The organism is Streptomyces luteolus (assembly GCF_029968015.1).
In the GTDB taxonomy this organism is placed as follows: Bacteria; Actinomycetota; Actinomycetes; order Streptomycetales; family Streptomycetaceae; genus Streptomyces; species Streptomyces luteolus.
The window spans coordinates 1-56,094 of record NZ_JASCIS010000048.1; the positions used below are offsets into that span (position 1 = coordinate 1).

General features: G+C 70.7%; 56 protein-coding genes, 5 tRNA genes and 1 pseudogene (1 of these 62 only partly in view). 43 read left to right on the plus strand and 19 right to left on the minus strand.

The window, feature by feature from the left end; genetic code table 11:
• The coding region (locus tag QIT00_RS31890) for an alpha-isopropylmalate synthase regulatory domain-containing protein (RefSeq protein ID WP_282538946.1) at window positions 1–538 on the plus strand (538 nt) is incomplete at its 5' end.
• A 50-nt stretch (window positions 539–588) separates the two neighbouring features.
• Window positions 589–1,914, plus strand: coding sequence for a hypothetical protein (locus tag QIT00_RS31895; protein WP_282538947.1), 1,326 nt, complete (start codon window positions 589–591; stop codon window positions 1,912–1,914).
• A 16-nt stretch (window positions 1,915–1,930) separates the two neighbouring features.
• On the opposite strand, the gene QIT00_RS31900 is transcribed toward QIT00_RS31895, so the two are convergent.
• Window positions 1,931–2,314: a winged helix-turn-helix transcriptional regulator gene (locus QIT00_RS31900; RefSeq protein WP_282538948.1), complete on the minus strand. Its 384-nt coding sequence runs from the start codon at window positions 2,312–2,314 to the stop codon at window positions 1,931–1,933.
• A gap of 89 nt (window positions 2,315–2,403) precedes the next feature.
• On the opposite strand from QIT00_RS31900, the gene QIT00_RS31905 reads away from it, so the two are divergent.
• The 3 genes from QIT00_RS31905 (at window position 2,404) to QIT00_RS31915 (ending at window position 4,886) form a co-directional block, all read left to right on the plus strand.
• Window positions 2,404–3,333, plus strand: coding sequence for an NAD(P)-dependent oxidoreductase (locus tag QIT00_RS31905; RefSeq protein ID WP_282538949.1), 930 nt, complete (start codon window positions 2,404–2,406; stop codon window positions 3,331–3,333).
• A complete protein-coding gene (locus QIT00_RS31910; RefSeq protein WP_282538950.1) occupies window positions 3,330–4,220 on the plus strand; it encodes an NAD(P)-dependent oxidoreductase in 891 nt (296 codons plus the stop codon). The genes QIT00_RS31905 and QIT00_RS31910 overlap by 4 nt, the downstream gene beginning before the upstream one ends.
• 90 nt (window positions 4,221–4,310) lie before the next feature.
• The gene (locus tag QIT00_RS31915; RefSeq protein WP_282538951.1) at window positions 4,311–4,886 is read left to right on the plus strand and encodes a TetR/AcrR family transcriptional regulator; all 576 of its coding nucleotides are present in this window, start codon (window positions 4,311–4,313) and stop codon (window positions 4,884–4,886) included.
• On the opposite strand, the gene QIT00_RS31920 is transcribed toward QIT00_RS31915, so the two are convergent.
• The 3 genes from QIT00_RS31920 to QIT00_RS31930 are packed head-to-tail and all read right to left on the minus strand — an operon-like array spanning window position 4,867 to window position 6,106.
• Entirely contained in the window at window positions 4,867–5,055 is a 189-nt protein-coding gene (locus tag QIT00_RS31920; protein ID WP_282538952.1) for a DUF397 domain-containing protein, read from the minus strand. The genes QIT00_RS31915 and QIT00_RS31920 overlap by 20 nt on opposite strands.
• A gap of 2 nt (window positions 5,056–5,057) precedes the next feature.
• The gene (locus QIT00_RS31925) at window positions 5,058–5,285 is read right to left on the minus strand and encodes a DUF397 domain-containing protein (RefSeq protein ID WP_282538953.1); all 228 of its coding nucleotides are present in this window, start codon (window positions 5,283–5,285) and stop codon (window positions 5,058–5,060) included.
• Window positions 5,282–6,106 (minus strand): helix-turn-helix domain-containing protein, encoded by an 825-nt coding sequence (locus QIT00_RS31930; RefSeq protein WP_282538954.1) that lies wholly within the window; start codon window positions 6,104–6,106, stop codon window positions 5,282–5,284. Before QIT00_RS31930 ends, QIT00_RS31925 begins: the two co-directional genes overlap by 4 nt.
• A 111-nt stretch (window positions 6,107–6,217) precedes the next feature.
• Between QIT00_RS31930 and QIT00_RS31935 the strand changes: the two genes are divergently transcribed.
• The 3 genes and pseudogenes from QIT00_RS31935 (at window position 6,218) to QIT00_RS31945 (ending at window position 7,748) form a co-directional block, all read left to right on the plus strand.
• The gene (locus QIT00_RS31935) at window positions 6,218–6,652 is read left to right on the plus strand and encodes an ATP-binding protein (protein ID WP_282538955.1); all 435 of its coding nucleotides are present in this window, start codon (window positions 6,218–6,220) and stop codon (window positions 6,650–6,652) included.
• Window positions 6,649–7,215 (plus strand): annotated as a pseudogene (locus tag QIT00_RS31940) (YdeI/OmpD-associated family protein). The gene QIT00_RS31935 and the pseudogene QIT00_RS31940 overlap by 4 nt, the downstream one beginning before the upstream one ends.
• Before the next feature lie 86 nt (window positions 7,216–7,301).
• Window positions 7,302–7,748, plus strand: coding sequence for a hypothetical protein (locus tag QIT00_RS31945; protein WP_282538956.1), 447 nt, complete (start codon window positions 7,302–7,304; stop codon window positions 7,746–7,748).
• Between the two features lie 20 nt (window positions 7,749–7,768).
• Here the strand turns inward: QIT00_RS31945 and QIT00_RS31950 are convergent, their stop codons facing one another.
• The gene (locus QIT00_RS31950) at window positions 7,769–8,371 is read right to left on the minus strand and encodes a YceI family protein (protein ID WP_282538957.1); all 603 of its coding nucleotides are present in this window, start codon (window positions 8,369–8,371) and stop codon (window positions 7,769–7,771) included.
• A 248-nt stretch (window positions 8,372–8,619) separates the two neighbouring features.
• Here QIT00_RS31950 and QIT00_RS31955 point away from each other — a divergent pair, with 248 nt between their 5' ends.
• From QIT00_RS31955 to QIT00_RS31965, 3 genes are all read left to right on the plus strand, one after another.
• Complete coding sequence (locus QIT00_RS31955) at window positions 8,620–10,950, plus strand: polysaccharide lyase 8 family protein (protein WP_282538958.1); 2,331 nt, start codon at window positions 8,620–8,622, stop codon at window positions 10,948–10,950.
• A gap of 174 nt (window positions 10,951–11,124) precedes the next feature.
• Window positions 11,125–12,708, plus strand: coding sequence for an acyl-CoA carboxylase subunit beta (locus tag QIT00_RS31960; RefSeq protein ID WP_282538959.1), 1,584 nt, complete (start codon window positions 11,125–11,127; stop codon window positions 12,706–12,708).
• A gap of 40 nt (window positions 12,709–12,748) precedes the next feature.
• Window positions 12,749–12,952, plus strand: a complete 204-nt coding sequence (locus QIT00_RS31965) for an acyl-CoA carboxylase subunit epsilon (RefSeq protein ID WP_282538960.1) — start codon at window positions 12,749–12,751, stop codon at window positions 12,950–12,952.
• A 398-nt stretch (window positions 12,953–13,350) separates the two neighbouring features.
• Here the strand turns inward: QIT00_RS31965 and QIT00_RS31970 are convergent, their stop codons facing one another.
• The 8 genes from QIT00_RS31970 to QIT00_RS32005 form a co-directional block, all read right to left on the minus strand.
• Window positions 13,351–13,932, minus strand: coding sequence for a GTP-binding protein (locus tag QIT00_RS31970; RefSeq protein ID WP_282538961.1), 582 nt, complete (start codon window positions 13,930–13,932; stop codon window positions 13,351–13,353).
• The gene (locus QIT00_RS31975) at window positions 13,913–14,548 is read right to left on the minus strand and encodes a DUF742 domain-containing protein (protein ID WP_408909895.1); all 636 of its coding nucleotides are present in this window, start codon (window positions 14,546–14,548) and stop codon (window positions 13,913–13,915) included. The genes QIT00_RS31970 and QIT00_RS31975 overlap by 20 nt, the downstream gene beginning before the upstream one ends.
• A gap of 105 nt (window positions 14,549–14,653) precedes the next feature.
• Complete coding sequence (locus QIT00_RS31980) at window positions 14,654–15,067, minus strand: roadblock/LC7 domain-containing protein (RefSeq protein WP_055421938.1); 414 nt, start codon at window positions 15,065–15,067, stop codon at window positions 14,654–14,656.
• A 10-nt stretch (window positions 15,068–15,077) separates the two neighbouring features.
• Window positions 15,078–18,374: a nitrate- and nitrite sensing domain-containing protein gene (locus tag QIT00_RS31985; protein WP_282538963.1), complete on the minus strand. Its 3,297-nt coding sequence runs from the start codon at window positions 18,372–18,374 to the stop codon at window positions 15,078–15,080.
• Window positions 18,375–18,732: 358 nt separating this feature from the next.
• The gene (locus tag QIT00_RS31990) at window positions 18,733–19,320 is read right to left on the minus strand and encodes a GTP-binding protein (protein WP_282538964.1); all 588 of its coding nucleotides are present in this window, start codon (window positions 19,318–19,320) and stop codon (window positions 18,733–18,735) included.
• Window positions 19,301–19,705, minus strand: a complete 405-nt coding sequence (locus QIT00_RS31995) for a DUF742 domain-containing protein (RefSeq protein WP_282538965.1) — start codon at window positions 19,703–19,705, stop codon at window positions 19,301–19,303. The genes QIT00_RS31990 and QIT00_RS31995 overlap by 20 nt, the downstream gene beginning before the upstream one ends.
• Window positions 19,706–19,853: 148 nt before the next feature.
• Window positions 19,854–20,273, minus strand: a complete 420-nt coding sequence (locus tag QIT00_RS32000; RefSeq protein WP_282538966.1) for a roadblock/LC7 domain-containing protein — start codon at window positions 20,271–20,273, stop codon at window positions 19,854–19,856.
• Window positions 20,274–24,110, minus strand: coding sequence for a sensor histidine kinase (locus QIT00_RS32005; RefSeq protein WP_282538967.1), 3,837 nt, complete (start codon window positions 24,108–24,110; stop codon window positions 20,274–20,276).
• Between the two features lie 565 nt (window positions 24,111–24,675).
• Here QIT00_RS32005 and QIT00_RS32010 point away from each other — a divergent pair.
• From QIT00_RS32010 to QIT00_RS32050, 9 genes are all read left to right on the plus strand, one after another.
• Window positions 24,676–24,873 (plus strand): hypothetical protein, encoded by a 198-nt coding sequence (locus QIT00_RS32010; protein ID WP_282538968.1) that lies wholly within the window; start codon window positions 24,676–24,678, stop codon window positions 24,871–24,873.
• Window positions 24,874–24,953: 80 nt separating this feature from the next.
• On the plus strand, window positions 24,954–25,751 hold the full coding sequence (locus QIT00_RS32015; RefSeq protein WP_282538969.1) for a fumarylacetoacetate hydrolase family protein: 798 nt from the start codon (window positions 24,954–24,956) through the stop codon (window positions 25,749–25,751).
• The gene (gltX, locus tag QIT00_RS32020) at window positions 25,744–27,237 is read left to right on the plus strand and encodes a glutamate--tRNA ligase (protein WP_282538970.1); all 1,494 of its coding nucleotides are present in this window, start codon (window positions 25,744–25,746) and stop codon (window positions 27,235–27,237) included. The genes QIT00_RS32015 and gltX overlap by 8 nt, the downstream gene beginning before the upstream one ends.
• 113 nt (window positions 27,238–27,350) lie before the next feature.
• The gene (locus QIT00_RS32025) at window positions 27,351–28,088 is read left to right on the plus strand and encodes an HAD family hydrolase (protein WP_282538971.1); all 738 of its coding nucleotides are present in this window, start codon (window positions 27,351–27,353) and stop codon (window positions 28,086–28,088) included.
• Between the two features lie 85 nt (window positions 28,089–28,173).
• A tRNA-Gln gene (locus QIT00_RS32030) sits at window positions 28,174–28,245 on the plus strand.
• 21 nt (window positions 28,246–28,266) lie between these two features.
• Window positions 28,267–28,339: transfer RNA gene (locus QIT00_RS32035), tRNA-Glu, on the plus strand.
• 62 nt (window positions 28,340–28,401) lie between these two features.
• Window positions 28,402–28,477 (plus strand) — tRNA-Glu (locus QIT00_RS32040).
• An 18-nt stretch (window positions 28,478–28,495) separates the two neighbouring features.
• Window positions 28,496–28,567, plus strand: a tRNA-Gln gene (locus tag QIT00_RS32045).
• Window positions 28,568–28,593: 26 nt separating this feature from the next.
• Window positions 28,594–28,666, plus strand: a tRNA-Glu gene (locus QIT00_RS32050).
• A gap of 249 nt (window positions 28,667–28,915) precedes the next feature.
• Here the strand turns inward: QIT00_RS32050 and ndgR are convergent.
• A complete protein-coding gene (gene ndgR, locus QIT00_RS32055; RefSeq protein ID WP_055552755.1) occupies window positions 28,916–29,632 on the minus strand; it encodes an IclR family transcriptional regulator NdgR in 717 nt (238 codons plus the stop codon).
• Between the two features lie 186 nt (window positions 29,633–29,818).
• Here ndgR and leuC point away from each other — a divergent pair, with 186 nt between their 5' ends.
• The 5 genes from leuC to QIT00_RS32080 all read left to right on the plus strand — a co-directional run bounded on the left by leuC (window position 29,819) and on the right by QIT00_RS32080 (window position 33,559).
• Complete coding sequence (gene leuC, locus QIT00_RS32060) at window positions 29,819–31,243, plus strand: 3-isopropylmalate dehydratase large subunit (RefSeq protein ID WP_282538972.1); 1,425 nt, start codon at window positions 29,819–29,821, stop codon at window positions 31,241–31,243.
• Window positions 31,244–31,249: 6 nt separating this feature from the next.
• Window positions 31,250–31,843 carry a 3-isopropylmalate dehydratase small subunit gene (leuD, locus tag QIT00_RS32065; RefSeq protein WP_282538973.1) on the plus strand — a complete coding sequence of 198 codons (594 nt, stop codon included), beginning with the start codon at window positions 31,250–31,252 and terminating at the stop codon, window positions 31,841–31,843.
• A gap of 252 nt (window positions 31,844–32,095) precedes the next feature.
• A complete protein-coding gene (locus QIT00_RS32070; RefSeq protein WP_282538974.1) occupies window positions 32,096–32,350 on the plus strand; it encodes an SCO5555 family protein in 255 nt (84 codons plus the stop codon).
• Window positions 32,351–32,475: 125 nt separating this feature from the next.
• A complete protein-coding gene (locus QIT00_RS32075; protein WP_282538975.1) occupies window positions 32,476–33,138 on the plus strand; it encodes an HU family DNA-binding protein in 663 nt (220 codons plus the stop codon).
• 211 nt (window positions 33,139–33,349) lie between these two features.
• Window positions 33,350–33,559: a hypothetical protein gene (locus QIT00_RS32080; RefSeq protein ID WP_282538976.1), complete on the plus strand. Its 210-nt coding sequence runs from the start codon at window positions 33,350–33,352 to the stop codon at window positions 33,557–33,559.
• On the opposite strand, the gene cofC is transcribed toward QIT00_RS32080, so the two are convergent.
• Window positions 33,531–34,214, minus strand: a complete 684-nt coding sequence (gene cofC, locus QIT00_RS32085; protein WP_282538977.1) for a 2-phospho-L-lactate guanylyltransferase — start codon at window positions 34,212–34,214, stop codon at window positions 33,531–33,533. The two genes, QIT00_RS32080 and cofC, sit on opposite strands and share 29 nt — an antisense overlap.
• A gap of 168 nt (window positions 34,215–34,382) precedes the next feature.
• Between cofC and QIT00_RS32090 the strand changes: the two genes are divergently transcribed.
• The 3 genes from QIT00_RS32090 to QIT00_RS32100 all read left to right on the plus strand — a co-directional run bounded on the left by QIT00_RS32090 (window position 34,383) and on the right by QIT00_RS32100 (window position 37,534).
• The gene (locus QIT00_RS32090) at window positions 34,383–35,261 is read left to right on the plus strand and encodes a lysophospholipid acyltransferase family protein (protein ID WP_282538978.1); all 879 of its coding nucleotides are present in this window, start codon (window positions 34,383–34,385) and stop codon (window positions 35,259–35,261) included.
• Complete coding sequence (locus tag QIT00_RS32095) at window positions 35,258–36,268, plus strand: NAD(P)H-dependent glycerol-3-phosphate dehydrogenase (protein ID WP_282538979.1); 1,011 nt, start codon at window positions 35,258–35,260, stop codon at window positions 36,266–36,268. The genes QIT00_RS32090 and QIT00_RS32095 overlap by 4 nt, the downstream gene beginning before the upstream one ends.
• A 93-nt stretch (window positions 36,269–36,361) precedes the next feature.
• The gene (locus QIT00_RS32100) at window positions 36,362–37,534 is read left to right on the plus strand and encodes a D-alanine--D-alanine ligase family protein (RefSeq protein ID WP_282538980.1); all 1,173 of its coding nucleotides are present in this window, start codon (window positions 36,362–36,364) and stop codon (window positions 37,532–37,534) included.
• A gap of 78 nt (window positions 37,535–37,612) precedes the next feature.
• Here the strand turns inward: QIT00_RS32100 and QIT00_RS32105 are convergent, their stop codons facing one another.
• Window positions 37,613–38,095, minus strand: coding sequence for a DUF3515 domain-containing protein (locus QIT00_RS32105; RefSeq protein ID WP_282538981.1), 483 nt, complete (start codon window positions 38,093–38,095; stop codon window positions 37,613–37,615).
• Window positions 38,096–38,115: 20 nt separating this feature from the next.
• Window positions 38,116–38,349, minus strand: a complete 234-nt coding sequence (locus tag QIT00_RS32110; RefSeq protein ID WP_161694282.1) for an Lrp/AsnC family transcriptional regulator — start codon at window positions 38,347–38,349, stop codon at window positions 38,116–38,118.
• A gap of 302 nt (window positions 38,350–38,651) precedes the next feature.
• On the opposite strand from QIT00_RS32110, the gene QIT00_RS32115 reads away from it, so the two are divergent.
• Both QIT00_RS32115 and thiD read left to right on the plus strand, forming a co-directional pair.
• Window positions 38,652–39,617: a thiamine-phosphate kinase gene (locus tag QIT00_RS32115; protein WP_282538982.1), complete on the plus strand. Its 966-nt coding sequence runs from the start codon at window positions 38,652–38,654 to the stop codon at window positions 39,615–39,617.
• Window positions 39,614–40,459: a bifunctional hydroxymethylpyrimidine kinase/phosphomethylpyrimidine kinase gene (thiD, locus tag QIT00_RS32120; protein ID WP_282538983.1), complete on the plus strand. Its 846-nt coding sequence runs from the start codon at window positions 39,614–39,616 to the stop codon at window positions 40,457–40,459. The genes QIT00_RS32115 and thiD overlap by 4 nt, the downstream gene beginning before the upstream one ends.
• A gap of 119 nt (window positions 40,460–40,578) precedes the next feature.
• Here the strand turns inward: thiD and rpmB are convergent, their stop codons facing one another.
• Window positions 40,579–40,764 carry a 50S ribosomal protein L28 gene (gene rpmB / locus QIT00_RS32125; protein WP_282514873.1) on the minus strand — a complete coding sequence of 62 codons (186 nt, stop codon included), beginning with the start codon at window positions 40,762–40,764 and terminating at the stop codon, window positions 40,579–40,581.
• Window positions 40,765–40,999: 235 nt separating this feature from the next.
• On the opposite strand from rpmB, the gene QIT00_RS32130 reads away from it, so the two are divergent.
• From QIT00_RS32130 to mutM, 10 genes are all read left to right on the plus strand, one after another.
• Window positions 41,000–42,784, plus strand: coding sequence for a DAK2 domain-containing protein (locus QIT00_RS32130; protein WP_282538984.1), 1,785 nt, complete (start codon window positions 41,000–41,002; stop codon window positions 42,782–42,784).
• A 256-nt stretch (window positions 42,785–43,040) separates the two neighbouring features.
• Entirely contained in the window at window positions 43,041–45,245 is a 2,205-nt protein-coding gene (gene recG, locus QIT00_RS32135; RefSeq protein ID WP_282538985.1) for an ATP-dependent DNA helicase RecG, read from the plus strand.
• A gap of 213 nt (window positions 45,246–45,458) precedes the next feature.
• The gene (locus tag QIT00_RS32140) at window positions 45,459–45,593 is read left to right on the plus strand and encodes a hypothetical protein (RefSeq protein WP_282538986.1); all 135 of its coding nucleotides are present in this window, start codon (window positions 45,459–45,461) and stop codon (window positions 45,591–45,593) included.
• Window positions 45,594–45,881: 288 nt separating this feature from the next.
• A complete protein-coding gene (gene rsmD / locus QIT00_RS32145; protein ID WP_282538987.1) occupies window positions 45,882–46,472 on the plus strand; it encodes a 16S rRNA (guanine(966)-N(2))-methyltransferase RsmD in 591 nt (196 codons plus the stop codon).
• A 35-nt stretch (window positions 46,473–46,507) separates the two neighbouring features.
• Complete coding sequence (gene coaD, locus QIT00_RS32150; RefSeq protein WP_282538998.1) at window positions 46,508–46,990, plus strand: pantetheine-phosphate adenylyltransferase; 483 nt, start codon at window positions 46,508–46,510, stop codon at window positions 46,988–46,990.
• Window positions 46,991–47,131: 141 nt separating this feature from the next.
• Window positions 47,132–48,391: an ATP synthase subunit B family protein gene (locus tag QIT00_RS32155; protein WP_282538988.1), complete on the plus strand. Its 1,260-nt coding sequence runs from the start codon at window positions 47,132–47,134 to the stop codon at window positions 48,389–48,391.
• A gap of 171 nt (window positions 48,392–48,562) precedes the next feature.
• The gene (locus QIT00_RS32160; RefSeq protein ID WP_282538999.1) at window positions 48,563–49,216 is read left to right on the plus strand and encodes a YceD family protein; all 654 of its coding nucleotides are present in this window, start codon (window positions 48,563–48,565) and stop codon (window positions 49,214–49,216) included.
• Window positions 49,217–49,218: 2 nt separating this feature from the next.
• Entirely contained in the window at window positions 49,219–49,392 is a 174-nt protein-coding gene (gene rpmF / locus QIT00_RS32165) for a 50S ribosomal protein L32 (RefSeq protein ID WP_026165248.1), read from the plus strand.
• A gap of 7 nt (window positions 49,393–49,399) precedes the next feature.
• On the plus strand, window positions 49,400–50,254 hold the full coding sequence (gene rnc / locus QIT00_RS32170; protein WP_282538989.1) for a ribonuclease III: 855 nt from the start codon (window positions 49,400–49,402) through the stop codon (window positions 50,252–50,254).
• 108 nt (window positions 50,255–50,362) lie between these two features.
• Entirely contained in the window at window positions 50,363–51,226 is an 864-nt protein-coding gene (gene mutM, locus QIT00_RS32175) for a bifunctional DNA-formamidopyrimidine glycosylase/DNA-(apurinic or apyrimidinic site) lyase (protein WP_282538990.1), read from the plus strand.
• 38 nt (window positions 51,227–51,264) lie between these two features.
• On the opposite strand, the gene QIT00_RS32180 is transcribed toward mutM, so the two are convergent.
• Window positions 51,265–52,170 (minus strand): CAP domain-containing protein, encoded by a 906-nt coding sequence (locus QIT00_RS32180; RefSeq protein ID WP_282538991.1) that lies wholly within the window; start codon window positions 52,168–52,170, stop codon window positions 51,265–51,267.
• Window positions 52,171–52,302: 132 nt separating this feature from the next.
• Here QIT00_RS32180 and QIT00_RS32185 point away from each other — a divergent pair, with 132 nt between their 5' ends.
• The 3 genes from QIT00_RS32185 to smc all read left to right on the plus strand — a co-directional run.
• Window positions 52,303–52,584, plus strand: a complete 282-nt coding sequence (locus tag QIT00_RS32185; protein ID WP_282538992.1) for an acylphosphatase — start codon at window positions 52,303–52,305, stop codon at window positions 52,582–52,584.
• A gap of 377 nt (window positions 52,585–52,961) precedes the next feature.
• Entirely contained in the window at window positions 52,962–53,174 is a 213-nt protein-coding gene (locus QIT00_RS32190) for a hypothetical protein (RefSeq protein WP_161700093.1), read from the plus strand.
• Between the two features lie 298 nt (window positions 53,175–53,472).
• Window positions 53,473–56,094, plus strand: partial view of a chromosome segregation protein SMC gene (gene smc, locus QIT00_RS32195; protein WP_282538993.1) — the 5' portion only. It continues 957 nt past the right edge of the window; the window shows 2,622 of its 3,579 coding nt (coding positions 1–2,622); its start codon is at window positions 53,473–53,475; its stop codon lies off the right edge, out of view.

A 56,094-nucleotide genomic window follows, 5' to 3' on the forward strand; every position in this document is an offset into this window, starting at 1 on the left:
CCTGGGCGGCGACCGCGCCCTCGTCGGCCGGGTCGTCGAGCGCGTCAAGGAGCGCGAACTGAAGGGGTACTCGTACGAGGCCGCCGACGCCTCCTTCGAGCTGCTGCTCCGCGAGGAGGTCGAGGGCCGCCCGCGCCGCTACTTCCGTACCGAGTCCTGGCGCGCCATCACCGAGGACCGCCCCGACGGCACGCACGCCAACGAGGCCACGGTGAAGCTCTGGGCCAAGGGCGAGCGGATCGTCTCCACGGCCGAGGGCAACGGCCCCGTCAACGCCCTCGACATGGCGATGCGGGTCGGCCTGGAGCGGTTCTACCCGGAGCTGTCCAAGCTGGAGTTGGTCGACTACAAGGTCCGCATCCTGGAGGGCACGCACGGCACCTCCTCCACGACCCGCGTCCTGATCTCGACCTCCGACGGCACCGGCGAGTGGTCCACCGTCGGCGTCGCGGAGAACGTCATCGCCGCCTCCTGGCAGGCCCTGGAGGACGCGTACACCTACGGTCTGCTGCGCGCCGGGGTCGAGCCGACGGAATAAGCCGCTGCCGGGCCCGGTCGAAAGACGGCCGACCGAGTTACCGTCGAGGTATGAGGCCTCTCATATCGGTACGGATCACCGTCCGAGTGATCCTGGCACTGCTTCTGGCCCTGGGCGTCGCGTTCGTCGCGGCCCCCGGGGCACAGGCCGAGACGCCCGTGTCCGAAGTGGCACAGGCCCTGAAGAAGAGCCCTGTCTACGTCGACCCCGCGGCCGCCGACCTGCTGCCCGCCGCGAATGCGGACGCCCTCGCCACGAAGATCGAGAACGCGGACAAGCCGGTGTTCGTGGCCGTGCTGCCCGCGGACTACCCGAAGCAGGACGTCTTCCAGAAGCTGCGCGCGCAGACCGGCATCACCGGCCTCTACGGCATCCAGATCGGTGACGACTTCGACGCGAAGGCGGACCGGGCCGTCCTGTCCACCCAGGGCGTCGACAACCTCAAGGTCGCCATGGAGGGCAGCACCCCCGCGGCCCAGCTGGACAGCTTCGCCGACCTGGCCCTGACGAGCGCCGCCGGCTCCGCCCCCGCCTCCTGGGACACCGCGGCCGACGACTTCGACCCCGCCAGCCTGATCGGTCTGGGCGCGGTCGCCCTCGCGGGCGGCGCCGGTGCGTACGCGCTGGTCAGGCGGAACCGCAAGCGCAAGGCCGAGGCCGAGTGGGCGGCCCTGGCCAAACTGCGGGTCGTCGTCGACGAGGACATCACCGCGTTCGGCGAGGAGCTGGACCGCCTGGACTTCCACCCGGGCGAACCCGGCGCCACGGACGAGATGCGCACCGACTACGAGCACGCCCTCGACGCCTACGACAAGGCCAAGTCCCTGATGGGCCAGGCGGAACGGCCCGACGACGTGCGCGGCGTGACCGAGGCGATCGAGGACGGCCGGTTCGCGCTCGCCGCCCTGGCCGCGCGCCGCGAGGGCCGCGAGCTGCCGGTCCGCAGGCCTCCGTGCTTCTTCGATCCGCGCCACGGCCCGGCGGTAGCGGACATGTCCTGGGCCCCCGAGGGCGGTACGCCGCGAGACGTACCGGTCTGCGCGGCGGACCGTACGCGGATCGAAGAGGGTGAGGACCCCGACGTCCGCACCGTCGACACCCCCGCGGGCCGCCGCCCGTACTACGAGGCGGGACCGGTGTACGGCCCCTGGGCGGGCGGCTACTTCGGCGGCGGCCTGCTGCCCGGGCTGCTCATGGGCACGATGCTCGGCCACATGATGGCGAGCCCGGCCTACGCGGCCACGGACTACGGCTCCGGCGAGGGCGGCTTCGAGGGCGGCGACACCTCGGGCTCCGACTTCGGCTCCGGCGACTTCGGCGGCGGCTTCGGGGACGGGGGAGGGTTCGGAGGCGGGGACTTCGGCGGCGGGTTCTAGGGCCGAGTCCTTTGGTCTACAGGGAGCTCGCCGACAGTGGAGCGTCGGGCTCCGGGACGACCGTGAGGCGGCCTCGGCGGATGCGTTCGAGGCCCCACTCGCCGAGCGGCTGCAACGCCTCGTTGAGCGCCTCGCCCGCTTCGGTCAGTCCGTACTCCACCCGGGGCGGTACCTCCGCGTAGACCGTGCGGTGGACGAGGCCGTCCTCCTCCATCTGGCGCAGGTGCTGGGTCAGCATCTTCTCGCTCACCCCTGGCAGCGCGCGGCGCAGTTCGGCGAAGCGCCGGATGCCGTGCGCGTGCAGGTCCCAGAGGACGAGGCCCTTCCACTTGCCGCTGACGACGTCGAGTGCGGCGTCGATCCCGCAGATGTAGGGGCCGTTGCGCGGTGCTTTCGCCATGGCTGCCGCTCCTCACTTACCAAGAGGTAAGTACCGCAGTAAATAGTGGGTACTTCCACGACGCTACCGCCTTGCGCAGCATGGTGGACATGAACGAACCCGCTGAAAAAACAGGCCAGTTGAACCAGGTCAGCCTACTCGGCCTCGGCGCGATGGGCAGCGTCCTGGCGTCCACCCTGCTCGGCGCGGGCCTCTCCGTGACCGTCTGGAACCGCACCCCTGGCCGTGCCACCGCACTGGTGGCCCAGGGCGCCCGTGCCGTGGACCCGGTGCGCGAGGCGGTGGCGGCGAGCCCGGTGGTCGTCGCCTGCCTCTTCGACCACGCTTCGGTCCAGGAGACCCTCGGTCCGGTCGCCGAGGAGCTGCGCGGCCGCACCCTCGTCAACGTCACCACCACGACCCCGAACGAGTCCCGCGCCCTCGCGTCCTGGGCGGCCGAGCACGGGATCGACTACCTCGACGGCGCCATCATGGCCGTGCCCGCCATGATCGGATCCCGCGACGGCCAGATCTTCTACAGCGGTTCGAGGGCCGCTTACGACGCCCTGCTGCCGACCTTCGACCTCTGGGCCCCGAGCGAGTTCCACGGCGCGGACGCCGGGCGGGCCGCCCTGGTGGACCTGGCGATGCTGTCGGGGATGTACCAGATGTTCGCGGGCTTCTTCCACGGCGCCGCGATGGCCGCCTCCGCGGGGATGAGCGCGTCCGAGTTCGCCGCCCGGCAGGCCCCGTTCCTGTCCGCCATGACCCACGAACTGGCCGCCCTCGCCAAGGTCGTGGACGACGGCGACTACACCGTCCCGGGCCAGCAGAGCCTGGAGTTCTCCGACCTGTCGCACCTCGTGCGCGCCAGCGAGGAGGAGGGCGTCGACCCCGCCCCGGTCGCCGCCGTCCAAACGCTCATCAGCCGCGAGATCGCCGCGGGCCACGGCTCGGAGGGGTTCGCGCGGATCTACGCGGGCCTGCGCGCGGGAGCCGCCACCGCCGCCGCCACCACGAACGAAGGAGACCCCGCATGAACGCCGCGCCCGTCACGCTCATCGGCCTCGGCCCCATGGGTCAGGCCATGGTCCGGACCCTGCTCGCCGCCGGTCACCCGGTCACGGTCTGGAACCGCACCGCGGCCCGTGCCGAAGGCGTCGTCGCCGACGGCGCCGTCCTGGCCGCCTCGCCCGCCGAGGCGGTCGCCGCGAGCGAGCTGGTGATCCTCAGCCTCACCGACTACCAGGCGATGTACGACGTCCTGCGCGACGCGACCCCGGCCCTTACCGGTCGCACCCTCGTCAACCTCAGCTCGGACACCCCCGACCGGGCCCGCGAGGCGGCGGCCTGGGCGGCCGAGCACGGGGCGCGGTTCGTCACCGGAGGCGTGATGTCCCCGGCGCCGACGGTGGGCACCGAGGAGGCGTACGTCTACTACAGCGGACCGTCCGAGGCCTTCGAACCGCACCGCGCGGCACTGGCCCGGATCGGAGCCCCGCGCTACCTCGGCGAGGACGCGGGCCTCGCGCAGTTGATGTACCAGGCCCAGCTCGACGTGTTCCTCACCGGCCTCTCGGCCCTGATGCACGCCACGGCACTGCTCGGCTCGGCCGGGATCACGGCTGCGGAGGCCGTCCCGGAACTGATGCGGACGCTGGCCGACATCCCGGCGATGCTCCAGGCAGGCGAGGAGAACGTCGGCGCGCAGATCGACGCGGGCGAGCACCCGGGCCACTTGAGCACGGTCACGATGATGGGCGCGACGGCGGACCACATCGTCGCCACGAGCGCGGCGGTCGGCATCGACCTCACGCTCCCGCGCGCCGTCCAGTCCCACTATCAGCGAGCGATCGCCGACGGCCACGGGAAGGAGAACTGGACCCGGATCATCGACGGGATCCGCGATCCGGACCAGCGCCGCTGAGGGTGCGTGCCGTGGCCCGGGGCGTCGGGGGCCTGGGGTCCCCCGGTTTTGTGATGTCTCAGTGTGTCATCACTTGTTAGGGTGGGGGGTATGGCGAGGTGGGATTCCGGCACGCAGGCGCGTCTGGCGAAGGCGGCACTTGAGCTCTTCATGGAGCGCGGGTACGACGACGTGACGGTGACGCACATTGCGGAGCGCGCCGGGATCACCCGCCGCTCGTACTTCCGCTACTTCCCCGACAAGCGCGCGGTGTTGTTCGCGGGCTCGGAGAAACTGCCGCCCGCGGTCTACAAGGCCGTACGCGCGGTCCACCGCGATACGCCGCCCATGGCGGCGGCCCTTGAGGCCCTTGCCCGAGTCGGCGCGCAGCTCGTCGTCCAGCTCCGGAACGCGGCGGAGCGCCGCGCCGTGATCGACGCCAGCCCGGAACTCCAGGAACGCGACCGCACCAAGCGCGCGGAGGTCGCCGCGTCGATCGCCACGGCACTGACAGACCGCGGCACGCCCCCGGACACCGCCCGCCTCGTGGCCCAGACCGCCACCCTCACCTTCGAGCACGCCTGCACGCGCTGGGTAGAGGCCGCCGGCGAAGAGGACTTCCCTTCCTGCCTCCAGGCAGTGACGTCCACCCTCCGAGACGCAGTGCTCAGCGCACCCGCCCCTTGACGAAGGCGTCCCATGCAGCCGGTTCGACGGTGAGGACCGGCCCGCCGGGGTTCTTGGAGTCGCGGATGTGTACGGCGGCATCGCTCTTGCTCGACTTCCGCCAGTCGTAGGCGACTTCGAGGCACGCGCCGCCCTCGCTACCGCTGTAGCTGGACTTGAACCACTTCACGACTAGCTCCGCTGAGCGCTGATGAAGGCGTCCCAGGTAGCCGGTTCGATAGTGAGGACCGGCCCACCGGGGTTCTTGGAGTCGCGGATATGCACGGCGGCGGGGTGAGCGGCGATCTCGACGCAGTCTCCGCCCTGGTCGCTGCTGTAGCTCGACTTCCGCCAGTCGTAGGCGACTTCGAGGCAGTTGCCGCCTTCACTTCCGCTGTAGCTGGACTTGAACCAGTTCATGTCTCTCCCGCCAGATCGTCCAGCAGACCCGTGCTCTCCTCGGGGGTGAGCGCCTGTGATCGCAGCATCCCATATTTCTGTTGGAGGACACTGACCTCGTCCGGATCATCGACGAGGAAGCTCACGCGTTGCCCTTCGAGATAGGCCAGTTGGTCATGGTCGGGAGTCTCAAGCAGCACCATGGGGCCGTCGAGTCCGGCGTGATTTTCCCGGCGGGTAGGGATGATCTGCAGTCCCAGGAACGGGAGTTCGGCGCACCGACGAAGATGTCGGATCTGCTCCTGGAGAACTGGTTGCCCTCCGATGGGCCGGTGAAGGATGACCTCCTCCATCAGGAAGTTCATCATCGGCGGCCACGGCTTCTGCTCGAAGATACGCTTCCGGTCGAGCCTTGCGGACAACCTCTCCGCGGCCTCCTCCGGCGTGATGGGAGGAAACAGGCAACCGAAGACGGCCGCCGCGTAGTCCTCCGTCTGCAGGAGGCCCGGGACCAACTGGTTCTCGTACGACAGCAGCGTCAACGCCTCCTGCTCGTACTCAATAAAGTCCTGCACGAACGCCGGTAACCGTTCCCGAGTCGGCATATGGCTCGCGCCGATCGCCAACACCCCGCCCGTCGCGAGGAATTCGTCCAGCTGCGTCGCCAGATCGATGTGCAGCGCGCGGCGCCCCTGCTCGATCGAGGCGATCGTGTCGACGTGGACGCCGATCTCGTCCGCCAACTGGAACTGCGTGAGTCTGGCCAGCTTGCGGAAATGGGCGAGCTGCGCGCCGACCACGCACCACGAGGTGCTCTTCCTGGGCTTCTTCGCCGGGTGCATGGCCGCGTCCTTCCCCTGTGGAGCCGTACGACTCCGTACACGGCCCGTACAAAAGCCTTGTACGAGCTGACTCATTGGATGAGCGTAGTCACCCCCTGTGACATTCGCCGTATGAACGAGCAACCCCAACTCCCGTCCCCCCGCGAAGCGTTCTACCGGCGCGAACGCCGATCCGTCCCCGCCGCACGGGAGTTCACGCGCCGCACACTGAAGGACTGGGACCTGACCGCCCGCGCCGACGACATCGCGCTCTGCGTGAGCGAACTCGCCACCAACGCCCTGCTGCACGGCGTACCTCCCGGCCGCGGCTACCTGCTGCGGATCGACCGCCGCCCGGACGGCACCGTACGCGTCGAAGTGCACGACAGCGGCGGCGGCGAGGTGCGGACGCCCGGCGCGGAGCTGGATGCCGAGGGCGGGCGCGGGCTGCGGCTCGTGGCGGCGCTCGCGGACCGGTGGGGCGTGGGGGAGCGCGTGCCGGGCAAGGTCGTGTGGTGCGAGTTCGAGGGCGACTGTCAGTGGCCGGTGGCAGGATCGAACGTATGACGGAGACCTTGGGGTTCGCGGACCTGGCCGCCCTGGACGGCTGGCTGGAGCGGCATCACGACGTGCAGGCCGGGCTCTGGGTGCGGGTCGCCAAGAAGGGCTCGGGCATCACCTCGGTGACGGCGGCGGAGGTGAACGACGCGGCGCTGTGCTGGGGCTGGATCACCGGCCAAAGAAAGGGAGTTGACGCGTCGTACTACGTGTAGAAGATCACGCCGAGACGGCGGCGCAGCCAGTGGTCGCAGGTCAATGTGCGCAGGGTCGCCGAGCTGACGGCCGAGGGGCGGATGCGGGGGCCGGGGCTCGCGGAGGTCGAGGCCGCGAAGGCGGACGGGCGGTGGGACGCGGCGTACGCCTCGCAGAAGGACGCCACCGTCCCGGAGGACCTCGTGACGGCGCTCGACGCGAACCCGCAGGCGAGGCGGGCGTACGCAAAGCTGGGCCGGACGGACGCGTATCTGGTGCTGCTGCCGCTCCTGAGGGCACGTACGGCCGAGGGGCGGGAGGCCGCGCTGCGGGCAGCGGTGGCCCGGCTCGGGGCCGACGAGGGCGATGCTGGGTAGGGCGATGCCGGGGAGGGCGATGCCGACGAGGGAGATGCCGGCGAGGGCGATGCTTCTGCCAGTCCCGGTGCCTAGGCTGCGCATGCATGACGTACATCTTCGAGGTGTTCACCAGTCCGCGCGAAGGCCGGACCCTCACGGGTGTGGTGCAGTACCGCGACCCGTACGACTCCGGGTTCTCCCAAGGGCCCGTGTTCGGGCTGCAGTTGTTGATGGAGGCCTGGCGGGAGGGGGTCGGCAGCGTGTCGTCCGAGACGGCGGCCGAGTTCGACGAACTCTTCGAGCTCTACTTCGAGGGGCAGGCGCGGGAGCGAGGGAAGTCGCCCGCCGACGCGTTCGCGCGTCGTACGGCGGAGATAGTGACGCACTTCGCGCTCGATCCGTACGACGGTGAGCCGGAGGCGGGGGAGGGCTCGTCGGCCTTCTTCACCCTCGAAGTGAGCGACCCGCGCTATCTGGCCCACTTCGCCCTCGGCCGGCTGTTCCGGACGGCGTTCACGGGGCACCTGCCCGGCCTGCCCGGCCACGGATGAGTGCCCCGTACGCCGACCGGTTACTGCTTGATCGCCGAGATGTCGAAGCTCAGCTTGATCTTGTCCGAGACCAGCACGCCGCCCGTTTCGAGCGCTGCGTTCCAGGTCAGGCCCCACGCCGAGCGCAGGATCTCCGCCTTGCCCTCGAAGCCGACGCGCTCGTTGCCGAACGGGTCCTTGGCCGTGCCGTTGAACTCCAGGTCGATCGTGACCGGCTTGGTGACGCCCTTGATGGTGAGGTCGCCGGTGATCCGGTAGTCATCGCCGCCGAGGGCCTCCGCCGAGGTGGAGCGGAAGGTCATCGCCGGGAACTGCTCGACGTCGAAGAAGTCGGCGCTCTTGAGGTGGCCGTCGCGGTCGGGCGCACCCGTGTCGACGCTGTCCATCCGGATGTCGAGGCTCGCGGTGGACGCGGCCGGGTTCGAGCCGTCGAGGCTCAGGCCGCCCTCGAAGTCGAGGAAAGCGCCCTTGACGTTCGTGACCATCGCGTGGCGGGCGGTGAAGCCGAGCGAGGAGTGCGACGGGTCGATCGCGTAGTCGCCGGTGAGCGCGGCCAGCGCGGGGTTGACCCGGGCCGGGAGGGTGGCGGCGGTGGTGTCGTTCTTGCGGCCGAAGATGCCCATGACTGCTCCTGAGGGACGGGCTCCGGAGAGGCTCCGAAGCAGGAGGTTTAACGTTCAACGAGATTCACTGTAGCGCGATGAAGTTCAACTTTCAACAGTTTGCGGACGGCCGGGTCTCGCGCGACCGCATTCGGTCGTGATCCGGGTGATTCGGGCGTGTCGAACTCCTTGTCGGGAGCCGCAGCGGCGGTAACGGTATAGACCACGCCGACCGGGGCAACGCCTGTACCCACTGCGGAGGTTGAGACGTGCCGACGACACGCCGTACGTTCCTGACAGCCACGAGCGCCACGGCCGCCGGGGCCGCGCTCACGGTGCTCGGAACCGCGAGACCGGCTGCGGCAGCCGAGGACGAGTACGACACCCTCAGAGCCCGCTGGCTCACCATCCAGCTCGGCACCGGCTACGACCCGGCCGCCGAACCCTTCGCCGACCGCCTCAAGGAGACCGGGGAACTCGCCCGCGGCTTCCGCGACACCATGGCGCCCACCGCCGACTCCCTCTGGCCCGGCCACCGCTTCGACCCGCCCGCCGGAATCACCCAGAGCTACAGCCGCCTCTGGACGATGACCAGGGCGTACGCCCAGGAAGGCACCGGACTCACCGGCGACCAGGCCCTCCTCGCCGACATCAAGCGCGGCCTCGACCACGTCTCCACGACCGTCTACAACCCGTCCACCACCCGCTACGGCAACTGGTGGGAGTGGCAGATCGGCAGCCCCCGCCTGCTCCTCGACATCGTCGCCACGCTCCACGACGAGCTGACCGAGGCCCAGCGCGAGGCGGCCTGCGCGGCCGTCGACCACTTCATTCCGGACAGCATGCTCGGCGACTACACCGGCACCTCGACCGGCGCCAACCGCGTCGACCTGTGCCGCTCGGTCGCCCTGCGCGGCATCGTCGGCCGGAAGCCCGAGAAGGTCATCCTCGCCCGCGACGCCCTCTCCCCGGTCTTCCCGTACGTCACGAAGGGGGACGGGCTCTACACCGACGGCTCGTTCGTGCAGCACACCTGGGTCGCGTACTCGGGTACGTACGGGCAGGTCCTGATGGACGGGCTCGGGCGGCTCTTCGCGCTGCTCGCCGGGTCCACCTGGGAGGTGACCGACCCGAAGCGGCAGATCATCCTCGACAGCGTCGAGCACGCCTTCGCGCCGCTCATCCACGACGGCCTGATGATGGACAGCGTCAACGGCCGTGCCATCAGCCGGGGTTACCTGAACTCCGACGACCTGGGGGTGATGCGCTCCGACCACTTCCACGGCCACGCCCTGATCGCCGCGATCGCCCTGCTGGCCCAGGGCGCGAGCTCCGCCGAGCGGGACAGCTGGCACGGCATGGTCAAGGGCTGGATCGCGCGCGACACGGTCACCCCCATCCTCACGGACCGCCAGTTCGGCACCGACGACCTGGCCCGCCTTCACACCGTGCAGGCGTCCCCCGTACCCGCCGCGCCCGAGCCGGTCGCACACCGGCTTTTCACGTCCATGGACCGGTCCGTGCACCGCCGCCCCGGCTGGGCCGCGAACATCTCGATGGCCTCGGAGCGGATCTCGTACTACGAGTGCGGCAACGGCGAGAACCCGCGCGGCTGGCACACGGGCGCGGGGATGGTCTATTGGTGGGGGCCGGAGGGGAAGACGGATCAATACACCGACTGGTTCTGGCCGACCGTCGACTTCTACCGGCTTCCCGGAACGACCGTGTCCACCAAGCGACTTGCCGACAAGGCGGGCGGCGAATGGGGCGAGCCGAAGCCCGACGCGCAGTGGGTCGGCGGGGCCACCGACGGGGAGTTCGCGGCCGTCGGCCAGCATCTGAAGGGGCTCGGCTCCACTCTGGAGGCCCGCAAGTCCTGGTTCTGCGTGGCCGACGCCGTGATCTGCCTCGGCGCGGGCATCACCGCGCGCGACGGCGCGCCCGTGGAGACGGTCGTCGACAACCGCAACCTCGGCGAGTCCGGCTCCAACTCCCTCACGGTCAGGAGTCGTTGGGCCCACCTGGAGGGGCACGGCGGCTGGGTCCTGCCCTCCGGCGGACGCCTGCGCACGCTGCGCGAGGACCGCACCGGCGCCTGGTCCGACATCAACACCACCAGCTCCACGGAGCGCCGCACCCGCCGCTGGCAGACCCTCTGGCTCGACCACGGCACCGACCCCACCGATGCCTCGTACGTCTACCTCCTCATGCCCGGCGCCGGGCCGCGGGAGCTCGCGGAGCGCGCCGCCGACCGCGGCTGGCTGCGGACCCTCGCCAACGACAGCGCCCGCCAGGCCGTCGCCGTCCCCTCCCTGGGCCTGACCGCGGCCAACTTCTGGACGCCCGGTACGGTGAGGGGCCTCACCGTGACCGGGCCGTCCAGCGTGCTGCTGCGCCGCCGCGGCCGCACCGCGGGCCTCACGGTCAGCGAGCCGACCCGCACCGGGCGGCCCTTCGAGCTCGTCTGGCACCACCGGGTCGCCCGCGTCACCGCGCACGATCCGTCGGTGGAGGTGCTCTCCACGGGGCGCGAACTGAGGCTGCGGATCACTCCGGGTACGGCGGGCGGCGGTCACCGCTGTGAGGTGACTCTCAGCTGAGCCGTCCCACGCTTTTGTGGCAGCCCTACAAGCCGACGCCCCCCTGAGCAGTCACTTCAGCTGCACGCCGGAGGGTTCCCGTTCGGGTTCTGTCCGGGGGTACCAGGAAAACGGGCCGGAGACTGTGAGGAGTCAACGGCCCGTTTTCCTTGCTCGGCTTCGTAAGGTCGCTACATGACCGTTTTGGACGACACCCCGGGTGAGCCCACTGACGCCCGCGGCCGCGTGGCCGAGCTGCACGAGATCCGCGCCCAGGCACTGGCCGGCCCCAGCGAGAAGGCCACCGCCGCCCAGCACGCCAAGGGCAAGCTGACCGCCCGGGAGCGGATCGAGCTGCTGGTCGACCCGGGTTCGTTCAAGGAGGTCGAGCAGCTGCGCCGGCATCGCGCGGTCGGGTTCGGCCTTGAGAGTAAGAAGCCGTACACGGACGGTGTGATCACTGGCTGGGGCATGGTCGAGGGCCGGACGGTCTTCGTGTACGCGCATGACTTCCGGATCTTCGGCGGCGCGCTGGGTGAGGCGCACGCGACGAAGATCCACAAGATCATGGACATGGCGATCGCGGCGGGTGCGCCGCTGGTCTCGCTCAACGACGGCGCGGGCGCCCGTATCCAGGAGGGCGTGAGCGCCCTGGCCGGGTACGGCGGGATCTTCCAGCGCAACACCAAGGCCTCGGGTGTCATCCCGCAGATCTCGGTGATGCTCGGCCCGTGCGCGGGCGGCGCGGCGTACTCGCCCGCCCTCACGGACTTCGTGTTCATGGTCCGCGACACCTCGCAGATGTTCATCACCGGCCCGGACGTGGTGAAGGCCGTGACGGGTGAGGAGATCACGCAGAACGGTCTGGGCGGCGCGGACGTCCACGCGGAGACCTCGGGCGTCGCGCACTTCGCGTACGACGACGAGGAGACCTGCATCGCCGAGGTCCGCTACCTCCTGTCGATGCTCCCGTCCAACAACCGCGAGAACCCCCCGACCGCACACTGCGACGACCCCGCCGACCGGCGCGCCGACGCCCTGCTCGACCTGGTCCCGGCGGACGGCAACCGGCCGTACGACATGCACAAGGTCATCGAGGAACTCGTCGACGACGGCGACTTCCTGGAGGTCCACGAGCGCTGGGCGCGCAACATCGTGTGCGCCCTGGCCCGGCTCGACGGCCAGGTCGTCGGCATCGTCGCCAACCAGCCGCAGGCGCTCGCCGGTGTCCTCGACATCGAGGCCTCCGAGAAGGCCGCGCGTTTCGTGCAGATGTGCGACGCCTTCAACATCCCGATCGTCACACTGCTCGACGTGCCGGGCTTCCTGCCGGGTGTGGACCAGGAGCACGGCGGCATCATCCGGCACGGCGCGAAGCTGCTGTACGCGTACTGCAACGCGACCGTGCCGCGGATCTCGCTCATCCTGCGGAAGGCGTACGGCGGTGCTTACATCGTCATGGACTCGCAGTCCATCGGCGCCGACCTGACGTATGCGTGGCCGACCAACGAGATCGCGGTCATGGGCGCGGAAGGCGCCGCTAACGTGATCTTCCGGCGGCAGATCGCCGAGGCCGAGGACCCGGAGACGATGCGGGCGCGCATGGTCAAGGAGTACAAGGCCGAGCTGATGCACCCGTACTACGCGGCCGAGCGCGGCCTCGTCGACGACGTCATCGACCCCGCCGAGACCCGCGAGGTCCTCGTGGCCGCGCTCGCGATGCTCAGCAACAAGCACGCGGACCTGCCGTCCCGCAAGCACGGCAACCCGCCTCAGTGACTTTTCGTCCCGCCTCACACGTTACGGAGACCCCGAACTCATGAGCACTCCCACCGATCACCTGCTGCGGGTCGAGAAGGGCCACGCGGACCCGGAGGAGCTGGCGGCCATCACCGCCGTCCTGATGGCCCGTGCGGCCGCGCAGCCCGCTGCCGCTGCCCCGTCCCGTGGCCGGTCCAAGGCCGGCTGGCGCCGCCTTGAGCGCACGCCGGGCTTCCGCGCGCCGCACAGCTGGCAGGGCTGAGCGTCCTTCCCGGCTCTTTGGGCCCCCGTCACGCACCGTCGTGGCGGGGGCTCCTGCTGTTCCCCACCCCGACCCTTCCCGAAAGACTGCCGCCGGCTCCCGGGGCTCCGCCCCGGACCCCGTATCGCGCTGAGGCGCTCGTCCTCAAACGCCGGACGGGCTGAAAGATGCGGGCGAGGCCGCTAAATTCAGCCCCTCCGGCGTTTGAGATGGGGGTCCCCCCTGCTCGAGCGAAGCCGAGAGCTTGGGGGAGGGGGTCCGGGGGCGGAGCCCCCGAAGCGCCGCAGCCACGCGGCGCCAGCCGCATATCGGGCACAGCCGGGAAGGGGCGGGGAGGGGAAGAAAAAGTCCCGCACCCCCCAACCAGGGGTGCGGGACAGGAGACCGAAGCGGCAGCGCTAGCGCAGGCGGGCCATGAGGGCGTGCTCGACCAGGGTGATCAGCGCCGATTTGGCGTCCGCGCGGTGGCGGGCGTCGGTGGTGATGATGGGGGTGTCGGGGCCGATCTGGAGGGCCTCGCGGACCTCGTCGGGCTGGTAGGGCTGGTGTCCGTCGAAGCCGTTCAACGCGATGACGAACGGGAGGCCGGAGTTCTCGAAATAGTCGACGGCGGGGAAGCAGTCCGCCAGGCGGCGGGTGTCGACCAGCACCACCGCCCCGATCGCGCCGCGCACCAGGTCGTCCCACATGAACCAGAACCGGTCCTGACCGGGCGTACCGAAGAGGTACAGGATCAGGTCCTGGTCGAGGGTGATGCGGCCGAAGTCCATGGCCACCGTGGTGGTGGTCTTGTCGCCGGTGTGCGTCAGGTCGTCGATGCCCGCCGACGCCGACGTCATCACAGCTTCCGTGCGCAGCGGGTTGATCTCCGAGACGGCGCCGACGAACGTGGTCTTACCCACGCCGAAGCCGCCCGCCACCACGATCTTCGCGCTGGTGGTAGAGCGGGCTGCACCGCCGCTAGAGCTTGCGAAGTCCACTGAGCACCCTTTCGAGCAGTGTCACATCTGGCTGTCCGCCGGCGTTCTCGTCGCCGCCGGGCTGGTGGATGGCCACGAGTCCGGCTTCCGCGAGGTCCGCGACCAGGATCCGGGCCACCCCGAGGGGGATGGAGAGCAGTGCCGAGATCTCCGCGACGGACTTGATCTCCCGGCACAGGTTGCAGATCCGCTGGTGCTCGGGGAGCTGTCCCTGAAGCTGGTGCGGCTGCGCCGTGGTGTGCACCAGCGCCTCGATGGCGAGCTGGTACCGCGGCCTGGTGCGTCCGCCCGTCATGGCGTACGGACGCACGAGCGGGTTGTGCGCACCCCCCGTCGGCTGCTGCTGCTCCGAGGGGCGCGGCTGCGGCTGCACGGGCTGGATGCGCGGCGACGCCTGCTGCTCGTACGGGGCGCGCGGCGCCGGAGGCCGCTGCTGGTCGTACGGCTGCTGGTGGCGCTGCGGGGGCGGTGCGTACGGCTGCTGCTGCCGACGGCTGGGCGCGGAGGGGAAGTTGTAGCGGTTGGGCGTGCCGTCGCCGCCCTGGCCGCCCTGGGCCTGGCCGTATGACCAGTTGGCCGAAGACGAACCCTCTGGGGGTGTTGCGCCACTTGCCACGTGCTTCCTCCTCCGACTGTGCCGGGCATCCATCAATGTGGTGCCGCGCCCCGAACTTTAAGGCCACGGGACGCGAATACGCACTGCCTGTCTGCTAGTTGAGAACTAGTTGAGAAGGCTTCCCTGAAGCTCGGCACGCAGGTCGGGGGTGAGCACGGTGCCCGCCCGGTCGACCAGAAGCGCCATCTCGTACCCGATGAGACCGATGTCCGCTTCCGGGTGGGCGAGTACGGCCAGGGAGGAGCCGTCGGAAATGGACATGATGAAGAGAAATCCTCGCTCCATCTCCACAACTGTCTGATTCACGCTGCCGCCCTCGAAGATGCGGGACGCGCCCGCGGTCAACGAGGTCAGACCCGACGCGACGGCCGCCAGCTGATCGGCGCGGTCGCGGGGGAACCCTTCGGACATCGCCAGAAGGAGTCCGTCGGCGGAGACCACCACCGTGTGGGAAACACCGGGGGTGTTCTCCACGAAGTTGGTGATCAACCAGTTCAGGTTCTGCGCCGCCTGGCTCATCGGGCTCACACTAACGCTCCTGGTTGTAGTTGCCACCAGGACCACTGTGTTCATTTCCAGTGGCCTGGCCGTTCGAGTCGTCGCTGCCCGCGTCACGTCCCCGCTGGATGCCGCGGCGCAGGTTGCTCAGCCTGCCACGCACGTCCTCGGGGGCGCGGGAGACCTGGGGTCCGCCCTGCGGGGTCTGCTCCGCCGTGCCCTCGACCAGGTTGGCCTTCGGGACCCGGCGCGGCAGCCCCGACGAGGTGACGCCGCCGGCCCTGGGCTGCCGGAGCTGCTCGGCGCGCTGCCAGCGCTCGTCGTTGGCGGAACGCCAATCGTCGTCGCCGGCACCGCTGCCGTCCGCTCCTGCGGGTGCGTTCTCCGCCTGCGGCGAAGGGGCAGTGGTGTCCTGGACCGGCCCCGGCGTCCACACGTCGCCCGTCGCGTTCCGGTGGCCGTTGCTCGCGGGCGTGCTGCCGCGGCGCGGCAGGCCCGCGTCGGTCAGCTCGTGCGCGGAGGAAGGGGCAGGTCCCTGACGGTCGAAGCCTACGCGCTCAGGGTCCGCTTGAGGAGCGCTGGGACCAGATTCCGGTTCCGGCTCGTAGCTGTTCCCGAAGGCGTCCGTCGCGGGGCCCTGCTGCTGCCAACCGCCCTGCTGAGGTTGGCCGTTGTAGTTGGCGTATGCGTCCTGGGCGGTGTTCTGCGGGGTGCCCTGGCCGTCGAAGCCGGATTCCGGGTACGCGGATTCCGGATAGCCGTCGTAGCCGCCGCCCTGGGCCGCGTAGCCCTGCTCGTAGCCGCCCTGCTCGTAGCCGTCCTGCCGCGCGTACGGGTCCTGCTGCTCGTAGCCCTGCTCGTAGCCGCTCTGGTGCTCGTACGCGGCCTGCTGGTCGTCGTACGCGCCCTGCTGCTCGTAGGACTGCTCGGGGCGGCCGCCCTGGTCGCCCTGGTCGTACGGGTGCGGGGAGACCTCGTCGCGGTAGAGCGGGCGCTCGCCCTGGGAGTCGAGCGCGGCTCGGCGCTCCTCGCGGTGCAGGGAGCGGCCCACCGGGTCGAGCGAGGCGTTGCCCTCGTCGTAGCGGCTGTCGTCGAAGCCGAGCTCGGCGGCCGTGCGCAGCGGCGGGGCCTCGTACGCGGGCGCCTGCTGCTGCTCGGGCACGATCCGGGAGACCGTGAACTCGCTCTCCGGCAGGTCGGAGCCACCGCCACCGTGGGTGATGGCGTCCGGGAGCATGACGAGCGAGGTCGTGCCCGCCTGCTCGCCGGAGGGGCGCAGCTGGACGCGGATGCCGTGCCGGTCGGAGAGCCGGCCGACCACGAACAGGCCCATGCGCTGGGAGATCGCGGCGTCCACGGTCGGCGGGTTGGCCAGCTTGTGGTTGATGTCCGCGAAGTCCTCGGCGGTGAGGCCGATGCCCTTGTCGTGGATCTCGATCATGACGCGACCGTCGGGGAGACGGGTGGCGGTCACCCGGACCTTGGTCTGCGGCGACGAGAACGTCGTCGCGTTCTCCAGGAGCTCGGCGAGCAGGTGCACGAGGTCGGTCACGGCACGGCCGTGGATCTCTGCCTCGGGGACGCCGGACAGCTCGATGCGCTCGTACTGCTCCACCTCGGAGGAGGCGGCGCGGAGCACGTCGACCAGCGGGACCGGCTGGTCCCAGCGGCGGCCGGGCTCCTCGCCGGCGAGCACCAGGAGGTTCTCGCCGTTGCGGCGCATACGGGTCGCGAGGTGGTCCAGGCGGAAGAGGTTCTCCAGCTGGTCCGGGTCGGCCTCGTTGTTCTCCAGGTCGGTGATCAGGGTCAACTGGCCCTCGATCAGCGACTGGTTGCGGCGCGACAGGTTGGTGAAGATCGCGTTGACGTTGCCCCGGAGCAGGGCCTGCTCGGCGGCGAGCCGGACGGCCTCGCGGTGCACCTGGTCGAAGGCGCGGGCGACCTCGCCGATCTCGTCCTGCGTGTTGATCGGGATGGGCTGGACGCGGGTGTCGACCCGGCCCGGCTCGGTGCGGGAGAGCTGGTCGACCAGCATCGGCAGGCGCTGCTCGGCGATACCGAAGGCGGCGGTGCGCAGGCGACGCATGCTGTTGCTCATCTGGCGGGCCATGAGGCCGGCGACGATGAACGCGGCGAGCACGGCGGCGAGCACGATGGCGCCGTTGATGTAGGCGTCCCGCTCGGCGTCGTCGGCGATCGTGGCGGACTCGGCGACCGCCTTGTCGATCAGCTGGGTCTCGATCTCGCGGTAGCCGTCGAACTTGGCGGTGGTGACGGCGAACCAGGCCTCGGGCGTGACGCCCTGCGCGCGCAGCGTCGACGGCTTCGCACCGCTGCCGATCAGTTTGATCATCTTCTCGGGCGAGGGCGGCGGGGTGAACTCCTGGCCGTTCGCGCGGGCTTCCTTCGCGGCGGCGGCGAGCTTCTTCTTGCCCTCGTCCTGCTTGCCGCGCAGTACGGACTTGAGGTCCTCGTAGTCCTGCTCGGTACCGGCGGAGACGTACTCGCCGATGGCGATGTTCTCCAGGTACGCGTACGAGCTGAACGCCGTGGACTGCGCTTCCAGCGTCGCGCGCTCGGAGCTCGGGCGGACGATCAGGTGGGTGCCGATGGAGCGCTGCAGGGAGACGGCGGCCTTGGCGAGCGAGACGGCGTAGACGGTACGGCCGTAGCTGGTGATGTTGCCGGTGCCGAGGCCGAGCTCGTTGGCGAACTCCATCAGGGAGTGCTGGACGGTGACGTAACCCTCTTCGGTCTTCACCGGGTCCATGGCGCGGGTGTAGGCCGACTTGCGCAGGTCCGTCAGCTTGGACTCGTTCTCCTTGAAGAGCGCGAGGCGCCGCTCAAGGCCCTGCTTCTCCGGCATGTCCGCGACGGCCTCGTCGAAGGCGGCCTTCGCGGCGTCCGTGGCGTCGCGGGCCTTGTCGACGGTGCCGTTGGTGCCCTTGCCGCTCAGCAGCGGGGCGGCGGACAGGTCGCGTTCGTTCAGCAGCGCCTGGCCGTAGTTCTCGGCGGCGCGCACGATGAGCGCGGTCTTCTCCGCGTCCTCGGCCTCGCTCCACGTGTCAATGGAGCCCTTGACCTGAAGAGTGCCCATCACGATGGCGACGAGCACGGGTATGAGGAGAATCGCGTTCAGACGTGTGGGTACACGCCAGTTGCGGGGCGAGAACTTGCTGCCGCTGCCGCTGCCGCTGCCGGTGGGCGCCGCGTCGGCCCCCGGCACCGGCACCGGCACCGGCGCCGGCGCGGGTGCTACAGCTCCGCGCGACGGCGGGGTGAAGTTGCCCCGCTCCTGCGGCTCGGGGCTGTTCTTGCTTCGCCTCACTCGACCAACAACCTCTCGGCGAGGGCACCTGCATCGTGCCGCTTCGTCTTCACACCCGTATTGCTACTGGGCAGTTCAGCGAATTTCAGCACGTCAGCGGCGGCTCCTCCAAACAGTGGGGAGAGCTTGATTTCGGTGACCTGAACCTCAGATAAAACGGGCATAAAGATAAAGCCCCGGCAAAAGGGGGGCACAATATGAGCGCAGCGGTACCGCGTGAATGCGAGCTGTGTCGACGGCAGCGGAATTCTCTGTCGAAACGTTATGAACACCCGGGCGGGCCGTGTCAAAGGACACAGCCCGCTCCGTCACGCCTACGACAACTTCCTTGCGCCGTATCCGACTTGAGGCGTAGGCGTTATCGCAGCCGGGCCATGAGGGCGTGCTCGACCAGGGTGATCAGCGCCGATTTGGCGTCCGCGCGGTGGCGGGCGTCGGTGGTGATGATGGGGGTGTCGGGGCCGATCTGGAGGGCCTCGCGGACCTCGTCGGGCTGGTAGGGCTGGTGTCCGTCGAAGCCGTTGAGGGCGATGACGAACGGGAGGCCGGAGTTCTCGAAGTAGTCGACGGCGGGGAAGCAGTCCGCCAGGCGGCGGGTGTCGACCAGCACCACCGCCCCGATCGCGCCGCGCACCAGGTCGTCCCACATGAACCAGAACCGGTCCTGACCGGGCGTACCGAAGAGGTACAGGATCAGGTCCTGGTCGAGGGTGATGCGGCCGAAGTCCATGGCCACCGTGGTGGTGGTCTTGTCGCCGGTGTGCGTCAGGTCGTCGATGCCTGCCGAGGCCGACGTCATGACGGCCTCCGTGCGCAGCGGGTTGATCTCCGAGACGGCGCCGACGAACGTGGTCTTGCCCACGCCGAAGCCGCCCGCCACCACGATCTTCGCGGATGTGGTGGAACGACCCGACGAGACCGGGTCGTTAGAGCTTGCGAAGTCCACTGAGCACCCTTTCGAGCAGTGTCACATCTGGCTGTCCGCCGGCGTTCTCGTCGCCGCCGGGCTGGTGGATGGCCACGAGTCCCGCCTCGGCGAGGTCCGCGACCAGGATCCGCGCCACCCCGAGTGGCATACCCAGGAGCGCGGACACCTCAGCCACCGACTTCACCTCACGGCAGAGGTGGCAGATCCGCTGGTGCTCGGGGAGCAGCCCCATCAGCTGGGCCGGGTCGGCCGTCGTGCTCACCAGCGCCTCGATGGCGAGCTGGTAGCGCGGCCGGGTCCGGCCACCGGTCATCGCGTACGGACGCACCAGTGGCTGGTCGCCCTCAGGCCCGTACGCGGAATGAGCTCCGTACGGGTCGTGAGCGGCGGTGGGCGGGGTCATGGATCCTCCGGGCTGGACAGCAAGTGGTCGGCTAGCCGTCTTCAAGTGGGCCGGTGGGGGACGGGCCGGACGGGTGGGCGGGGTGCGGTGCGCGCTCCTGGCTGGTGCGCTCCTGGCTGATGCGCACCTGACTGGTGCAGGCTCCTGGCTAGTGCAGCAGGCTCCCCTGGAGCTCGGCGCGCAGATCCGGGGTGAGCACGCTGCCCGCCCGGTCGACGAGCAGGGCCATCTCGTATCCGACGAGGCCGATGTCGCACTCGGGGTGCGCCAGTACGGCCAGCGAGGAGCCGTCGGAGACGGACATGATGAAGAGGAAGCCGCGCTCCATCTCCACCACGGTCTGGTTGACCGGGCCGCCCTCGAAGATGCGGGACGCGCCCGCCGTGAGGGAGGTCAGGCCGGAGGCGACCGCCGCCAGCTGGTCGGCGCGGTCACGCGGGAAACCTTCGGACATCGCGAGCAGCAGACCGTCGGCCGACACCACCACCGTGTGGGACACCCCTGGGGTGTTGTCCACGAAGTTGGTGATCAACCAGTTCAGATTCTGCGCCGCCTGGCTCGGACTCAACTAACGCTCCTGCTGGTGAGAGGGGCTGCGGAAACCGCCGGTCTGGCCGGTGCCGGCCTCGCGGCCCTGCTGGATGCCGCGGCGGAGGTTAGTCAGCCGGCCGCGCACTTCGTCGGGCGAGCGCGACACCTGCGGGCCGCCCTGCTGTTGTTGCTGCTGCTGTGCCGTACCGGCCACGAGGTTCGCCCGCGGCACGCGGCGCGGCAGGCCGGAGGTGGTGACCCCGCCCGCCGAAGGCTGCTTGACGCGCTCGGCCTGACGGACCAGCTCGTCGTTGGGGGACTGGCGCCAGTTGGCGGGCGCACCCGGAGGCGCGGGCGGCATCGGCGGGGCCTGCGGCTCGGGGGGCAGGCCCGGAGCGGCGGGACGGCCACCGTTCTGCGGCGGCTCCTGCGCGGCCTGGTGAGCCTGGGCCTGCTGGGCCTGCTGGGCCTGCTGGGCCTGTGCCTGCTGTGCCTGGGCCTGCTGCTGGCGCTCCTGCTGCTGCCCGTGGAACCAGTTGGTCTCCAGGGTGTCGTACAGCGGCGTACGACCGTAGCCCGGAGGCAGTTCGACCGGGCCCGTCAGCTCGTCGGGGCGCTCCTGCTGGGGCTGCTGCGGCTGTTGGGGCTGCTGCGGGGCCGGGTGCTGCTGCGGCGGGCGCGGTGCCTGGTGCTCGCCGGTGTCCCGGGCGCCGTTGCGCGCACCGCCGCCGAGCGGTGCCTGCGGCAGCTCGGGACGCGCGAACTGGCCGGTGGAACCGGGGCCGCCCGCGCGGTGCGCGTCCGGTCCCGGCTGCTGCGGTACGGAGTACGGGCCGGTGGCGTCGGGACGCGGGGCGTCGAAGTCGGGGCGGGCGAACTCGGCGGTGGAGCCCGGTCCTTGACGGTCGCCCTGCTGGTCGTCGGGCTCGATCCGGGCGAGCTGCGCGGTGGAGTCGACGGGCGGCGCCGAGTCGTGCTGCTCGCGCGCGGCGTCGACGGAGGGGCGCGGGTCCTGCTTGGCGCCCCAGGAGCTGGTCTGCGGCTGCGGGTTGCCGCCGGGCAGCTCGGCCCGCGGTCCACCGCGCGGCGGCAGCTGCGGCCGGTCGGCCTCGGGACGGCCCTGCCCCTGATCCCCCCGCTGCCGCGGCGGTACGGGAGCACCACCGGCGGGACCGGAAGGCTGAGCGCCACCGGCGGGACCGGAAGGCTGAGCGCCACCGGCGGGACCGGAAGGCTGGGCACCACCGGCGGCACCGGAAGGCTGAGCGGCACGCGGTCCGCCGAAGACGTCGGAACGCTGACCGCCGTTGAGCGCGTCACCCACACCGGGTCGGCCCTGCGGGTCGGCCGGACGGTCCTGCGGCGCACCGGCACCGGGACGCGACGGCAGCCCGCCGGACACCTGCGGAGCACGCGGCGCACCACCCTGCGGCTGCCCGGCACCCGGGCCCTGACCGGCGCCGGGGCCGGGGCCCTGGCCCTGGCCCAGGCCCTGACCCTGACCGGCACCCGGCCGCCCCTGGTCCTGCCCCGGACCGTTGCCCCGGCTGGGCAACGCGGCGCGCGGACTCGACCCGGCCATCAGGCCGCCCTGTCCGTGTCCGGTCCCCGGCGTGGCACCGAGGCGGCCACCGGCTGCACCGCCCTGTCCGCCACGGCGCGCGGCGGCGACACCCGCGGCGGCCTGGGCCGCGGCGGGACCGCCGGACGGCGCGGGCGCACCGGCCTTGCTCGGCACCTTCTTGCCGCCCTGGGCGACATCGACGGGCAGCATGACGAGCGCCGTCGTACCACCGGAGTCGGAGGGGCGGAGCTGGATGCGGATGCCGTGGCGCTGCGAGAGGCGGCCGACCACGAACAGACCCATGCGGCGGGAGACCGAGACGTCCACGGTGGGCGGCGAGGCGAGCCGCTCGTTGATCGCGGCGAGGTCCTCGGGGGAGAGGCCGATGCCGGTGTCGTGGATCTCGATCAGCACACGGCCGTCGGGCAGCGCGTGACCGGTGACCTTGACCTTGGTCTGCGGCGAGGAGAACGAGGTGGCGTTCTCAAGGAGCTCGGCGAGCAGGTGCACGAGGTCGTTGACGACGCGGCCCGCGACCTCGGTGGTCGGCACGGCGGCCAGCTCGATCCGCTCGTACTGCTCCACCTCGGACGCGGCGGCGCGGAGCACGTCGACCAGCGGGACCGGGCGGGTCCAGCGACGGCCCGGCTCCTCACCGGCGAGGACGAGGAGGTTCTCACCGTTACGACGCATGCGGGTCGCGAGGTGGTCGAGCTTGAAGAGGGAGGAGAGCTGATCGGGATCGGCCTCGCGGGACTCCAGCTCGGAGATCAGGGACAGCTGACGCTGGATGAGGCCCTGGGAACGGCGCGAGAGGTTCGTGAACATCGCGTTGACGTTGCCCCGGAGCAGGGCCTGCTCGGCGGCGAGGCGGACGGCCTCGCGGTGCACGTCGTCGAAGGCGGTGGCCACCTGGCCGATCTCGTCCCGGGAGTGCACACCGACGGACTCGACGGAGGTGTCGACGTCCTGCGGGTCCGACTCGGAGAGCTGCTTGACCAGGTCGGGCAGGCGGTCCTGGGCGACCTTGGTCGCGGTGTCCTGAAGGCGCCGCAGCGAGCGGATCATGGACCGCGCCACGACGAACGCGCCGACCAGCGAGACGCCGAGGACGAGCAGGATCAGCGCACCGTTGATGATGGCCTCGCGCTGCGACTCGTCGCGCAGGTTGCGGGCCTCCTGCTCCATGTCGCTCAGCAGCGTCCGCTCGATCAGCGCCATCTGCCGCAGCTTGGTGGTGGCGGCGTCGTTCCAGTCGGTGTACGAGCGCTTCTCGCGGTTCTTCAGGCCGCTCGGGCTCTCCAGGACGCGGGCCGCGTAGTCGTTGGCGTCCTTGATCACGGCGTTGGAGTCGTCGAGCGGCTTCATCAGCTCGGCCGCGTTGCCGCCGGTGCCCTCGTACGAGCGCTGGAAGCTGTCGAGCTCGGCCTCCTCGTTGCGCAGGGCGGAGAGCGCGTAGAGGCGGTCGTTCTCGGAGAGCTTGCCGAAGTCGGTCTTGTTCGGCGGGAGCGCGGCGGAGATCACGGCGCGCTGGATCGACGCGTACTCCTTGGCGGACGAGAAGGCCGCGAGGGTACGGGTGCGCTGGATCATCTCCGGGTTGCTGGTGGCGAGCGCCATGTCCCGGGAGAGGCCGAGCAGCTGCTCGATCAGCTGGTTGTAGCTGGAGACGGTCTGCGCGGTCGGCAGGCCCTCCTTGTACGCGTCACGGCGGACGTCCTTGAGGACACGCAGCTGCGTGGAGATCTGCACGACGTTCTGGCGGATGCTGTCGATCGCCTGGTCGCCGCGGGCGTCGTCGATGTCCGAGGTGCCGTGCAGGAACGAGTCGCGAGCGCGGTCGGTCTTGCTGCGGGCGCCCTTGACGGCGAAGTCCGAGGCCTTGGCGCCGTGTGCGAGGGGGCCCGCCGACTGGTCGCGCTCGTCCTGGAGCGCGGCGGCCAGCTCGGTGGCCTGCTTCGTCATGTCGGTGAGCAGCCTCATCCGGTCCAGCTGCTCCATCTCGTCGACGGAGTCGCTGATGCGGATGGCGCCGAGCGAGGTCGCGGCGACCACGGGGAGCGCGAGCAGGGAGACGAGGCGCGTCGAGATGCGCCAGTTGCGCAGGGCTATTCGCGAGCCGGCCGAGGAGGGCTTCTTCGGACTCGCGGGGGCCGGGCCGCCACTGGACACACCGGTGCCCTTGCCGCGGCCGCCGCCGCCGGAGCCCGCGGCGTCGGGGGTTGAGGAGTTGCCGGGCACGGGGCCAGTCCCGCCGCGCAGCTCCGGCTCCGCCGCAGCGCTGCCTTCCCTCTTGAAACGTCCCTGCACTAGCGTCGCAACCTCTGGACCAGGCGCCCCGCCGCGCGAGCGGTGGGACGGTGTCGGCGTCATGGAACCCGTGCGGGCCCCTGGTGGTCGTGAGTGACCGGCGCGTCTCCCCCTCTCCCACCGCCACTCGACGCTGCGTTGCGCCCGTGCGCGCCGGTTCATACCTGCGGCGGTTCCCGGAATTCCAGCACAGTGCCGGATCTCCAACAAGCCCTGCTGCGGGGCTGTGACGTCTGTGACAGCCGGTGACGAGAGTGTTACGAGATGTCGAGCAACATCCCATCCATAACGGACTTTTCCTTGCGTACGGCTTACGCGTGGAGGGTGTCCCAGTCGCCATGATCGGGAGCGGAATCAGCGCTTCGGTGCCGGAATGTCTGTTCCGGTGGCGGCCGCAACTGGTCCGTTCTGCCTGCTTCGTCCGGCCTCTCGTGAGCAAACTCACATGAAGATCAAGGGGAGTTCCCGCCTTTGCGGGGAATTCAAATGTTTAGCCTGACGCTTTACAGGGATGGCTCAGCCGTCAACCCCCCGTCCACAGAGAGCACAAGAGGTCGAAGCCGCCGTGAAGACGACGATGATGTTCCGCAACATAGCCAACCCGCGGCGCACCACCCTGGCGCACCTGACGGACGCCGACGAACTGCAGGCCGCCCCCGAGCAGCCCGAGCAGCTCACCGACCTCGCCGAGCTCCCGACCAACACGGCCAACCCGCGCCGTACGGTCCTCATGGAGGCCCCCGTCACGGTGGCCGCGGAGTAATACCGCGAGGTCGCACCCCCTGAGCGCGTTAGCCTGGAGCGTCAGTCTCCAGGCACCGCAAGCAGAGGGGCCCGCATTCCGTGCGCATCGCCAGGTTCTCCATCGACGGCAACGTCGCCTTCGGCGCGGTCGAGGGCGACAGTTCCACCGCGACGGACGGCGAACTCGTCCTCGACATCATCAAGGGCATTCCGTACGCCGACTTCGAGCTCAGCGGCGTCAAGGTCCCGCTCAGCAAGGTCCGCCTGCTGCCCCCGGTGCTCGGCAACAAGATCGTCGCTTTCGGCCGGAACTACGCCGACCACGCCAAGGAGATGGGGGGCGAGGTCCCCGAGGCCCCCTTCGCCTTCTTCAAGCCGACCACCTCGATGATCGGCTCCGGCGACGCCATCGTGTACCCCGGCTTCACCGAGGAGCTCCACCACGAGGCGGAGCTCGCCGTCGTCATCGGCCGCATGTGCCGCGAGGTCCCGCGAGAACGCGTCAAGGACGTCATCTACGGCTACACCTGCGCCAACGACATCACCGCCCGCGACGTCCAGCGCCGCGAGAAGCAGTGGGCCAGGGCCAAGGGCTTCGACGGGGCCTGCCCCATCGGCCCCTGGGTGGAGACGGGCCTGGACATCGCCGCCGCGAGCGATCTGGCGATCCAGTGCACGGTCAACGGCGAACAACGCCAACTCGGCTCCACGAGCCAGATGATCCACTCCATCGAGGACCTGATCGTCAACGTCACCGAGGCGATGACCCTGCTCCCCGGAGACGTGATCCTCACCGGCACCCCCGCAGGAGTCGGCCCCCTCAACGTCGGCGACGAGGTCGCCGTCACCATCCAAGGCATCGGCACTCTCACCAACAAGGTGATCAAGCGTGGCTAAGTCCCCCAACGGCGCGGACGCGAACGTCCGCGTACGTTTCTGTCCCTCCCCGACCGGCAACCCCCACGTGGGCCTGGTCCGCACCGCCCTCTTCAACTGGGCCTACGCCCGGCACAACGGCGGCACCATGGTCTTCCGCATCGAGGACACCGACGCGGCCCGGGACTCCGAGGAGTCGTACGAGCAGCTCCTGGACTCGATGCGCTGGCTGGGCCTGACCTGGGACGAGGGACCGGAGGTGGGCGGCCCGCACGCCCCGTACCGCCAGTCGCAGCGCATGGACCTCTACAAGGACGTCGCGCAGCAGTTGATCGACGGCGGCTACGCCTACCCCTGCTACTGCACCACCGAGGAGCTGGACACCCGCCGCGAGGCCGCCCGCGCCGCCGGCAGGCCCTCCGGTTACGACGGCACCTGCCGCGTCCTCACCCCCGAGCAGAAGCGGGCCTTCGACGCCGAGGGCCGGACGTACATCGTCCGCTTCCGGATGCCCGACGAGCCGATCACCTTCACCGACGCCGTCCGCGGCGAGCTCACCTTCACCCCGGAGAACGTCCCGGACTACGGCATCGTCCGCGCCAACGGCGCCCCGCTGTACACCCTGGTGAACCCGGTCGACGACGCCCTCATGGGCATCACGCACGTGCTCCGCGGCGAGGACCTGCTCTCCTCCACCCCGCGCCAGATCGCCCTCTACAAGGCCCTGATCGAGCTCGGCGTCGCCAAGCAGGTCCCCACCTTCGGGCACCTGCCGTACGTCATGGGCGAGGGCAACAAGAAGCTGTCCAAGCGCGACCCGCAGGCCAGCCTCAACCTCTACCGCGAGCGCGGCTTCCTGCCCGAGGGACTGCTCAACTACCTGTCCCTGCTTGGCTGGTCGTTCTCCGCCGACCAGGACGTCTTCACGATCAAGGAGATGATCGAGAAGTTCGACCTGGCCGACGTCAACGCCAACCCGGCCCGCTTCGACCTCAAGAAGGCCGAGGCGATCAACGCCGACCACATCCGCATGCTGGACGTGAAGGACTTCGCCGCGGCCTGCGAGCCCTGGCTCAAGGCCCCGCACGCCAACTGGGCCCCCGAGGACTTCGACCAGGCCAAGTGGGAGGCCATCGCCCCGCACGCGCAGACCCGCCTCACGGTCCTCTCCGACATCACGGCCAACGTCGACTTCCTCTTCCTGAAGGAGCCGGTCGAGGACGAGGCGAGCTGGACCAAGGCCATGGGCAAGGGCGACCCGGTCGCCCTCCTCACCACCGCCCGCGCCAAGCTGGAGACCGCCGACTGGACCTCCCCCGAGGCCCTCAAGGAGGCCGTCCTGGCCGCCGGCGAGGAGCACGGCCTCAAGCTCGGCAAGGCCCAGGCCCCCGTCCGCGTAGCCGTCACCGGCCGCACGGTCGGCCTGCCCCTCTTCGAGTCCCTGGAGATCCTGGGCAAGGAGAAGTCCCTGACCCGCATCGACGCGGCACTGGCGAAGCTCGCCTAAATCCAGCCTCTCCGGCGTTTGAGGAGCGGGGTCCGGGGCGGAGCCCCGGATACGGGAAGGGGCGGGGTGGGGAACGAAATCCCCACCCCGCCCCTTCACCGTACTGTCGCCCCATGCCTATCCGAGCCGTCCTCTGGGACATCGACGACACGATCTTCGACTACGCCACCGCGGACACGGCCGGCATGCGGGCCCACCTCGAAGCCGAAGGCGCCCTCGCGCGCTACGGCACCGCCGCCGAGGCCCTGGCCCGCTGGAAGGCCACCACCGAACGCCACTGGGCCCGCTTCAGCACCGGTGAAGCGGACTTCCTCACCCAGCGCCGCGACCGCGTACGCGACTTCCTGGACCAGCCGGCCCTCACCGACACCGAGTCCGACGCCTGGTTCCACCGTTACATGCGTCACTACGAAGCCGCCTGGGCCCTCTTCCCCGACACGCTCCCCACCCTCGACGCCCTCGCCGACGGCTACCGGCACGCCGTTCTCTCCAACTCCCACGCCGACGCGCAGGAGCGGAAGCTGCGCCTCCTCGGCGTACGCGACCGCTTCGAGGCGCTGCTCTGCGCGGCTCAACTCGGCGTCGCCAAGCCCGCACCCGAGGCCTTCCACGCGGCCTGCACGACCCTCGCCCTCGACCCTGCCGAGGTCGCGTATGTGGGTGACCAGCCGGAGATCGACGCCCGCGGCGCCCACGACGCCGGGCTGCTCGGGATCTGGCTCGACCGCAGCGGGGCCGAGCATCCGAGCGCCGAAGTCCCGCCCGGCGTACGGCGGATCACCGGGCTCGCTCAGCTGCCCGGTCTGCTGGCCGGGGATACCCGTTTTGGAGCGCCGTCCACCTTCGGGTAATGTTCTTCCTGCGCCGCCCGCCGGACCAGCGGTCCGAACGGAAAGCGCAAGCCGAACAAAGCTCCCCACGGGGGTTGCGTTTTGGTGGCCTATGGTGTAATTGGCAGCACGACTGATTCTGGTTCAGTTAGTCTAGGTTCGAGTCCTGGTAGGCCAGCTCGCAGAGCTCATCTGCAAAGCCCCCGTTGTGTAGCGGCCTAGCACGCTGCCCTCTCAAGGCAGTAGCGCCGGTTCGAATCCGGTCGGGGGTACAGATCCTTCCCGCGGGAACAGATCGGGTCGCACCCACTGTTCCTGATGCAGGATCGCTAGGGCCCCCGTTGTGTAGCGGCCTAGCACGCCGCCCTCTCAAGGCGGTAGCGCCGGTTCGAATCCGGTCGGGGGTACCAACTGGTCTAGACAACCAGTGGCCTATGGTGTAATTGGCAGCACGACTGATTCTGGTTCAGTTAGTTTAGGTTCGAGTCCTGGTAGGCCAGCTGATCACGTGGAAACACGCGATCATGCCCCCGTTGTGTAGCGGCCTAGCACGCCGCCCTCTCAAGGCGGTAGCGCCGGTTCGAATCCGGTCGGGGGTACGCAGCGAAGAGGCCCTCCGCAGAAATGCGGAGGGCCTCTCGCGTATGAGCAACTGCCGTGCAACCTGGGTGAGCAACTGCCGTGCAAACTGCGGCCGTTCGCGTGCGAAGACGCCAACTCCCGGAGCATGACAGGCCGTTGTGGTGGCGCACGATGGACGGTTCGTGCGCCCGGGCGACCGGACCCGCCGCGGCGTTGAGGCGGATCCGGCCTTACGTACAAGGTCCGGCCTTACGTACAAGGGGAGTTCAGCCGGTGCGGCGCAGCGCCTCGGAGAGGCGGCCCGCCGCGTCGATCACGGCCTGGGCGTGCATCCGGCCCGGGTGCCGCGTCAGCCGCTCGATCGGTCCGGAGACCGAGACAGCGGCGACCACGCGGTTCGACGGGCCGCGCACCGGCGCCGACACCGAGGCCACACCCGGCTCGCGCTCGCCGATCGACTGGGCCCAGCCGCGGCGCCGTACGCCGGACAGGGCCGTGGCCGTGAAGCGGGCGCCCTGGAGGCCGCGGTGCAGGCGCTCCGGCTCCTCCCAGGCCATCAGGATCTGCGCCGACGAGCCGGCCTTCATGGTGAGCGTCGAGCCCACCGGGACGGTGTCCCTCAGGCCCGAGAGGCGCTCCGCCGCGGCGACGCAGATGCGCATGTCGCCCTGGCGGCGGTAGAGCTGCGCGCTCTCGCCGGTCACGTCACGGAGATGGGTCAGAACCGGGCCCGCCGTGGCGAGCAGGCGGTCCTCGCCGGCCGCGGCCGCCAGTTCGGCGAGCCGCGGACCGAGGATGAACCGGCCCTGCATGTCCCTCGCCACCATGCGGTGGTGCTCGAGGGCCACAGCGAGACGATGTGCAGTAGGTCGTGCGAGCCCGGTGGCCGCGACCAGACCCGCGAGGGTGGCCGGACCGGACTCCAGGGCGCCCAGGACAAGGGCTGCCTTGTCCAGGACGCCTACGCCGCTAGAGTTGTCCATGCGTCGATACTCGCGTCTCACTCTGTGAAACGCAAGTTCAATTTCCCAGGGAACTTGTCACCCTGTAAGCACAGCGGCCCGCAGACCAACGGGCCCAGCGGACCACGTTCGGTACGAGGGGTACGGGCGTTGCCGCTCACATCTCTAGTTGTGGCCGGGCACAATCTGCCGGCCGGAGGGAAAGCGATGGGTAGGACACTCGCGGAGAAGGTCTGGGACGACCACGTCGTCCGGCGCGCCGAGGGCGAGCCCGACCTCCTCTTCATCGATCTGCACCTGCTGCACGAGGTGACCAGCCCGCAGGCCTTCGACGGCCTCCGCAAGACCGGCCGCCAGGTGCGCAGGCTCGACCTGACCATCGCCACCGAGGACCACAACACCCCCACCCTCGACATCGACAAGCCCATCGCCGACCCGGTCTCCCGGGCCCAGCTGGAGACGCTGCGCAAGAACTGCGCGGACTTCGGCGTACGGCTGCACCCGCTGGGTGACGTCGAGCAGGGCGTCGTCCACGTGGTGGGACCGCAGCTGGGACTGACCCAGCCCGGCACCACCGTGGTCTGCGGTGACTCGCACACCTCCACGCACGGCGCCTTCGGCGCTCTGGCGTTCGGCATCGGCACCTCGCAGGTCGAGCACGTGCTGGCCACGCAGACGCTGCCGCTGGCCCGCCCCAAGACCATGGCCATCACCGTCGACGGCGAACTCCCCGAGGGCGTAACGGCGAAGGACCTGATCCTCGCGATCATCGCGAAGATCGGCACCGGCGGCGGTCAGGGCTACATCCTGGAATACCGCGGCCCCGCCATCGAGAAGCTCTCGATGGAGGCCCGGATGACCATCTGCAACATGTCGATCGAGGCCGGTGCCCGCGCGGGCATGATCGCCCCCGACGAGACCACCTTCGACTACATCAAGGGCCGCGCGCACGCCCCGCAGGGCGCGGACTGGGACGAGGCCGTCGCGTACTGGAGGACCCTGAAGTCGGACGACGACGCGGTCTTCGACGCCGAGGTCGTCATCGACGCCGATTCGCTGGCGCCCTTCGTGACTTGGGGCACCAACCCCGGTCAGGGCGCTCCGCTGTCGGCCGACGTCCCCGACCCCGCTTCGTACGAAGACGCTTCGGAGCGCTATGCCGCCGAGAAGGCCCTGGAATACATGGGGCTCACAGCCGGGCAGCCGCTGCGTGACATCAAGGTCGACACCGTCTTCGTCGGCTCCTGCACCAACGGCCGTATCGAGGACCTGCGCGCCGCCGCCGAGATCGTCAAGGGCCGCAAAGTCGCCGACGGCGTACGGATGCTGGTCGTTCCCGGCTCCGCCCGGGTCGGCCTGCAGGCCGTCGAGGAGGGCCTGGACCAGGTGTTCAAGGCCGCCGGCGCCGAATGGCGGCACGCGGGCTGCTCGATGTGCCTCGGCATGAACCCCGACCAACTGGCACCCGGCGAGCGCTCCGCGTCCACCTCCAACCGCAACTTCGAAGGCCGGCAGGGCAAGGGCGGTCGTACGCACCTGGTCTCTCCGCAGGTCGCAGCCGCCACCGCGGTCACCGGCCACCTGGCCGCCCCCGCCGACCTGACCGACGCCCCGACGCCCGCTGGAGTCTGAACAGCCATGGAAGCATTCACCACGCACACCGGCCGGGCCGTCCCGCTGCGCCGCAGCAACGTCGACACCGACCAGATCATCCCGGCCCACTGGTTGAAGAAAGTCACCCGTGACGGCTTCGAGGACGGGCTGTTCGAGGCCTGGCGCAAGGACGAGACCTTCGTCCTCAACAAGCCCGAGCGGCAAGGCGCCACGGTCCTGGTGGCGGGTCCCGACTTCGGCACCGGCTCGTCCCGCGAGCACGCCGTGTGGGCGCTGCAGAACTACGGCTTCAAGGCCGTCATCTCGTCCCGTTTCGCGGACATCTTCCGCGGCAACTCGCTGAAGAACGGCCTCCTGACGGTCGTCCTCGACCAGAAGGTCGTCGACGCGCTGTGGGAGCTCATCGAGAAGGACCCGCAGGCCGAGATCACCGTCGACCTGGAGGCCCGCGAAGTGCGCGCCGAAGGCGTCACCGCCGCGTTCGAGCTCGACGAGAACTCCCGTTGGCGCCTGCTGAACGGCCTTGACGACATCAGCATCACGCTGCAGAACGAAGCCGACATCGCGGCCTACGAGACCCAGCGTCCTGCACACAAGCCACGCACCGTCCAGGCCTGAATCGGCCATTCGGGCAACCGAATCGACAAGCTCATCCGAACCGCGGTCTGCACGCAGACCGCGGTTCGTTCGTTTGCCCCGGACCAGCGCCAACACGCCGATGACGTAGGCGAGTTGGGGCTCTGGGCAGGAGACCGTCGCAGGCGCGTGGCCAGCACGACTTAAGGGCTCCGAGAAGCCCGAAAACCCCATTTGGGCGGCACGCTGAGACCTCGCGAGGCGACAACTCGCCCTAGATGGCACAATCAGTGCATGGACCGCGACAGCCAACTCGAGCTCTACGGGCTCGTCGCGGACCGGCTGAAAGAAGCGCACGCGAAGGTGCGCACACTGCAAGTCCCGGAGGGCGTACGGATGGCGCTGACCCGGAAGCTGCTGGTCATTACGGCCGCGGCCAAACACGATCTCACCGACGCGGCCAGGCGCCTGGACCAGTTCATGCGTGAACTGGACTCCGAGCGATTCCCCGCGGATGTCGATCCGGGCCGAACTGACGGAACTCACTGAGTCTTCAGTTCGTTGCGGCACAAGGGTGATTAGCCCGTTTCGTGTTTGATTTGCGGTATACATCTGCCTAACGTGCGAAAAAGCTTGAACACATTGGTTCTGGCAATGTCTCCGAAGGGGAAGACGTGAACAAGGCGCAGCTCGTAGAAGCGATTGCCGACAAGGTCGGTGGCCGTCAGCAGGCCGCCGACGCTGTCGACGCGGTCCTGGACGCCATCGTCCGCTCGGTCGTCAGCGGCGACCGGGTCTCGGTCACCGGCTTCGGCTCGTTCGAGAAGGTCGACCGTCCGGCCCGCTACGCACGCAACCCCCAGACCGGGGAGCGCGTGCGCGTGAAGAAGACCTCGGTTCCGCGTTTCCGTGCGGGCCAGGGCTTCAAGGACCTGGTGAGCGGCTCGAAGAAGCTCCCGAAGCACGATGTCGCGGTGAAGAAGGCGCCCAAGGGCAGCCTCTCCGGCGGCACTTCCACCCGTTCCACGGTGAAGAAGGCAGCGGCCAAGAAGACCACCGCCAAGAAGGCGGCGGCGAAGAAGACCACCGCGAAGAAGGCGGCGGCGAAGAAGACCACCGCGAAGAAGACCGCGGCGAAGAAGACCACGGCCAAGAAGGCGACGGCGAAGAAGGCCGCTCCGGCCAAGAAGGCCGCCGCGAAGAAGGCCACCACGGCCAAGAAGGCCACCGCGAAGAAGACCGCGCCCGCGAAGAAGGCGACGGCCAAGAAGGCGCCCGCCAAGAAGTCGACGGCGCGCAAGACCACCGCCAAGAAGGCCACCGCCAGGAAGAAGTAACGGTCGGCAGGGCTCACTCACGCGCCGGGCCGGGCTCCTCTCGGGGAGCCCGGCCCGCGGTGTGTCCGGAGCCGGTGCACGAGGCGCGCGGCCGCCGGTGTGCGATGCGGGCGTCCGCGCCCGTCCGGTCCGTCCGCCCGTGCGGTACGGGGGTACGGGGCAGGGGGGGCACGCGGTACGGGCGGTGTGCGGTGCCCGATACGCTGCGGGCATGCAGGCCACCGCGTACACGTACGACCCCGAGACCCGCAGCGGCAGTGTGCTGCTGGACGACGGCACTCCGGTGCCCTTCGACGGAGCCGCCTTCGACGCCGGTGGGCTGCGGATGCTGCGGCCCGGTCAGCGGGTGCGGATCGAGCTCGACGAGGCGGCGGGGGAGCAGGAGCGGCGGATCACTCTGGTGACGCTGCAGACCCTCTGAACAGCGCCCGGTCCGCGGCCGCCGCCGTGTGCGGGCCGACGCCCAGGGACAGGGCCGCGGTCAGGTCCTCGGGGGTGTCCACGTCCTGGCGGACGCTCGCCACGTCGAGCAGGGGGATCTCCACGGCGCCCGACGCCGTGTGCCGGGCCCGTGAGGCCTCACCGAACTCCGGGGCCAGCGGAATTCCCGGCGCCGCGCACAGCAGTGTCGTACCGATTTCTGCGGCGTCCGGGAGAAATGCGCGCGGAAATGCGCGGGCGTAATCCAGAACTCGCGTCAATTCCGCCGGACGGAGAGCGGGCAGGTCCGCGTTGAGCGCCGCCACCGCCGCCGAGGGGCGCGGCGACCTGGCTGTGCGGGCGCCGTGGGACAGCGCGGCGTTGAGGCCGGCGCCCGGCTCGTCCCGCACGACGCGGGCGCCCAGGGACGCCAACTCGCGTGCCGCGCGGGCGTCGTCCGTGACGACCACCACATCCCGCACGGCCCCTGAGGCGAGCGCCGCGGCCACTGTGTCCTGCGCGAAGGCGAGGGCGAGCGAGGGGCGCAGCCGGTCGTCCGCGGCGGCCGCGAGCCTGCTCTTCGCCCGCACCAGGGGCTTCAGGGGGATGACCAGGCTCCACGCGAACGGCTCGGCACGGTCGGCTTGTGTGCGCATCGGCACCCATTCTCGCCTGTGGGCGCGTACTGTGTGCGGCCCTGTGGACAAGCCGTCCGAAGGGCCTGGCAAGGGCTTGGCATACGGTGTTCTCGACAGACGGAGAACCTGGGGCGACACTTGTGCGGCGCACCAGCGCATGACAAGTCAGCAGAGGAAGGTGTCCGAGTGTCCCGCCGCAGAATCGGCTTCTGGTACCGCCTGGCGGCGGTCATCGCAAAACCGCCGCTGGTGGTTCTCCTCAAGCGGGACTGGCGTGGTGTGGAACACATTCCGGGCGACGGTGGATTTATCACCGCGGTGAACCACAATTCTCATGTCGACCCTTTCGCGTACGCGCACTTTCAGTACAACACCGGACGTGTGCCGCGTTTCCTCGCCAAGAACGGACTATTCAAGGGCGGATTTGTCGGCGCCGTGATGCGGGGTACCGGACAGATCCCCGTCTACCGCGAGAGCACCGACGCACTCAGTGCGTTCCGGGCCGCGATCGACGCCGTGGAACGGGGTGAATGCGTCGCGTTCTATCCCGAGGGAACGCTCACCCGCGACCCCGATCTGTGGCCCATGACCGCCAAGACCGGCGCCGCGCGTGTAGCCCTGCAGACCAAGTGCCCGGTGATTCCCGTCGCGCAATGGGGCGCCAACGAACTCCTGCCGCCGTACGCGAAGAAGCCGCACATCCTGCCGCGCAAGACGCACCACGTCCTCGCCGGTCCGCCGGTCGACCTGGCGCGCTTCTACGACAAGGAGATGACGCCCGAACTCCTCAAGGAGGCAACGGAAGTCATCATGGCCGCCATCACCGCACTCCTCGAGGAGCTCCGCGGCGAGAAGGCCCCCGCGACGCCCTTCGACCCGCGCCAGGCGCGCATCGCCCAGCGGCGCAAGGCCGAACAGCGGGGGACCGACGACGAACGGCTCCCGAGCGGCGGCGAACGGCTCCCAAGCGGCGGCGAACAGCTCGCGACCGGTGGCCCCGAACAGCACAGGACGGCCGACAAGGTCGGCGAACAGACCGGCACGGCCGGGGAGGACACCAAGTGACACCGCCTGTGAAGGCAGCCGTCTTCGGTACGGGTTCCTGGGGCACGGCCTTCGGCATGGTCCTCGCGGACGCGGGCTGCGACGTGACCCTGTGGGGCCGCCGTCCCGAACTCGCCGAGGCCGTCAACTCCACCCGCACCAACCCCGACTACCTCCCGGGCGTCGAACTCCCCGAGCGGGTAAGGGCGACCACCGACGCCGCGGAGGCCGCGGCCGGCGCCGACTTCACGGTGCTCGCCGTGCCCTCGCAGACGCTGCGCGGCAACCTCGCCGAGTGGGCGCCGCTGCTCGCCCCCGACACCGTCCTCGTATCCCTGATGAAGGGCGTCGAACTCGGCTCCGCGATGCGGATGAGCGAGGTGATCGCGGACGTCACGAAGGTGCCCGCCGAGCGCATCGCCGTCGTCACCGGGCCCAACCTCGCCCGCGAGATCGCCGCCAGGCAGCCCGCCGCCGCGGTCGTCGCCTGCACCGACGAGTCCGTCGCGCAGCGGCTCCAGGCGGCCTGCCACACCCCGTACTTCCGGCCGTACACCAACACCGACGTCGTCGGCTGCGAACTCGGCGGCGCCGTCAAGAACGTGATCGGTCTCGCCGTCGGCATCGCGGACGGCATGGGCCTCGGCGACAACGCCAAGGGCTCCCTGATCACCCGCGGCCTCGCCGAGACCACCCGGCTCGGGCACGCCATGGGCGCCGACCCGCTGACCTTCTCCGGCCTGGCGGGCCTCGGCGACCTCGTCGCCACCTGCTCCTCGCCGCTCTCCCGGAACCACACCTTCGGCACCAACCTCGGCAAGGGCATGACCCTCGAGGAGACCATCGCGGTCACCAAGCAGACCGCCGAAGGCGTCAAGTCCTGTGAGTCCGTGCTCGATCTGGCCCGCCGGCACGGCGTCGACATGCCCATCACGGAGACCGTCGTCGGCATCGTGCACGACGGCACGCCGCCGCTGGTGGCGCTCAAGGAGCTGATGGGGCGCAGCGCGAAGGCCGAGCGCCGCTGACCTCCCGCGTACCGGCGGGCGGCGTCCCGTACGCCGACTCGACGCCGCACGCGCGCTGACTCGGCCACTACCAGCAGGTACGCTCAACGCGATATGAGCAGCGAGACCTCCTCCCAGAGCCCGGTCCCCTCCCAGCCAGGAGGGGAATCCCGCAAGCCGCGCGTCGCGGTCGTCTTCGGCGGGCGCAGTTCCGAGCACGGCATCTCGGTCGTCACGGCCGGCGCCGTCCTGCGCGCCATCGACCGCGAGAAGTACGACGTGCTGCCCATCGGCATCACGCACGACGGCCGGTGGGTGCTGACCGCCGACGACCCGGAGCGGATGGCGATCACCGACCGCACCGTCCCGGACGTGGACCGGCTCGCCGAGTCGGCGGACGGCGCCGTGGTGCTGCCCCTCGACCCCGCCAACCGCGAAGTGGTCGTCACCGAGCCGGGATCGGTGCCCAAGGCACTCGGCGAGGTCGACGTCGTCTTCCCCGTCCTGCACGGCCCGTACGGCGAGGACGGCACCCTCCAGGGACTCCTGGAGCTGTCCGGGACGCCGTACGTCGGCTCGGGCGTCCTCGCCTCCGCCGTGGGCCAGGACAAGGAGTACATGAAGCGGGTCTTCACCTCCTTCGGGCTGCCCGTCGGCCCGTACGTGGTGATCAAGCCGCGCGAGTGGGAGCTCGACCCGTCGGCCGCCCGCAAGAAGATCGTGGGCTTCGCCGGTGACCACGGCTGGCCGCTCTTCGTGAAGCCCGCGCGGGCCGGTTCGTCCTTCGGCATCACCAAGGTCGACTCCCTGGAGGGCCTGGACGAGGCCGTCGAGGAGGCGCAGCGGCACGACCCGAAGATCATCGTGGAGGCGCTGCTCCGCGGCCGCGAGATCGAGTGCGGCGTCCTGGAGTTCGAGGACGGCCCGCGCGCCAGCGTGCCCGCCGAGATCCCGCCGGTCTCCGACCACGCCTTCTACGACTTCGAGGCCAAGTACATCGACTCGGCCTCCGGGATCGTGCCCGCCCCGCTCACCGAGGAGCAGACCGCCGAGGTGCAGCGCCTGGCCGTCGAGGCCTTCGAGGCGGCGTCCTGCGAGGGCCTGGTGCGCGCGGACTTCTTCCTCACCGAGGACGGCCGGTTCGTGATCAACGAGATCAACACCATGCCCGGCTTCACGCCGATCTCGATGTACCCGCGGATGTGGCAGGAGAGCGGCGTCGGCTACCCCGAGCTGGTGGACCGCCTCATCCAGGCCGCCCTGCGCCGGCCGACCGGACTGCGCTAGCGCGTCCACGTACGTACGCAGGGGCCCGGCCGTCTTCCAACGGCCGGGCCCCTGCGTGCAGTTGGGGGCATCGCGGACTCAGTTCGCGATGCCCTCCGGCACCGTCTTCCTGACCGGCCCCGCGAAGTCGGTGAGCGAGCCCGCGCCCTTCTTCGCCTGCTCCTTGCCGAACGTGACCTCGACGTACGCCTCGCGCAGCGTCGTCGTGAAGCGGTACGAACCGTCCTGCTGCTGCTCGGTCAGCCAGCCCACGCCGTTGACCTCGGCGCCGTACGCCTTCGGGTCCGCGAGCGCGGCGGGCCGGGGTACACCGCAGCGCAGTATGATCGCCGAGCCTCCCCATCCGGCAGTCAGTTCGGAACGCGGCTCCGGATCCTCGCGGTCGAGCCCGTCGATCCGGTCCGGCAGCTGCTCGTGCAGGTTCCGGCACAGCTGTGCCGTATCGGCGTCGGGGGAGGGAACCGGGACGGTCGCCCGGTCGTCCGTCGAAGAGCAGCCCGCGGTCGCCCACAGCAGACCGAGGGCGGACAGACAGATCAGCCGGCGGCGGAAAACGTTCACCGGCCAAGCGTAGACGGGGGCTACAAGTGCACGACCGGGCAGGTCAGCGTGCGGGTGATGCCGTCCACCTGCTGGACTTTCGCGACCACCATGCGACCGAGCTCATCGACCGTGTCCGCCTGGGCGCGCACGATGACATCGTAGGGACCGGTCACGTCCTCGGCCTGGATCACTCCGGGGATCTTGCCGATCAGCTCGGCGACCACGGACGCCTTGCCTACCTCGGTCTGGATCAGGATGTACGCCTGTACCACGGAACCTCCAGGGCGGCCACGAGGATCATGTGGGGAACGGAAACAGCAAGCGTTCAGCGCCCTCGGAAACGGGTGCTGACGGGCAACGGGGCGCCACGGTATCGCGTCACCGTGCGTCGCGGGGAGACCCGCGGAGCCTGTGGCGCGCGCTCCGGGGCGTACGGACCAGCCAAGTTGACGTACCTGTTGACGGTACCCGCGGCCGAGGGCCCCCGCGACCGCGCGCACACTGGGGCAGTCGGCACGACGCCCGGCACGACACCGGGCACGACGCCCGGCACGACAGGAAGAGGCGAGACTCGATGAAGGGCACCGTGGGCGAGCTCGGGGAGTTCGGGCTCATCAGAGAGCTCACGTCCCGGCTCACCACCACTCCGGCGGTGCGCCTCGGCCCCGGCGACGACGCCGCGGTCGTGGCCGCACCCGACCGCAGGGTCGTGGCCAGTACGGACATCCTCCTGGAGGGGCGGCACTTCCGCCGCGACTGGTCCACCGCGTACGACGTGGGCCGCAAGGCCGCCGCGCAGAACCTCGCGGACATCGCCGCCATGGGCGCCGTGCCGACGGCGCTGCTCCTCGGCCTCGTCGTACCGGCCGAGCTGCCGGTCACCTGGGCCAGCGAGCTGATGGACGGGCTGCGCGACGAGTGCCAGGTCGCGGGCGCGGCCGTGGTCGGCGGCGATGTCGTACGCGGGGACACGATCACCGTGTCGATCACCGCGCTCGGCGATCTGCGCAACCACGAGCCGGTCACGCGCGCGGGTGCGCAGCCCGGTGACGTCGTCGCGTACACCGGCTGGCTGGGCTGGTCCGCCGCCGGGCACGCGGTGCTCTCGCGCGGCTTCCGCTCGCCGCGCGCCTTCGTCGAGGCGCACCGCAGGCCCGAGCCGCCGTACCACGCGGGCCCCGCGGCCGCCGGGCTCGGCGCGACCGCGATGGCCGACGTCAGCGACGGACTGATCGCCGACCTCGGGCACATCGCCGAGTCGAGCAAGGTCAGGATCGACGTCAAGTCCGCCTCGATCGACATCCCTTCGCAGATGAACGACATCGGCCAGGCCGTCGGCGTCGACCCGCTGCAGTGGGTGCTCACCGGCGGCGAGGACCACGCGATCGTCGCGACCTTCCCGCCGGACGTGCAGCTTCCGGCCCGCTGGAAGGTGATCGGCGAGGTCCTCAACCCCTCGGCCCTGCCTCAGGTGACGGTCGACGGCGCGCCCTGGACCAGCAAGAGCGGCTGGGACCACTTCGGGGAGATCGAATCATGACATCTCGTACGGCATCGTCTCGTACGGCACCGTCTCGTACGGCACCGTCTCGTACGGCACCCCCGCGCGTGCTCACCGTCGCCGGGTCCGACTCGGGCGGCGGCGCGGGCATCCAGGCCGACCTGAAGACCATGCTGGCCCTCGGCACGCACGGCATGAGCGTCCTGACAGCGGTCACCGCGCAGAACTCCCTTGGTGTGCAAGGCGCTTGGGAGCTGCCGGTGGAGGCGGTGCGCGCGCAGTACCGCAGCGTCGTCGACGACATCGGCGTGCAGGCCGTGAAGACCGGCATGCTGGCATCGGCCGAACTCGTCGAGACGGTCGCGGAGTTGCTCGCCGGCACGGAAGCGCCCACGGTGATCGACCCGGTGGGCGTCTCCAAGCACGGCGACTCTCTCCTTGCCGCCTCGGCCCTCGATTCCGTACGGACGAAGCTGCTTCCCGTCGCCACGGTCGCGACGCCGAACCTGGACGAGGTCACGCAGATCACCGGCGTACGCGTGGAGTCCGAGGATGGGCTGCGGCGCGCGGCCGCCGCCCTGCTGGAGTTCGGGCCGCGCTGGGCACTGATCAAGGGCGGGCACCTTGAGGGCGATGCCGTGGACCTGCTCACGGATGGCGCCGAGGAGCACTGGCTGCGCGCCCCGCGCCATGACAACCGCCACACCCATGGCACCGGCTGCACCCTGGCCAGCGCGATCGCGGCAGGCCTCGCACAGGGGCTCACGGTGCCGGACGCGGTGCGTGCGGCGAAGGAGTACGTGACGGGCGCGATCGCCGCGGGCTTCGCGCTCGGCGGGGGAATCGGGCCGGTGGACCACGGGTGGCGGTTCCGCTCCTAGTGGCCTGTGCGTAGCGGCCTGTGCGTAGTGGCCCTGTGTGCGGGCATGAAAAAGCCGGTCCACCCGAGGGTGGACCGGCTTTCTACAGCAACCAGCTAGGTGGCCGCGCTACACGTTCGTCAGCGCGAGACCTTGCCGGCCTTGATGCACGAGGTGCAGGCGTTGAGCCGCTTCGGCGTCCCACCGATCACGGCACGCACGCGCTGGATGTTCGGGTTCCAGCGACGGGGCGTGCGGCGGTGCGAGTGGGAGATGTTGTTGCCGAAGCCCGGCCCCTTGCCGCAGACGTCGCAGTTGGCAGCCACGGGTCACTCCAAAGACTTCAGATGCACTTACGGTTGATCCCGGCATGCCGGGATCTAGTGATCTGATTGGCGGTGCCAGGGGGAAGGTCGGCCTGACTCTCGTCAGGCAACCGAAGCAGCATACAACGTCCGCTTCGGTACAACGAAACTACCATGACCGCTCGGGGGCCTGCCCCGGGCAGCCTCCCCACCGGGGACTACGCTGCGAGACGACCCCGGAACAAGGAGGCAGCCGGTGCCCCAGACCCCCGACGCCGAGGTGGTGCGCACCTGGTGCGGACTGGCGCTCCGCGAGCTGGGGAAGGCCCGCGAGGAGATCGACGCGATCAACGTCTATCCCGTCGCCGACGGGGACACCGGCACCAATCTGTATCTGACCGTGGAATCGGCCGCACGCGCGGTAGAGGCGGTTTTCGCGGGCCACGAAGCGGCGGGTTCCGGCGCGGGCCCCTCGCTGGCGGAGGCGGTACGCGCACTGGCGCACGGCGCGCTCATCGGTGCCTGCGGGAACTCCGGAACGATCCTGGCGCAGCTGCTGCGCGGTACGGCTCAGGTGCTTGCCGAGGCCGCCTCCGACGACGGAGAGCATGGCGCGGATCACAGCGCACCCGGTCCTTCGGGCGCGGACGGCGGTGCCGCGATGCTGCGGCTCGCGCTGCGCCGGGCCGCCGAGTCCGGCTACCAGGCGGTGGCCCATCCCGTGGAGGGCACCGTCCTGACGGTCGCCACCGCCGCGGCCGATGCGGCACGGCGGGCGGTCGGCGACTGCGCCGCGGTCGCCACCGCCGCGTACGAGGGCGCGGCCACGGCCCTGGAGGGGACGCCGGACCAGCTGGCCGTGCTCGGCCGGGCGGGCGTCGTCGACGCGGGCGGCCAGGGCCTCGTCGCGGTACTCGGCGCCCTCGTGCAGACCCTGTCGGGTAGGGCGCCCGCGCGGCGGCCGGTGCGCGGGGGAGGCGGAATCGGTCACCACGCGCGCGTGGACGACGAGGCCGAACCGTTCGCCGCGGACGCGGGCCTTGACGAAGAGGTGAGCCCGCGGAGTCCTGCGGCGGACGCCGTCGACTGCGGGGCCGAGAGCGGCGCCGACGAGGGCGGGCCCGCGTTCGAGGTGATCTACCTCCTGGAGGCCGACGACGCCGCCGTGTCCCGGCTCCGCACCCGCCTCGACGCCCTGGGCGACTCCCTGGTCGTGGTCGGCGGCGACGGGCTGTGGAACGTCCATGTGCACGTGGACGACGCGGGCGCCGCGGTCGAGGCGGGAGTCGAGGCGGGACGCCCGTACCGCATCCGGATCACGCACTTCGGGGCGCAGGACGCGCACAGTGGCGGGCACCCCAAGCAGCCGCGGGAGCGGACGCAGCGCGCGATCGTCGTCGTCGTGCCCGGCGAGGGCCTGGCCGAGCTGTGCGGCGAGTCCGGCGCGACGACCGTGCTCGCGCGGCCGGGGGAGCCCCCGGCGAGCGGCGAACTGGTCGACGCGATCCGGCGGGCGCACGCGCGCGAGGTGGTGCTGCTGCCCAACGACCCGGAGCTGCGGTACACGGCTGCTGCGGCGGCCGAGCAGGCCCGTGCCGAGGGCGTACGAGTCGCGCTGATCCCGACGCGCTGCGCGGTGCAGGGCATCGCGGCGCTCGCCGTGCACGAGCCGGACCGGCGCTTCGACGAGGACGTGGTCGGCATGACGTCGGCGGCGGGCGCCACCCGGTACGCGGAACTGGCCGTCGCCGAGCGGCAGTCGTGGACCACGGCGGGCATCTGCCAGGCCGGGGACCTGCTCGGCCTGATCGACGGGGACGTCGCGGTGATCGGCGCCGACGTCACGGCCACGGCGGCCGCGGTCCTCGACCGGATGCTGTCCGCGGGCGGCGAGATGGTCACGCTCGTCCTCGGCGACGACCTGCCCGAATCGGTCGGCGACGCCCTCGGGGATCACGTACGCGAGCACCACCTCGCCGTCGACACCGTCGTGTACCGAGGCGGGCGGCAGGCGCCGTTGATGCTGATCGGCGTGGAGTAAGCCGCCCGGGGCCAGCGACCGCGGTCTCGCGGGCCCTGGTCCCGGGCGCTTCGGTACACCTGCCGTGCGCGATGTCGGCGCCGTGGTGTGCAGTGACTCCGCCTGTGCGTGAATGCGGTGGCTTCTCACTCGCCCGCCTATGCGGACCCGTGACGGACAAGCCCTGCCCGATGCCAAAGGCATGCCGCAAAGTTAGCGCGTCACGGGAGGCGTTGTGCCCGGATTCCGGAATTGAGTCACCGCGGGTGTCAGAGCCATGGTGTGCAATGGATTCGTGCCCGCGCTCGAAGAATCCCTGAAGAAGACGCTCGGCCCCGCCACCGCGAAGGTGATGGCCGAGCACCTCGACCTGCACACGGTCGGCGACCTCCTCCACCACTACCCCCGGCGGTACGCGGAGCGAGGCGAGCTGACCACGCTCTTCGACCTGCCCCTGGACGAGCATGTCACGGTGGTCGCGCAGGTCGCGAGCGCACGTGTCCTGAAGTTCAACGGCGGCCGCGGACAGCGCCTGGAAGTCACCATCACGGATGGCAGCGGCCAGCTCCAGCTGGTCTTCTTCGGCCGCGGCATCCACAAGCCGCACAAGGACCTGCTGCCCGGCACCCGCGCGATGTTCGCGGGCAAGGTGTCCGCGTTCAACCGCAGACTCCAGCTCGCCCACCCCGCGTACCAACTGCTGCGCGGCGGCGGAGCCGAGGGGGAGGACGCCGTCGAGTCCTGGGCCGGAGCGCTCATCCCGATCTACCCGGCCACCGCGAAGCTGGAGTCCTGGAAGATCGCCAAGGCGGTGGACGCGGTGCTGCCCAGCGCGCAGGACGCCGTGGACCCGCTGCCGCCCTCGCTGCGCCAGGGCCGCGGCCTGGTGCCGCTCCCCGAGGCGCTCCTGAAGATCCACCGGCCGCATTCGAAGGAGGACGTCGCAGGGGCGAAGGACCGCCTCAAGTGGGACGAGGCCTTCGTCCTCCAAGTCGCCCTGGCCAGGCGCCGGTTCGCCGAGACCCAGCTGCCCGCCGCGCCCCGCCGCCCCACCGCGGACGGCCTGCTCGACGCGTTCGACGCCAAGCTGCCCTTCACCCTCACCGACGGACAGGAGCGGGTCTCCAAGGAGATCTTCGACGACCTCGCGACCGAACACCCGATGCACCGGCTACTGCAGGGAGAGGTGGGTTCGGGCAAGACGATGGTGGCACTGCGCGCCATGCTCGCCGTGGTCGACGCGGACGGACAGGCCGCGATGCTCGCGCCCACGGAGGTGCTCGCCCAGCAGCACCACCGCTCGATCACCGAGATGATGGGGGAGCTGTCGGAGGGCGGAATGCTGGGCGGCTCCGAGCACGCCACCAAGGTCGTGCTCCTCACCGGCTCGATGGGCGCCGCCGCCCGCCGCCAGGCCCTGCTCGACCTCGCCACCGGAGAGGCCGGGATCGTCATCGGCACGCACGCCCTGATCGAGGACAAGGTGCAGTTCCACGACCTCGGCCTGGTCGTCGTGGACGAGCAGCACCGCTTCGGCGTCGAGCAGCGCGACGCCCTGCGCGGCAAGGGCAAACAGCCGCCGCACCTCCTGGTGATGACGGCGACCCCCATCCCGCGCACGGTCGCCATGACCGTCTTCGGCGACCTGGAGACCTCCGTCCTCGACCAGCTCCCCGCCGGGCGCTCGCCGATCGCCACCCATGTCGTTCCGGCAGCCGACAAGCCGCACTTCCTGGCCCGCGCCTGGGAACGCGTCCGCGAGGAGGTCGAGAACGGCCATCAGGCGTACGTGGTCTGCCCCCGCATCGGCGACGACCTGGACGACAAGTCCGCCAAGAAGAAGTCCGCCGAGGACGAGGCGGAGAAGCGTCCGCCCCTCGCCGTCGTCGAGGTCGCCGAGCAACTCACGGCCGGACCCCTGAAGGGCCTGCGCGTCGAGGTGCTGCACGGCCGCATGGCGCCCGAGGACAAGGACGCGGTGATGCGGGCCTTCGCCGCCGGAGAGGTGGACGTCCTGGTGGCGACGACGGTCATCGAAGTCGGGGTGAACGTCCCCAACGCCACCGCCATGGTGATCATGGACGCCGACCGCTTCGGCGTCTCCCAGCTGCACCAGCTGCGCGGCCGCGTCGGACGAGGCTCGGCCCCTGGCCTCTGCCTGCTCGTCTCCGAGATGCCCGAGGCGAGCCCCGCGCGCGCCAGACTCGGCGCCGTCGCGGCCACGCTCGACGGCTTCGAGCTCTCCCGCATCGACCTCGAACAGCGCCGCGAGGGCGACGTGTTGGGGCAGGCGCAGTCCGGAGTGCGCTCCTCGCTGCGGGTCCTCGCGGTCATCGACGACGAGGAGATCATCGCCGAGGCCCGCGAGGAGGCGGTCCGGATCGTCTCCGCCGACCCGGAGCTCACCGGCCTGCCCGCCCTGCGCACGGCCCTGGACGCCCTCCTCGACAAGGACCGGGAGGAGTACCTGGACAAGGGCTGACGAGAGGAGTACTGGACAAGGGCTGACGACGGGGCGGATGGCGCAGCCACCGCCGTGACGACGGGGCGGATGGCGCGGCCACCGCTGTACGACCGAGCGGACGGCGCGGCCACCGCCGGATGACGGGGCGGATGGCGCGGCCACCGCCGTGACGGCCGGGGTGGACGGCGCGGCCACCGCCGTGACCACGGGAGGGATGGCGCGGCCACCGCCGTGACGGCCGGGGTGGACGGCGCGGCCACCGCCGTGACCACGGGAGGGATGGCGCGGCCACCGCCGGACGACGGGAGGGATGGCGCGGCCACCGCCGTGACGGCCGGGGTGTACGGCGCGGCCACCGCGCAGTGACGGCCGGGTGGACGGCGGGGCCACCGCCGGACGACGGGAGGGACGGTGCGGCCACCGTCGTGACGGCTGGGTGGGCGGCGGGGCCACCGTCGTGACGGCTGGGTGGGCGGCGGGGCCACCGCAGTGACGGCCGGGTGGACGACGCGGCCACCGCCGTGACCGCCGGATGGACGGCGCGGCCACCGTCGTGACGGCCGCTGTGCCCCCGTCCCGCACCCCCACATATCGTTGAGTGACCGCGGCTCGTCGAGACCGCTCGACGAGCCCCCTCACCCCCGAAGGACGCAGATGACCCGCGTGATCGCCGGCCGCGCCGGCGGACGCCGCCTGGCCGTACCACCGGGGAACGGCACACGGCCCACCTCCGACCGCGCGCGCGAGGGCCTGTTCTCCACCTGGCAGTCGCTCCTCGGCGGCCCGCTCGACGGCGAACGCGTCCTCGACCTGTACGCGGGCTCGGGCGCCGTCGGCCTCGAAGCGCTGTCCCGGGGCGCGGGCCACGCGCTCCTGGTCGAGACGGACGCCCGGGCGGTCCGCACCATCCGGGAGAACGTCAAGGCGCTCGCCCTGCCCGGCGCGGAGGTCCGGTCCGGCAAGGCGGCCTCGGTCATCGCGGGCGCGGCCCCCCAGGACCCGTACGACCTGGTGTTCCTCGATCCGCCGTACGCCGTGAGCGACGACGATCTTCGGGAGATCCTGCTCACACTCCGTGCCCAGGGCTGGCTCGCTGAGCAAGCGCTCGTCACCGTGGAGCGCAGCACCAGAGGCGGGGAATTCGGCTGGCCGGACGGATTCGAGGGGCTCAGGTCCCGGCGTTACGGCGAGGGCACGTTTTGGTACGGTCGCGCCGCCTCGACCAGCGAGGAACCCACCTCATGAACGCATCGTCAGGACCCGAGAGCGAGGGACTTCAGTTGCGCCGCGCCGTCTGTCCGGGGTCGTTCGACCCCATCACCAACGGGCACCTCGACATCATCGCCCGCGCCTCCAAGCTCTACGACGTGGTCCACGTCGCGGTGATGATCAACCAGTCCAAGAAGGGCCTGTTCGAGATCGACGAGCGGATCGAGCTGATCCGTCAGGTCACCGCCGAGTTCGGCAACGTCGAGGTGGAGGCCTTCCACGGCCTGCTCGTCGACTTCTGCAAGCAGCGCGACATCCCCGCCATCGTCAAGGGCCTGCGCGCCGTCAGCGACTTCGACTACGAGCTGCAGATGGCCCAGATGAACAACGGCCTCTCCGGCGTCGAGACCCTGTTCGTCCCCACCAACCCCACGTACAGCTTCCTGTCCTCCTCGCTCGTCAAGGAGGTGGCGGCCTGGGGCGGTGACGTCTCCCACCTCGTGCCGCCGCTGGTGCACACGGCGCTGACCGAGCGCCTGGCCCAGGACGGCTGAGCCCCCGGCCAGCCAGAACGGGTCCCGCGGAGCTGACGTCCCGTCACCCGGTGTCGGGGCGGCGGCCGCTGCCTTTACAGTCGCCTTGTCCGTCTCCCATCGGGCAGAGACTTCTAGCAGGCAGAGAGTGGCGAGCACACGGTGGACGTGCAGAAGAAGCTGGACGAGATCGTCGGAGCGGTCGAGGGCGCCAGGTCCATGCCGATGTCGGCCTCGTGCGTGGTCAACCGGGCCGAGCTGCTCGCGCGCCTCGAAGAGGTCCGCGCGGCCCTGCCCGGCTCCCTCGCCCAGGCGCAGCAGGTCATCGGCAGCGGCGAGCAACTGGTCGAGCAGGCCCGCCAGGAGGCCGACCGCATCCTCGAGTCGGCCCGCGCGGAACGCGGCTCGCTGATCTCCGACACCGCGGTCGCCCGCCAGTCCCAGGACGAGGCCGACCGCATCCTCGCCAAGGCCCGCGCGGAGGCCGAGGAGATCCGCCAGGAGGCCGACGAGTACGTCGACTCCAAGCTCGCCAACTTCGAGGTCGTCCTCACCAAGACCCTCGGCTCGGTGGGCCGCGGCCGCGAGAAGCTCCTCGGCACCGGCCAGGGCCTGGATTCCCAGGGGTACGAGGACCCGGACTTCACCGAGGCCCCCGAGCGCAGCCAGGACCCGGAGACCCTGCGCCGGCGCGCGGACGGGTACGTGGACGTGAAGCTCGGCGCCTTCGAGGCCGTGCTGTCCAAGACGCTGGACGCGGTCGGCCGCGGCCGCCAGAAGCTCCAGGGCCGCGTCGCCTCCGACGACCTCGGCCAGCTCGGCGCCCTCGACGAGCACGGCCACCAGCACCTCGCCAGCGACGCGGACTACCTCGCGGACCTGGCCGAGCCGCAGCACCAGCCGCAGCAGCCCCAGGAACAACCCCAGCCCCAGGAACAACCCCAGCCGTACGAGCAGACCTCGTACGAGCAGGCCTCGTACGAGCAGGCCTCGTACGAGCAGACCTCGTACGAGCAGACCTCGTACGAGCAGACCCCGCCCCCTCCGCCGCCCATGGCCCCGGCGCCGATCCCCGCGCAGCAGCAGTACGCCCCGCAGGGTCAGGACCCGTACGGCTACCAGCAGCAGGACCCGTACGCGTACCAGCAGATGCCGCAGGACTACACGCAGCAGGATCCGTACGCGTACCAGCAGCAGGACCCGTACGCCTATCAGCAGCAGAGCCAGGACTACGGGCCGCAGGGGTTCGGGCCCGGGGCGGACGGCATGCAGATGCAGGGGTTCTACGACGGCGGCGGGCAGCAGTCCGACCCGGCGCAGCAGCAGGCGCCCGCGCTCGACGAGACCAGTCTGTTCGACACGAGCATGATCAGCGTCGATCAGCTGCGGGAGTACGAACAGGGGCGCGGCCAGGGGCAGTGAACGGCTCTGGCCAGCTGTAAGAGGGCGGATTGGGCCGACAGCGAATGGTCCAGTATCCTGGCTCTTCGGTCGCGCGTGCGCTCTGTCGTTTCTTGACGCCCGCGACCAGGCTCTCCGCTCACAGCGGGGTCAGCCTCCCCAAGACTTCGATGATCGAAAGCAGGAAGAGCCCTGAACGCCCGCCTCGACCACCGCAACCCCCTCGTGTTCGACACGCACGAGCTGGGTCGGCGTCCCGGTGCGCTCCAGCGGCTGACCCGCACGATCGACGCACCCTCCGGAGACGCGATCTTCGGCATCCAGGGAGTCATCGGAGTGCCCGGTGGCGCTCCGGTCGAGCTGGAGCTCCGGCTCGAGTCCGTCATGGAAGGGGTGCTTGTCACAGGCACCGCCCGTGCACGGGTCGAGGGGGAGTGCGTAAGGTGTCTGGAGCCGCTGGAGCGAGAGCTCGAAGCGGACTTCCAGGAAATGTTCACGTACCCCGACGCCGATGACCGTGGCCGCAGCAAGCAGGCGGAACCGGCCGACGACGCCGAGGACGAGGACATGACCCCCCTCGAGGACGGACTCTTCGACCTCGAGCCCGTGCTGCGCGATGCGGTGGTGCTCGCACTGCCGATGCAGCCGGTGTGCCAGGACGACTGCCCGGGTCTCTGCGCCGAATGCGGTGCGCGGCTCGCGGACGACCCGGACCACCACCACGACGCCGTCGACATCCGTTGGGCGGCATTGCAGGGACTCGCTGATTCGCTCCAGGACGGCGAGAAGGACGAGATGAGCGGCGCCGAAGCGGAAGCTGGCGTCGACGAGAAGCAGGAGAAGTAGCCGTGGCTGTTCCGAAGCGGAAGATGTCGCGCAGCAACACGCGCCACCGCCGGTCGCAGTGGAAGGCTGCGGTCCCCACCCTGGTTTCGTGTGAGCGTTGCCAGGAGCCGAAGCAGCAGCACATCGCGTGCCCGAGCTGCGGCACCTACAACAAGCGCCAGGTCCTCGAGGTCTGAGCGGCTGGTGAGAGGCACCGTGTCTAGCCACAAAACGGCGGATGACGCCAAAGCGGCAAACGCCAAGAAGCAGGCGGAGAACACGGCCTCGTCCCACACGCTTCTGGAAGGGCGGCTCGGGTACAAGCTCGAGTCCGCCCTTCTGGTGCGTGCGCTGACCCACCGTTCCTACGCGTACGAGAACGGCGGCCTGCCGACGAACGAGCGCCTCGAGTTCCTCGGGGACTCCGTGCTCGGACTCGTCGTCACGGACACGCTGTACCGCACCCACCCCGACCTGCCCGAGGGCCAGCTGGCCAAGTTGCGGGCCGCGGTGGTCAATTCGCGTGCGCTGGCGGAGGTGGGCCGCGAGCTCGACCTCGGCGCCTTCATCCGGCTCGGCCGGGGCGAAGAAGGCACGGGCGGCCGGGACAAGGCATCCATCCTCGCCGACACCCTCGAAGCGGTGATCGGCGCCGTCTATCTCGACCAGGGTCTGGACGCGGCCTCCGAGCTGGTCCACCGGCTCTTCGACCCGCTGATCGAGAAGTCCTCCAACCTCGGAGCCGGCCTGGACTGGAAGACCAGCCTCCAGGAGCTCACCGCGACCGAAGGCCTCGGCGTGCCCGAGTACCTGGTCTCGGAGACCGGCCCCGACCACGAGAAGACCTTCACCGCTGCCGCCCGCGTCGGAGGCGTCTCGTACGGCACCGGCACCGGTCGCAGCAAGAAGGAAGCGGAGCAGCAGGCCGCCGAGTCCGCGTGGCGTGCGATTCGCGCCGCCGCGGACGAGCGCGCCAAGGCCGAAGCCGAAGGGGCCGAAGGGGCCGCAGAGGCCGCGGCGGCGGACGCCGGCAGCGCCCCCGAATCGGCCAAGGCCTGACGCCGACGCCGAGCCGCAAGCCGTTCCGCAGGCTGTACGACGGCCCGTCCCGTATCCCACGGGGCGGGCCGTCGGCCGTGCATTCACCCACGTACCGGGGGAGGACCCGTGCCCGAACTGCCCGAGGTCGAAGTCGTCCGCCGCGGACTGGAGCGCTGGGTCTCCGGACGCGTCGTGACCGAGGTCGAGGTGCTGCACCCACGCGCCGTACGCCGCCACCTCGCCGGCGGGCCCGACTTCGCCGCCCGGCTCAAGGGGCACCGGATCGGCATCGCCCGGCGGCGCGGAAAGTACCTGTGGCTGCCGCTCGCCGATTCGCCGAACGCGATCCTGGCGCACCTCGGCATGAGCGGCCAACTCCTCGTACAGCCTGAGGGCGCCCCCGACGAGAAGCATCTGCGCATCCGCGTCGGCTTCGACGACGAGCAAGGCACCGAGCTGCGCTTCGTCGACCAGCGGACCTTCGGCGGGCTCTCGCTGCACGGCACCACCGCCGACGGGCTGCCCGACGTCATCGCGCACATCGCCCGCGACCCGCTCGACCCCGCCTTCGACGACGAGGCCTTCCACCAAGGCCTGCGCCGCAGCCGTACGACCATCAAGCGGGCGCTGCTCAACCAGTCGCTGATCAGCGGCGTCGGCAACATCTACGCGGACGAGGCGCTCTGGCGCGCCAAGCTGCACTACGAGCGCCCCACCGCCACCTTCACGCGCCCCCGCACCATCGAACTCCTCGGCCACATCCGCGACGTCATGAACGCCGCGCTCGCCGTGGGCGGCACCAGCTTCGACAGCCTGTACGTCAATGTGAACGGCGAGTCCGGCTACTTCGAGCGGGCGCTCGACGCCTACGGGCGCGAGGACGAGCCGTGCCGGCGCTGCGGCACGCCGATGCGCCGACGGCCGTGGATGAACCGGTCCAGCTACTTCTGCCCGCGCTGCCAACGGCCGCCGCGGGCGACCCGTACGTAAGACGGGGCTAGGGCCCGTCTCCCCGATCTCTGCGGGCCCTAGAAGCCGAAGTCCTGCGTCCACCAAGGGCCGCCGGACGCGAAGTGGGCGCCGACGCCGAGGGTCTTGTAGTCGCAGTTGAGGATGTTGGCGCGGTGGCCCGGGCTGTTCATCCAGGAGTCCATGACGGACTGGGCGTTGGACTGGCCGCGGGCTATGTTCTCGCCGCCGAGGTTGCTGACCCCGGCCTGCTCGGCGCGGTCCCAGGGGGTGTCGCCGTCCGGGTCGGTGTGGTCGAAGAAGCCGCGCTCGGCCATGTCCTCGCTGAAGTCGGCGGCCAGATCGGCGAGGGCGGCGTCGGCCTTCACCGGGCTGCAACCGGCCTGCGCCCGCTCCTGGTTGACGAGGGAGAGCACCTCGGCCTCGGCGGCCTGGCCGGTGTCCGGGGACTGCGGAGCCGACGGCTTGGCGGGGGCGGCCGACTCGGGCTTCGCCGGCGCCTGGGTCTTCGGCTTCTCCGTCTTCTTCTCACCGGCGCCGGTGTCCGCGGTGGACTTCTCGGGCGACGGGGTCTTGGACGGCTTCGCGGAGCGGGACGGGGAGGCCTTCGACGGCGTCTTCGACGGCTCGGGGCGCTCGGAGCCACGGCTCGTGGGGCTCTCGGAGCGGTCCGGGGAGGCGGAGGTCTCGCCCTGCGTCTCCAGATCGGTCGGGCTGCCCGCGGACTGCACGCGGCTGGACTCCTGGCCGTCGCCGCCCGTGAAGGTGTCGCCGGGTATCAGGCCGGAGGCGACGGCGACGGCGCCCATCGCCACGGCAGCGGAGACGCCGAGCAGACCGGTACGCACCGGCACCGAGCCCCGCTTCGAGCGGCGGTGCGAGTGTGCGCCGCCCGTGCGACCGGTGTCCGCCGGGTGCTGCTCGTCGCTCGCGCCCGCGGCGCCCACGCGTCGGTGGCGTCCCATCTTGGTGGCCTTCCTGATCCCTGAGGTTCGTGTGCCTCACCCGTACGAGTGAGGCGCGGCTGTCGCGACTGTACGTGAAGAGAATGTGGGGGCGAAGTGCCTTGCGGGCAATAGGCCGGTTAGCTTTCCCACATGAATGAAGAGGTACGGCTCACCGCCTGGGTACGCGGTCAGGTACAGGGAGTGGGCTTTCGCTGGTTCACCAGGGCGAAGGCACTCGAGATCGGCGGTCTGGTCGGCTTCGCGCTCAACCTCGCCGACGGCCGCGTCCAGGTCGTTGCCGAAGGCACCCGCATCGGGTGTGACGCACTGCTCGGCTGGCTCAGGGAGGGCGACACACCCGGCCGGGTCGACGGCGTCACTGAGATCTGGGACACGCCCCGGGGCATCTACGACACCTTCGCCATCCGGTGAGGACGGGCGGGTCCCGGGCGTCCGACGCGGCGCAGGGACCCGCACCCGGCGAAGTCGCGGACGGAAAGCGCCTGGTGGTTGCCAATAAAGCCTTGTCGTGCCAGGCTGCGCGGAGCAGAATGATCTCCACGCCCCCAGGGCCCCGAAGGAGAGCAGCGCCGCCCGTTCCAGGCCGCGCGCCCCCGGGCCGCCCGCCAATACGGGGTGTGATCGTGTTGACCGTCAAACTTTTTGGTGAGACTCTGGAAGTCCCCGCGCACCCCGGCTGTTTGGCATGTGGGAACGGCAATCAAAACAAGCAGTGCCATTCACCGCGGGTGCTTCCCTCACGACCCACACCGATTCGGTCGGTCACTCAGTGTGGAGGACCATCCATCATGGCAAAGGCGCTTCTCGGTTACGTCGGCGGCTCCGACCCGCGACTCCTCGCCGAGATGCGACGGCTCCAGCAGCGCGTCCAGGACCTGGAATCCGAGCTCGTACGAATCCAGGCCGAGAACGACGCGCTGGCTACTGCTGCCGCTTCTCACGAAGGCGACTCGTTTCTGGAGAGCATCGACGTACCCCAGGCGGAGCCTGCGCTGACCTGAGTTGCTGCCTCGTGAGGCATCACTCGGGGCTGCCTGTGTCAGCCGCTTGAGAAGATCTGCAAGGGACGCTTCGGCGTCCCTTCTTTCTTTCCCCCGCTTTCTTTCCCCCCGCTTCCCCTCCCCGCCGGTGCCGCCCGTCCGCTCCGGATCCCCCTGCCGCTCCGGATCCCCCTGATCGTCAAAGCGTTCCCTCACGTCTGATGTGCCCTGCACCCTCCGCGATGAAACCGCGTGTTCATGCCGTGAGACGCGGCGGTTCATGGAGTCGGGGCGAGCCCGAAAGGTAGAGTCCGGCGGCGTGCACCTCAAGGCCCTGACCCTGCGCGGGTTCAAATCCTTCGCCTCGGCGACCACACTGCGCTTCGAGCCGGGCATCACGTGCGTCGTCGGACCCAACGGTTCCGGCAAGTCGAACGTGGTGGACGCGCTCAGCTGGGTCATGGGTGAGCAGGGCGCCAAGTCGCTGCGCGGCGGCAAGATGGAGGACGTCATCTTCGCCGGCACCACCGGGCGGCCACCGCTCGGCCGGGCCGAGGTGTCGCTGACCATCGACAACTCCGACGGTGTGCTGCCCATCGAGTACGCCGAGGTCACCATCACGCGGATCATGTTCCGCAACGGCGGCAGCGAGTACCAGATCAACGGGGACACCTGCCGACTCCTGGACATCCAGGAGCTGTTGTCCGACTCCGGCATCGGCCGCGAGATGCATGTCATCGTCGGCCAGGGCCAGCTCGACTCCGTACTGCACGCCGACCCCATGGGGCGCCGCGCCTTCATCGAGGAGGCGGCGGGTGTGCTCAAGCACCGCAAGCGCAAGGAGAAGGCGCTGCGGAAGCTGGACGCGATGCAGGCCAACCTCGCACGCGTACAGGACCTCACCGACGAACTCCGCCGACAGCTCAAGCCCCTCGGGCGGCAGGCCGCGGTCGCACGTCGGGCCGCCGTCATCCAGGCCGACCTGCGCGACGCCCGCCTCCGCCTCCTCGCCGACGACCTGGTCGGGCTGCGGGAGGCACTGCGTACGGAGATCGCCGACGAGGCGGAGCTGAAGCGGCGCAAGGAGGAGGCCGAGGCGCGGCTCAAGGCGGCGCTCGCGCGGGAGGCCGAGCTTGAGGGCGAGGCGCGCCGCCTCGCACCGCGGCTGCAGCGCGCGCAGCAGACCTGGTACGAGCTGTCGCAGCTGGCGGAGCGGGTGCGCGGCACGGTCTCGCTCGCCGACGCCCGCGTGCAGAGCGCCACCTCCGCGCCCGCGGAGGAGCGGCGCGGCCGCGACCCCGAGGACATGGAGCGCGAGGCCGCCCGGATCCGGGAGCAGGAGGCCGAGTTGGAGGCCGCGCTCGAAGCGGCCGAGCGGGCCCTTGAGGACACGGTGGCCCACCGGGCCGAGCTGGAGCGGGAGTTGGCGCGTGAGGAGCGGCGCCTGAAGGACGTGGCGCGGGCGATCGCCGACCGCCGCGAGGGCCTGGCCCGCCTCAACGGCCAGGTGGGCGCGGCCCGCAGCAGAGGGGCTTCGGCGCAGGCCGAGATCGACCGGCTAGCCGCCGCGCGCGACGAGGCCCAGGAGCGGGCGGCCGCGGCGCAGGAGGAGTACGAGCAGCTCAAGGCCGAGGTTGACGGGCTCGACGCCGACGACTCCGAGCTCGGCGAGCGGCACGACGCGGCCAAGCGTGAACTGGCCGACGCGGAGGCGGCCTTGTCCGCCGCACGCGAGGCGGCCACCTCGGCGGAGCGGAAGCGGGCGGCGACGGCGGCCCGGCACGAGGCGCTCGCGCTCGGGCTGCGCCGCAAGGACGGTACGGGAGCGCTGCTCGCCGCGAAGGAACAGCTGGCCGGGCTGCTCGGTCCTGCCTCCGGACTGCTCACCGTGACCCCCGGGTTCGAGGTGCCGGTGGCGGCGGCGCTCGGGGCCGCCGCCGACGCGATCGCCGTGAGCCCCCCGGCGACGGCGGCCGAGGCGATCCGGCTGCTCCGCAAGCAGGACGCGGGCCGCGCGGCCCTACTGCTCGGCGGCGCCCCCGACGACGTACCGGCGAAGCATGGGGACGGGCCGCCGTTCGCCGCTGAACTGGTGCGCGGGCCCGAGGAGTTGATGCCCTCGGTGCGGCGGCTGCTTCGCGGGATCGTCGTCGTGGGAACCCTGGAGGACGCCGAGGATCTGGTGCACGCGCGGCCGGAGTTGACGGCCGTGACCGCCGAAGGGGACCTGCTCGGGGCGCACTTCGCGCAGGGCGGGTCGGCCGGGGCGCCGAGCCTGATCGAGGTGCAGGCCTCGGTGGACGAGGCCGCGGCCGAGCTGGAGGAGCTCGGGGTGCGGTGCGAGGCGCTGGCGGACGAGCAGCAGCGGGCGGTGGAGCGGCGGCGTGGATGTGCCGCGCTGGTCGAGGAGTTGGGGGAGCGGCGGCGGGCCGCGGACCGGGAGAAGTCGGCGGTGTCGCAGCAGCTCGGGCGGCTCGCCGGGCAGGCGCGCGGGGCCGCGGGCGAGGCGGAGCGGTCGGTCGCGGCGGCGGCCCGCGCGCAGGAGGCCCTGGACCGTGCACTCGAAGAGGTGGAGGAGCTGGCCGAACGGCTCGCGGTCGCGGGGGAGCTGCCCGTAGAGGAAGAGCCCGACACCTCCGTACGGGACCGGCTCGCGGCCGACGGGGCCAATGCGCGGCAGACCGAGATGGAGGCGCGGCTTCAGGCGCGCACGCACGAGGAGCGGGTCAAGGGCCTCGCCGGACGTGCCGACGGCCTGGACCGGGCCGCGCGCGCCGAACGGGAGGCCCGGGCACGGGCCGAGCAGCGCCGGGCCCGGCTGCGGCGCGAGGCGGCCGTCGCACAGGCGGTCGGCTCGGGCGCCCGGCAGCTGCTCGCGCACGTGGAGGTGTCCCTCGTACGGGCCGAGCGGGAGCGGGAGGCGGCCGAGCGGGCCAAGGCG

Excerpts from the sequence above, each read along its gene's own strand:
- recG (WP_282538985.1), top strand. The coding sequence starts at position 43,041 with ATGGTGTGCAATGGATTCGTGCCCGCGCTCGAAGAATCCCTGAAGAAG.
- ndgR (WP_055552755.1), bottom strand. The coding sequence starts at position 29,632 with ATGGACAACTCTAGCGGCGTAGGCGTCCTGGACAAGGCAGCCCTTGTC.
- QIT00_RS32185 (WP_282538992.1), top strand. The coding sequence starts at position 52,303 with ATGAATGAAGAGGTACGGCTCACCGCCTGGGTACGCGGTCAGGTACAG.
- QIT00_RS32070 (WP_282538974.1), top strand. The coding sequence starts at position 32,096 with ATGGACCGCGACAGCCAACTCGAGCTCTACGGGCTCGTCGCGGACCGG.
- cofC (WP_282538977.1), bottom strand. The coding sequence starts at position 34,214 with ATGCGCACACAAGCCGACCGTGCCGAGCCGTTCGCGTGGAGCCTGGTC.
- QIT00_RS32080 (WP_282538976.1), top strand. The coding sequence starts at position 33,350 with ATGCAGGCCACCGCGTACACGTACGACCCCGAGACCCGCAGCGGCAGT.
- QIT00_RS31915 (WP_282538951.1), top strand. The coding sequence starts at position 4,311 with ATGGCGAGGTGGGATTCCGGCACGCAGGCGCGTCTGGCGAAGGCGGCA.
- QIT00_RS31900 (WP_282538948.1), bottom strand. The coding sequence starts at position 2,314 with ATGGCGAAAGCACCGCGCAACGGCCCCTACATCTGCGGGATCGACGCC.
- thiD (WP_282538983.1), top strand. The coding sequence starts at position 39,614 with ATGACATCTCGTACGGCATCGTCTCGTACGGCACCGTCTCGTACGGCA.
- QIT00_RS32100 (WP_282538980.1), top strand. The coding sequence starts at position 36,362 with ATGAGCAGCGAGACCTCCTCCCAGAGCCCGGTCCCCTCCCAGCCAGGA.
- QIT00_RS31965 (WP_282538960.1), top strand. The coding sequence starts at position 12,749 with ATGAGCACTCCCACCGATCACCTGCTGCGGGTCGAGAAGGGCCACGCG.
- QIT00_RS32190 (WP_161700093.1), top strand. The coding sequence starts at position 52,962 with ATGGCAAAGGCGCTTCTCGGTTACGTCGGCGGCTCCGACCCGCGACTC.
- QIT00_RS31905 (WP_282538949.1), top strand. The coding sequence starts at position 2,404 with ATGAACGAACCCGCTGAAAAAACAGGCCAGTTGAACCAGGTCAGCCTA.
- QIT00_RS31925 (WP_282538953.1), bottom strand. The coding sequence starts at position 5,285 with ATGAACTGGTTCAAGTCCAGCTACAGCGGAAGTGAAGGCGGCAACTGC.
- QIT00_RS32115 (WP_282538982.1), top strand. The coding sequence starts at position 38,652 with ATGAAGGGCACCGTGGGCGAGCTCGGGGAGTTCGGGCTCATCAGAGAG.
- QIT00_RS31945 (WP_282538956.1), top strand. The coding sequence starts at position 7,302 with ATGACGTACATCTTCGAGGTGTTCACCAGTCCGCGCGAAGGCCGGACC.
- leuD (WP_282538973.1), top strand. The coding sequence starts at position 31,250 with ATGGAAGCATTCACCACGCACACCGGCCGGGCCGTCCCGCTGCGCCGC.
- QIT00_RS31935 (WP_282538955.1), top strand. The coding sequence starts at position 6,218 with ATGAACGAGCAACCCCAACTCCCGTCCCCCCGCGAAGCGTTCTACCGG.
- QIT00_RS31895 (WP_282538947.1), top strand. The coding sequence starts at position 589 with ATGAGGCCTCTCATATCGGTACGGATCACCGTCCGAGTGATCCTGGCA.
- rsmD (WP_282538987.1), top strand. The coding sequence starts at position 45,882 with ATGACCCGCGTGATCGCCGGCCGCGCCGGCGGACGCCGCCTGGCCGTA.
- QIT00_RS31950 (WP_282538957.1), bottom strand. The coding sequence starts at position 8,371 with ATGGGCATCTTCGGCCGCAAGAACGACACCACCGCCGCCACCCTCCCG.
- QIT00_RS32180 (WP_282538991.1), bottom strand. The coding sequence starts at position 52,170 with ATGGGACGCCACCGACGCGTGGGCGCCGCGGGCGCGAGCGACGAGCAG.
- QIT00_RS31930 (WP_282538954.1), bottom strand. The coding sequence starts at position 6,106 with ATGCACCCGGCGAAGAAGCCCAGGAAGAGCACCTCGTGGTGCGTGGTC.
- QIT00_RS32025 (WP_282538971.1), top strand. The coding sequence starts at position 27,351 with ATGCCTATCCGAGCCGTCCTCTGGGACATCGACGACACGATCTTCGAC.
- leuC (WP_282538972.1), top strand. The coding sequence starts at position 29,819 with ATGGGTAGGACACTCGCGGAGAAGGTCTGGGACGACCACGTCGTCCGG.
- QIT00_RS31960 (WP_282538959.1), top strand. The coding sequence starts at position 11,125 with ATGACCGTTTTGGACGACACCCCGGGTGAGCCCACTGACGCCCGCGGC.
- QIT00_RS31995 (WP_282538965.1), bottom strand. The coding sequence starts at position 19,705 with ATGACCCCGCCCACCGCCGCTCACGACCCGTACGGAGCTCATTCCGCG.
- QIT00_RS31910 (WP_282538950.1), top strand. The coding sequence starts at position 3,330 with ATGAACGCCGCGCCCGTCACGCTCATCGGCCTCGGCCCCATGGGTCAG.
- QIT00_RS31980 (WP_055421938.1), bottom strand. The coding sequence starts at position 15,067 with ATGAGCCAGGCGGCGCAGAACCTGAACTGGTTGATCACCAACTTCGTG.